Genomic DNA, 57,671 nt, shown 5'->3' with positions numbered 1-57,671 from the left:
ACCCTGTTTAAGGTGGGATAGCGATACTAGGATTTCGCTTAGGTTCAAAATATAAGTTGATATCTACAGTGTAGTTAGTCAGGTCTCAACCTTGTTGTTATTTGCCATGGCGAATTTAGCGGTGTCTATCGCCCGGCACCAAATATCAATCTAAAGCCATGACTTTGGTCATAAAGGATTTGAAAATGAGTAATGACGTTAAAGATCTTCAGGTTCAGCTCACCGAGCTAAGTTCAAAAGTTAAAGAATTAGAAAAGCAATATTCAGAGCAACAAGCAGAGGGAGTACGTAAATGCGACGCTTGTACCGTTACTTGCAGCCCTTGCTATTTATGTACACCATGCACACCTTGTACTCCATGTTCGCCTTGTACAAACTGCCTCCCTTGTGTTGTCAACTTCTGTAACTGCTGCCTTCACTGTCAGCCTACCGCTACGCCAGAATCTGCATCATTGCAATGTATACAATGCCAACCTTCAGGCGGCGCTAGTGTTCAATGTGCACAAAGCCTACAATGTGTTCCGTGCATCGTTTCGTTCTGTGCAACCTGTCAGCCAGCGCAATGCGTTACCTGCCAACCAACACAGTGTGTTTTATGTCAGCCGCAGTGCGTTACTTGTCAGCCAACACAATGTGTTTTATGTCAGCCGCAGTGTGTTCCTTGCCAATCAACACAGTGTGTGTTGTGTCAGCCCTCCGTTAATCACTTTCAAGGTGCTCAATTATGTGCCGGAAGTAACCCAACATACCAATGTTACACCTGTACCCCCAGTCCAATCTATTGCTGTATGTTAAGTGCAGTTCAAGGATAAAGACATAGTGAAGCCTCTTTATCGGGGCTTCCATAACTTACAGAGGATGCATATGAATAAAGATAAAATAAGGCTATCACCTGCCGCAAGTATCTTACCTAACGATGAGGGAGTATTGTTACGCTCTGATCTTGGAGACTTTCAACTCCATGGCAAAGACATAAGTGCTTTTGTTGACGACATTATTCCTTTACTAAATGGTGACTTTGACCTTGATGAGATCGCATCACAGATAACGCAATACTCTAGCGCAAGCATTGAACAACTGCTGCAGTTATTGGAGCAAAAAGGCCTCATTGAACGCGTTGTTATCGACTCAACCTCAGCTCCTTGGCCTGAACAATATCGCTTTGTTAACGCCTGGCAAAATGAAGCAAAGCGTGACCCACGAACACTACAGAATAACCGTATTCTATGTATAGGGTTAACGCCTTGGGCGATGCCGATGCTAGAAGAGCTGTTAAATGCAGGCGTAGGGTATATTCATATTCTCGATGACGCCAATTGTACTAACCAAAGTGGCTATTATCATCATGCAGTTAATCACCTACCAAGTAATACTACAACGGTTGATGCCTTCACAGATCACCTAAAGCAACGCTTTATTCACTCAGAAGTAAGTGCACAAACGGCCGAACTGAACTCCCCATTAGATGACGTTATTCTTCAAAACTGGGATCTGGTTGTTATTTCTCTGCCTTCGGACTCGCTCAGTGCGCATACCAACATCGCCACGCATTTAGCTAAGCTTGCACTACCTACTTTTTACGTCTCCATTGATGGACTAACAGGACAGGTAGGTCCATATGTTACCAATCAAAGCGGTGGGTGCTGGAACTGCTTACGACTGCGAAAGCTTGGTACCGCAATAAATCCGCAAACTGCACACAAAATTGATGAGATCACGAATAAAGCACATTCCGGCGCTCGAGCCCATTCAATTTTAAGCAGTATGTCAGCATCCATCGCAATGCAGGCTGCAACTGATATACAAACCATTTTGTTACAGTACACGTCATCTGTGCTGCAAAATACTATCAGAACAACCAATTTGGTTAGTGGCGAAAGCTCGCTTCACCCTATTATTCCAGTGCCTGAATGCCCAGTATGCACTGGCCCTAGCGAACAAGATATCTCTGCTAGCAATAACACCTTACCGGCCATTTCTGAATTACAGACAGTTGAACAATTTAAAAAGATGATGCGAGGTTGGATAGACCCAGAGTTTGGCGTGATAAAACAATTAACGGGCCATGCACCCCACTTGCCTGAATTCCCTATCACCGCATCTGCTAGTCTAAGTAGTTTTACAAGTGGTCAATTCGATCCGAGAACACAAGGCCAAGTTGGTTCAGGTAAAGGGTTAGACTCGCTTTCTGCTCATATTAGTGCGGTAGGTGAAGCGCTTGAACGTTATTCGGCTGCGAGATACGATATTCGTAAATGTCGTTATGCCACGATAAATCAACTTCAAGGAGACTACGTAAACCCAGCAGATCTGGTCCTCTATTCTCCCGAGCAGTATGCAACACCTGGGTTTCCCTTTAGCAAGTGGCGAAACAAACAAAAAATTCATTGGGTTGAAGGCAATTGGATTGGCACACGTCGCGCTACTTGGGTCCCCGCTTTAGTGAGCTACTTTAATTTTACTTGCCCTTATGAAGAACAATTCAGTCAAGTTTCTTCCAATGGCTTAGCGGCAGGTAAAGATAACGAAGATGCGGCGATCAGAGCCTGCTTCGAACTCATTGAAAGAGATGCAATGATGCTTACCTGGTACGCCCAACTCCCTTGTACTAGATTAAATGCCGACTCCTTGCTAACTGGCAAGTTGAAGCTCATGGTAGAGTCAATAACACAGCAAGGCATCACGCTGGAGTTGTACCTTCTCGACGTCGGCATCCATATTCCAACAGTGGTTTGTCTTGGTCTAGGCGATGGCGTCAGCACGCCTGCGGTATCGGTTTCACTAGCCACCCATGACAACATCAATGTTGCTGTCACCAAAGCGTTATTAGAGCAAGGTCATGTTATGCCCTACCTTTGCAGCCTAATGCAGGGTGGACATAAAGCCCCTCAAACCGTAGAGCAGGTCAGAACGTTAGAAGATCATGCCGCATTTTATTTCTCTAATGCGCACTTATCCGCCTTTGATTTTATGAGACAGCCTGCATCTGAATCTAAACCGCTATCATGTTGGTCTTATCCTACACTTGAGGGAGCCGCAGATCTAAGACAGCGCATTACCAAAGCGGGGGTTGATATTGCCATTGTTGATGTCACTGCCTCCGACGTTGCATTAAGTCCATTTAGAGTGGCTCGAGCCGTTGGCGTTAATATGCAGCCTATTCATTTTGGTGAACAATTCAAGCGCATTGACAACCCAAGATTGCATAAACTCTTGGCTGGCCGTGCGGTTAACTTGTATCCACACCCCATTGCATAAGGACTCAGCTATGAAAGTTTTAGTATGCGGAACAAATTACGGTGCTACTTATATTCGGGCATTACAATTTCAAAATACGGGATTGATGCTCAGTGGCATATTGTCAACAGGCAGCCTTCGCTCAACTCATTACGCTCAGTCCTTTGCGGTGCCACATTACACCGATGTAGAACAGATAACAGACCAACAAGTGGATATTGCTTGTGTGGCTATCGCTGGCGATGCCGGTATTGAGATTGCCACCGCCCTATTAAAGAAGCATATTCATGTAATTTGTGAGCACCCAATTGGGCAGGCCTCGATGACAGAGGTACTAACTGTAGCCAAAGCTAATGGCGTTAGATTCTGGGTAAACGCCCATTTCGGCGATCTGTACCCTATTCGTTTTTTCTATGACAGCTACTTCAGTGCCGCATCACAAGGCCAATGTATGCATCTAGATCTTGCCGTAAACCTCAGAACACTGTATTCGGGACTGGATTTAATTTGCCGTTTATTTGCAGACGACGTTGATGTGACAATAGCCACTCAACCGCAAGCTACGCCGGGTGCGTTTGCCAGTATTTTGCTACAGCGCGGGTCTATGTCCATTTCGCTGCTTTGTCAGAATTTTGCGTCTGAGTTTGATGATGGCTCAGCAACATTTATCAATCACAGAGTCTCAGCCATATTTAACCATGGTACATTACTGCTAAGCGATACTTATGGCCCGTTAACTTGGTTGCCATCACCTATCACTATGTCTAGTAAAGAATGGCGGAGCCACTACCTGCTTGAGCAACATGCGTTTACAGTGAACGAAATAATGACCTTGCGCGACAAAGCCAACTTAGCCGTACTCGAACAACTTAAGGCTGTGATCTATGGCAATGGTGAGTGTCCCCACTTTCAAAAACCTAACTACCTCATGGCATTAGCCAAGCTTTGGGAAAACGTGTATCTAGTATTAAATGGAAGTAATGCCAATTAGCTCAACGCAGTCATTTAATTTGAGACGATAAAGTCAGGTCGAGAATACTGCTCGGGGAAGGTAGCGAGGTCTATGGCGGCAAGAGCGAGTTTTTGTTATGTAATTGCTCAAAGTGAGGGAGTGTTAAAACTAAATGGAGTAATAGAGTGGATCAAACAGATCCACTCAAAGCATAGACTTAAAGTACGTCTAGTAGCTCAACGTCAAAGATTAACGTTGAGAAAGGTGCGATTGCAGCACCTGCACCACGCTCGCCGTATGCAAGCTCGTGTGGTACGTATAGACGCCATTTAGAACCAGCAGGCATCATTTGTAGTGCTTCTGTCCAGCCTTTGATCACGCCATTTACTGGGAACTCAGCTGGTTGACCACGCTCGTAAGAGCTGTCAAATGTAGTACCATTGATAAGCGTACCGTGGTAATGAACGCGTACTTTTGACTCAGCTTCAGGTTTTGCGCCTTCACCAGTTTCAACTACTTCGTACTGAAGACCAGACTCAGTGACCGTTACTTCTGCACGCTTTGCATTTTCTTCTAGGAATGCAAGGCCTTCAGCTGCCAATACTTTCGCTTCTTCTTCACGACGCTGTTGAATTTCAGCATTAATTTTCTCAAATGCTGCTTGAATTTCAGGGATCTCAACGCGGAAGCTGTCACCAGCGTAAGCGTCTTTCATACCTTCGAATACAGAGTTAAGGTTTAGGCCTTCAAAAGGGTTTGCTTTAAGCTGCTCGCCCATTTGTAAACCAATACCATAGCTCGCTTTATCTGCGTCTGTGTTGAATTGAGACATAGTCTTTCCATATTTTTATTTAACAAGAAGCCTAGATTGTATCACAGCCAAATAGCTCAAGATACCGGAGCTGTTTGAATATCAAGCAGTCGAGCACGTTATCAGACACAAAAAAACCGCTAGTCAGCGGCTTTTTCGTCAGCATATTGTTTGAGTTTTTTCATCACAAAGGTTGCAAATGGCAGCAGTAGTATCAGCCCAATATTCAGCTCGTCACTATACTCGCCTAGACTGCCAACAAAGTAATGACCAAACCCGATCACACCAAACAACGCAATAACGAGGCTCGCCACTTCGGGCCATAACTTTTCGTATTTAGTTATTAAATGTCCTACCAAACAATTGAATAAAAACACATGTAATAGTGTCATTATAATATCTGGGTCTCGTTGCGAATCAATCGATAGCGTCAGTGCCATGTTGAGACCACTAAGATAAAAATAACTAAATACAATCCAAAGAGAACTATGTTTTATTATTGCAATATTACTAGCCGCTGACATGCACGCCTCCAAACGAAAAAAACCGCCAATTAGGCGGTTTTGGGAATGAGGTGGCGGAGAGATAGGGATTTGAACCCTAGATACGCTATTAACGTATGCCGGTTTTCAAGACCGGTGCTTTCAACCACTCAGCCATCTCTCCGTTGTTGGCGCGCATTCTATGGATTAATTACCTGGTTGTAAAGCACTATTTCACTTTTTGCATTCAAAAGCACAAATTACAACCAAACCATCAATAATATTGCTTTGGTCTTTTGGCAATATAAGCAAAAACGCAACTGGCTATAACCATGCCAACGACAATTATCCCCGAATCAATCATACCTATGACTGCATTTTTAGCAGGGAGCACTTTTTCAACGATAACCGGAATTGAAGAGAACAACACAACCGTACTGAGCACCTTAAATGCTCTAGAAAAATCGAATCGCTTAGTGTAACTCATCCATGTTGTTAACAGTCCCAATACTAAGATTGGCGCTAGTAGACTCATCCAAACCTGACTGGTGTAGCTTGAAAGCGCCACCGTCGCAGAGCATCCAATCAAGCTCCAAATGATCCAGGCAGTCCAATTTTCCCGTTCTTTTAAAAATAAATTACCCATGACACATCTTCTTTCAATTAGCTTGTTATTTTTATTATTGTTATAGAAAACAGGATTTACTGTCTTAGAGTAGCAAACATACTGGCTATAAAACAACCACATCGACTGAGACAGTTCAATTTATGAAAAGTTCAATAAAAAATACCAAAGTATCTGTTACCCCAACATTAATCAGTGAATAAAAAAAGCGCAGCTATTGCTGCGCTCTCTCGGCTTTATTTTTCTGTGGTGAATTTAACTATCTGCTTTATCAAGTTCATCCACCAATAACTTCGTTTCATCTGCCCTTGGTTTAGTAAATCTTGCCAAACCAAGATAAACCACAGGTGTGAGATATAAGGTAAAGAATACGGCTAATCCTAGACCTCCAAATACCACCCAACCAATCGCATTTCTCGACTCAGCCCCAGCACCGACCGACAATATCAAGGGCAATGCACCAAGTAAAGTCGATACGAGCGTCATCATAATTGGACGTAAGCGTATTACCGCGGCCTCTTCTACCGCCTGTCTCACTGTGCGTCCTTTATCGCGTAATTGGTCAGCGAATTCAACAAGCAAAATCGCATTTTTAGCAATGAGTCCGATTAACATCACCAAGCCAATTTGCGAATAGATGTTAAGTGACGTGCCAGTTAAATACAGTGCGAGAATCGCTGAAGTGATCCCAAACGGCACGGTTATCATTACTACAACCGCACTATTGACGCTCTCAAACTGTGCTGCAAGTACCAATAGTACGATTAAAAACGCCAACACATAGGTCAATAACACCTCGTTAGCGGTCTCTTCAAACGTTAACGCTTCTCCTTTGAAAGCCAAGGTCACGCTATCCGGTAAACTCTGCTCTGCCAGCGTTCGCAATTGTTCGACCACTTCTGCCATTGGCATCGCTTCTGGCTGTTTCATATCAAGCTCGATACTACGGCGCTGAGCATGACGCTCCAGCTCCGCCGCAACGCCCTCTTCTACAATAACAGCAAGGCTGCTAAGTGGGACTAATGCACCAGAGCGGCTTCCCACATAGAGATTCGCTAGATCACTTGGATCTCGAATAGTATGGTTTTGCGCTTGAAGCATTATAGGTATGGACTGATCTCCGACATTAAGATCAGCCACATCGTCACCATTAATGGCAGCTCTGAGCGTAGTAGAAATATCGCTTAGACTAACCCCTAGCTCTTCTGCTCGTCGACGGTCGATATTTACACGTAACTGAGGTTGTGACGGTTGATAAGAAATCTGCACAGGTGCCACATCCGGCATTTTTTCTTCCACCAAGGCTGCAAATGCCTGCGCTGCTTTAAATATTTCTAGATAATCGTTACCAAGTAGCGCAAGTTCGATTCCTCCACCCTGACCTCTGAGATTTAAACTATTTGCCCCAAAGGCTCGGGCAGGCGCACCAGGAATATTGCCAAGTGGTCCTCGGATCTTATCGATGATTTCTTGCTGTGAGAAATGCCGCTCATCCCAATGCTTTAATGGCACAGTGATAAATACAATATTTGGGTCCCACTGACCAACAACGGTGTAAATAGATTCTATCTCGCCACTCTCAACAAATGGTAATAAGATATCCTCCATTTGCTTGGCTTGTCTATCCATGAAGTTAAGACCAACACCATCCGGCCCTCGAGCGAAGATGCGAATTTTACCTCTATCTTCCGAGGGTAATAGTTCATTATCTAACTGTGAATAAAGTGCACCTGACAAACCTGCAATAACTACAAATGCACCGAACGTTAGCCAAGCATGGTCTAGTACCCAATGAATTGTACCGCGATACCATTGAGCTAACTTAAGCCCAACAGCTGAAAAGATGTGCTTTTTACCATCTTGTTTTAACTTCAATTTTGAGGTTAATGCAGGTACTAAAGACAGGGCAACAAACGACGAAATGATCACAGCACCCGCTAACACTCCACCAAACTCTCGGAATAATCGCCCAGCAGTTGACGGTAAAAAAGCAATAGGCACAAACACCGCAGCCAACACCGCGGTTGTGGCGACCACAGCAAAAAATACTTCTCTTGTTCCAAGTACCGCCGCAGCACGACGGCCAATGCCTTCACCCCGACGACGTTGGATATTCTCACTGACCACGATAGCATCATCAACAATGAGTCCTGTTGCCAATACCAGTGCCAGCAAAGTAAGAATATTCACCGAAAACCCAAGCGCCCAAATAAGGGCCAAAGAGCCAACCAGCGCTACCGGAATTGCAAAAGCCGGAATCAGCGTAGCGCGCCAAGACCCGATAAATACCCAAAGCGTGAAAACCACCAATAATATGGTTATCACCAACGAGCTCAGCACTTCATCCACTGATGAACGAATAAACTGCGCATCATCAGAGGTAACAAAGAGCTCCAAGTCAGGAAAGCGAACTTTTATTTTGTCTACGAGTTGTAGCACTTCATCCGAAATTTCAATGGTATTGGACTGTGCTTGACGAATAATTTCAAGACCGATCACAGGCTCGCCATCTAATCGCACCATAGAACGCGGATCAGCTGGCCCAAAATAGACAGAAGCAATATCACCAATGCGGGTATCACCTCGAATAATAATATCACTGACCTGCTCTGCGGTAATGGAGGTTGCATCGGCACGAACAATCAGCTGTTGGTCATCGGATTTTAAACTACCAGCGGGCACATCGAATGGTGCTTGTTTGAGGGCTGCTGCAACGTCTGGCACCGTCAGGTTAAAGCTTGTCAACTTTAACGGATCAAGCCTAACCCTGAGCACCCGCTCTCTGTCACCATTAAGACGCACATCAGCAACGCCTGGAATGGTTAAAAATTGTGGTGCTAAGTCTTTCTCAACCCGTTCGGTTAAGCCTTCAAGTGTTAATGAAGCGCTGCTTACGGTTAACGATACTACCGCTTCAGCGTCATTGTCTGCCTTTATTATCGAAACACGCTCAACTTCTTCTGGCAGCTCTCGTTGAACCCGAGAAACCGACTCGCGCGTTTCGTTTGCCGCATCGTCAAGGTTAATTCCGGGACGAAACTCAACAACAATGCGGGCATTATTCTCTTCACTTTGCGCACGAATGCTTTTAACCCCACTCACCCGTGCTACCGCACCTTCAAGCTTGCTGGTCACTTCAGTGTCGACAGTTTCTGGTGACCCTCCTGGAAAAGAAGCTGAAACGGTCAAACGTGGTCTATCTACGTCTGGTAGTTCACGGACTTCAACACCCGCTAGTGCTGCAATACCAGCGATAATGATTAATAAATTTAAAACGACGATTAATACCGGACGGCGAATAGCCATCGACGGTAAATCTTGTAATTGTGGTAAATCAGGTTTAGTCACAGTTTATTCCTTCGCCAGTGCATTCATCACCGCAATCTCTTGCCCTGGACGAAGACGCTGCACCCCTTCTACAACTAACAACTCTCTTGGGGTCAAATCCCCAGACACCAATAACTTGCCGGGCAGACGCTGCTGGATTTTCACATCAACACGTTTTGCTTTGCCGTCCTCTTCTTTCCATACATATGGTCCCGTAGCCCCCCAAAGAAGCGCAGCCTCAGGGATAACGGCATATTCGTCCCCTAATAAGCTTAACGATACCCTAAAGCTCATGCCCGGCAAAAACCGTTCGTTGTGATTTTCAAAAATGGCTTTTACTCGAAGCGTTCTCGCTGTGGGATCTATTCTTGAGTCCATTTGCGCAATTTTTGCGTTGATGCGTGTAGCGTTATCATTCCATGGCGTTAGCAGTACACTATCGGTGGCTTTTAACATGCCATAAGCAGATTCAGGTGCAGCAAACTGTACGTATAATTTGTCAAAATTATCGATACTGGCGATTGCAGTTTGCGTTGTAATACGATCACCAACTTCAACGTCGGTCAATCCCATCACACCACTAAAAGGCGCAATAACACGACGGTCTTCAAGCTCGTTCTTTGCTTGCACAACAGCAACCTTGGCTAAGTCGCGCTCTGTTACCGCTTTATCTAGCTCGTTTACTGGTACCGCACCGCGCTTTTGGCTGTCGGTTAACCTATCCACTGTGCGCTGCGCATCAGCTAATCGAATTTGTGCTTCTTCAAGCGCTGCTTTTTGACGACGAGAGTCTAACTCGAGCAACAGGGTTCCCGCTTTAACATGATCGCCGGGTTTAAAATGCACAGCAGTGACCTTATCTCCAATGGCGGGATAAAGCATGACAGATTGAATAGCTTCTGCGTTGCCTACAGCTTGAATTTGCTCACTGCTCTTTTCAAATTGAATAGGCTCTGCAATCACTTGCGAAGGTTTTGCCTGAGCGGCACTGGTTATCAACATGGCGACCGAAAATGCCACCAAGCGTGTTACTTTACACATATAAACCTTATAAATTACCTTTATACTTAGCTATCTTGAGTGTATCAGTTATTCACTCTAACCAAGATAGACTATTCGATAATACACTGTATAAGTGCGATAAGCTGCAGTATGCCCTCTAACACGGCAAAGACAAGATAAGCCTATGTAAAGTAAGGTAAAGTAATGTAAAGAAGGAGGCGGTAGAGCAGCGCGAAAAAGACTCGCGCCTTGTTGTTTTATTGCGCCGCTGCACGCATGAGTCTATCGTTTACATCTCGCCACTTTGCAGTGCTTGGAGGCGCTTCCAATAAAATTTCTGTGGCACTAGATTGGTCCAATTGATGCAAACCGTAATAGAGCCCTTGCGCGTACTTTGCTTTTTCAGCTCCTAGTTTAAGGTCCACCAGCTCTTTTTCAGCGACCAGGGTTGCAACTTTCGAAGAATAATATAAAACCCCAGTATTATGCTCGCAGTTTGATAATCGAGATATGAGCGCCTCCGTTGACAGTACAGTTAGGCGCTTGCTTGGTTGGTAATGGGCTTTCACATTGCCAGGAACGGCAACTGTGTGCACGTCGGGTTCCTCAACTTCCATTTTTAATACGCTCTCAAGTTCTGCTTTGGTGATCGGTCCTGCGCGCAAAATTCTCGGTGTAGCAGAAGATATATCAACAATCGTAGACTCAAGTCCCACTTCACATGGACCGCCATCTAAAACGGCGGCTATTTTACCCGATAAGCCAAATAAAACCTGCTCAGCGGTGGTCGGGCTGATTTTTTTGTAAGGGTTGGCTGAAGGCGCAGCCAGTCCAGAGTTAAGTTGCTTAAGTAATGCTAACATCGCTGGGTGATCAGGAACTCGAATACCGACCGTTGCATGACCACCGGTTACTATATCACTCACATGAGGTTGCTTTTTAGCGACAATCGTCAGTGGACCCGGCCAAAATGCCGTTGCCAACGTTTCAAAGTAGTTTGGTAATGCTTCGGCCCATTGAGGCACAAGGGACTTATCTGCAACATGAACAATAAGAGGATGATCTGCTGGGCGTCCTTTAGCTGCAAAGATCTTTTTTACCGCATCAGGTTGGTTAGCATCGGCCGCTAAACCGTAAACTGTTTCAGTTGGAACTGCAACGAGTTGACCATCACGTGCAAGTTCAGCCGCTTGCACCACTGCGGTTGGATCCGTTGCCAATAAATGTAAGGTGTTTAAGCTCGTTTCGCCCACGTTGTTTTCTCACTGCAAAAAATGGACGCGAATTATAACCAATTTAAAATGCAAAGAGCCAGTACTACTGGCTCTAGCATAATCCTTAACGTTAATGTTTGTTATTGTGTGCTTGCGACCATCACGGTTTTTACATTAACAAACTCTTTAATCCCAAAACCACCATGTTCTCTGCCATAACCGCTATCCTTAACTCCTCCAAATGGTAAATTTGGCTGTGCGAGCGAATAGCCATTTATATTGACCATGCCAGTGTCGAACTCTTTGATGGCCAGCTCAGTTGCACGCTGCGTGTCTTCAGAAAAGATACCTCCTCCTAAACCATAGCGTGAATCATTAGCGACCATCATTGCCTCAGCTTCATCTTTTACACGAATAAGCGATGCCACTGGACCAAATAGCTCATCATCGTAAGCTGGCATGCCAGGTTTGACATCTTCCAAAATGGTGACTGGATAATAAAAACCTTGTTGTTTTGGGATTTCTCCTCCGAGTGTACAGCTTGCACCAGCATTAACAGACGCTTCAACTTGTTGATGTAATTCATCACGTAAGTCTTTACGCGCCATTGGGCCTAGGTCGGTGTCTGCTGCTGTTGGATCGCCAACTTTAAGTTGCTTAAACCCGTCTAGGAAAGTATCTTTAAACTGGTCATAGATTTCATCAACAATAATAAAACGTTTCGCAGCCACACAGGTTTCACCGTTATTAACGATACGACCTTGAATACACGCCGACACTGCTTTGCTAATGTCGGCATCCGCTAGTACTACAAATGCGTCGTTACTACCAAGCTCTAAAACCGTTTTCTTAGAAAGTTCGGCTGCTTGTTTTGCCACTTGTTTACCTACTTTGTCACTACCGGTAAACGTCACGCCGCGAATATGTGGATTTTTTATCAGCTCACTAGCCGTTTTGCCATCAACTAATAGTGATTGATAACAGCCTTTTGGAAAACCTGCTTCGAGATATAACTCTTCAATTAATTTAGCCATTCCAAACACATTAGATGCATGTTTCATTACCGTAGTATTACCAGCCATAACGTTTGATACACTGTATCTGATTACCTGATAAAGTGGGAAATTCCAAGGCTGTATTCCTAAGATAACGCCTATTGGTTGGTAAGTGATAATGGCATGCCCCTGTTCAAACACACGGTGCTCATCTTGTAATTCCTTTTCGCCATTCTCAGCAGTATATCGACAAATTTCAGCACATAACGAGACTTCCTGCTCGCCTTGCTCTGCCACTTTGCCCATTTCTTCAGTCATCAGTGAGACTAATTTGGATTTATTTTCCTCAATTAAATTAGCAAGTCTATGTAGCTTTTTAGCTCGTTGTGTGAATGTGGTTTTCTTCCAAAATGAATAACAGTCATTGGCTAAATCTACAGCCTTTTGCGCCTTATCTAAGCTCATCAGACTATATTCGTTAACGGGTTGCTCTGTCGCAGGGTTTATTGTGGTTACGGTGTTTGACATCATAAAGCTCCTTCAAAAAGTTTACGGTGCAAATCAATTTTGAGATTTACAGCGATAATCTTTGTACAAGCAAGGAAGACACCAATGTATATACTATAGTTAACAGCATGATTATTATATGTTTTTGTGGCGTTTACTAGAATTTGAAGGTATGAATTAGAAAAGACTACACACTCACTATGAAAAGATTGCAAAGCCTTTAGCGCGTAAATAGCAAAAAGGGACTATCAAGCCCCTTTTCATCGCAGTTGAAGATAGAGATTAAGACTTTTGACGCTGCGCTTCTTTTTGCGCTAGCTTGTCTTCTTTACGCTTGCGAATGGCCTCTTGTGCTTCATGGCCAATATGTCCTTCACCGCGAAGCTTAGCCAGTTCTATTTGCTTTTGACGCTCTGCAAAGCGTGCAATTTGCTCTTCTGTTAGGTCTTTATGGCAGTGGTGACAAGACACGCCTTCCATATACTCGTCGCGAAGTTTCTCTTCTTCGGTGATAGGCATGCGACAAGCATGACACTGATCATAAGACCCTTTATTCAAATCGTGATCTACCGCTACGCGGTTATCAAATACAAAACACTCACCTTCCCACAAAGTTTCTTCTTTTGGCACGTCTTCTAAGTACTTAAGAATACCGCCTTCTAAGTGGTAAACCTCTTCAAACCCTTGCTCTTTCATATATGCTGTCGATTTCTCACAACGGATCCCGCCAGTACAGAACATGGCCACCTTTTTGTGTTTTTCTGGGTTGAGGTTATTTTGCGCCCACTCGGGGAATTCACGGAATGTTTTCGTCTTAGGATCGATGGCATTTTTAAACGTGCCGATCTCAATTTCATAGTCGTTACGCGTATCAACTAACACAACATCAGGGTCTGAAATCAATGCGTTCCAATCTTGTGGTTTTACATATGTACCAACCACTTCTTTTGGATCGATACCCTGTACACCCATGGTTACGATTTCTTTCTTAAGCTTTACTTTAGTGCGATAGAACGGGCAAGTTTCGTCGAACGACTCTTTGTAAACAATATTATCAAGGCCTGGCTGCTTGTCTAACCATGTAAGTAGCGCATCGATACCTTCACGTTTACCGGCAACTGTACCGTTAATGCCTTCTTCGGCAAGTAAAAGCGTACCACGAACTTCGTTCGCTTCCATGACATCGTGAAGTGGCTGCCTGATCTCTTGATAGTTAGGTAAAGAGACAAACTTGTACATAGCACAAACAACGTATTGTTCTGACATTGTATTTTCCTAGATTTAAGCTTTGATTAGCTTACACATTAAGCATGACGATGTGTAAAGCATGAAAACCGAGTCGCAAACCCGGCGCTGAGGCGCGTATTTTACGGATTTTTGATTAAAATGCAAAAAACACAAATTCTATATCCGATAGCGTCTATGCTTTGGTATAATCTCGTGTTTTTAAAATTCAAGACTTGGAGAAATTGACTTGAGATTCACTGAACTTGGGATAGATACGCGCCTAGAACAACAACTGGCTCACCAAGGGATCACGGAACCAACCGAGATCCAAGCGCATGCCATCCCAACGGCTTTAGCTGGCCACGATGTTTTTGCGCAGTCTAAAACGGGCTCGGGTAAAACCCTAGCTTTCTTGCTGCCCGCAGTACAGCGTGTAATGAAACAAAAAGCGTTAAGCAAACGCGACCCTCGCGTTGTTATCGTAGCCCCAACTCGTGAACTCGCGACCCAAGTATTCTCTGAGTGCCGTTCGTTATGCGCAGGTACTAATATTCAAGTGTGTAAAATCTTGGGGGGAGAAAATTATAACGACCAAGTTAAAGCGCTGCGTCGTGACCCCCATTTTGTAATTGGTACGCCTGGGCGGATTGCCGACCATGTTGAAAATCGCTCACTGTTCTTAGGCGGTCTAGAACTGCTAATTTTTGATGAAGCCGATCGCATGTTCGACCTTGGCTTCGAAAAGCAGTTAGACATCATTAATGATTCTGCAGATCATCGTCAAAGACAAACACTGTTGTTTTCAGCTACGCTTGATCATACCCAAGTAGAAGCGTCTTCACGCCAGCTACTCAAATCACCAAAGCGTATCATGCTAAGTAACGCCCACCAGCAGCACGAAGACATAAAACAAGCGCTATATTTTGCTGATCATTTGGATCACAAAGAAGCACTGTTAAAACACTTCATCAGCCAAGATGCAGTGGGGCAATGCATTATATTTACTGCAACTCGCGGTGATACCGACAGACTGAGCAAATTGTTAAACGAGATGTCGATTAAAGCGGTATCGCTGTCGGGCGACATGCCGCAAAATAAACGCTTAGACATCATGGAAAGCTTTAGCCGTGGTATCTATAAAGTGTTGGTCACTACAGATGTGGCCTCCCGTGGTTTGGATTTATTGTCAGTAACGCACGTTATTAACTTTGATTTACCTAAGCAGGCTGAAGAATACGTTCACCGCATCGGCCGTACAGGTCGAGCTGGTTTTAAAGGACATGCCATTTCCTTGGTTGGTCCAAAAGACTGGGATAGCTATGTCGCGATTAAGAATTATCTAGACGAACCACTACGTTTTGAACAAGTGGAAGGTCTTGTGGGTAAGTTCAAAGGGCTTAAGCAAAAACCACAACAAAGTAAGAACCGTGCTGAAAATGTAGTGCCTAAAAAAACGACCAAGCCAAAGAAAAAGCCGGTGAAAAAATCACAGCCACGAAAAGTGATCCAACCACCAATTGATATTGATGGCTCAATGCCACTGCGTCGCAAACCAAAACCACAAACTGACGAGGAATAACCATGTTAGGTCAAATCAAGATGTTAACCATTGAAGAGCTTACCGCTGAGGGCGCGTACTTGAACGGTGGTGAACTTGGCGATGTGTTTCTTCCGCGAGCAGAAGTGCCAAAGCATATGGAAGAAGGCGACTCCGTAGAAGTTTTTATTTACCAAGATAATCTAGGACACGCAACCGCAACAACCAAAAAGCCACTGGCTCAGGTTGGAGAATTTGCGCTACTTCGCGTTAAAGAAATCAATAAGATCGGTGCCTTTATGGATTTGGGCATAGATAAAGACGTACTTGCGCCATACAATGAGCAAAAACCAAAAATGCGTGATGGTTACAGCTATCTAGTAAAGTTGTATCTAGACAATGCCAGTAAACGCATTTGCGCATCCAGCGCACTGGGTAAGTTTTTAGGTAAGTCCAAAGCAGAGTACGAAAAATTTGAAGAGGTTGACTTAATTGTCGCCGCAAAAACTGACCTTGGCTATAAAGTTATTGTCAATGAAAAACACTTTGGTTTGGTGTTCTTTAACGACGTATTTAAGCGTATGTACATCGGTCAACGCATGAAAGGCTTTGTCAAAGCCGTTCATGACGAAGATAAGATTGACGTAGTGTTAGAAAAACCAGGCATAGGCAAAGTAAAAGACCTAGCAGAGGTAATATACAGCAAATTAGAAGAAAGCGGCGGCTATTTACCTTTAGGTGATAAGTCTGATCCTGATGCCATTAAGCGTACCTTCTCAACATCCAAGGCAAACTTTAAAAAAGCCATTGGTGGCTTATTTAAAGATGGTCGAATTGATATCGAGGCCACCTCCATTTCAATTCGAAAACCTTAATCGCTAACTAACCTGAACTCGGGATATATAAGCAAGTCTCTAGCTGAGGCTTGCTTATTACATCACACTGACTTCAAGCATATCACGCCATTTATCCACTGCCCTTAACCCTAATTCAAACCCCAGTTTATAGTCTGACTTTAAGGTTTCTGGGCTTGAGCCTAATATCATCGACTCGAGCGGCCGAGTAGGCGCAATTTGGACCACATTAACATCCTCTGGTGGGGCGTTCATAAAATTAACCGCATCAGCATAACTACTTTGATAATGATGATACATTTCAAACATTCTAGGAGACTGGTTAACCCGCCGCATAATGGGCTTTAACCGCTCCAACACCGGCATTTTACCATCATCATGCGCTTCGATTGTTCTTATCACCCAAATAGTCTTTGCGCCTTGCTGATGTGCCCACCGAACAGGGAGTGGATCTGCCACGCCGCCGTCCATCAAACCATGGCCTTGCACATTCACACCAGGACGGTACAGAAAAGGAATTGCACTAGAGGCTTTGAGATGTGTGAACATATTTTCATGCCAAGTATGAAGATAATGTGGTTGCAACGACTCAAGATGACTCGCAACCGCATAAAAGTTGCTTTGTGGCGTTAAGTGGTGCGGCTCTGTAGGAAAGCGTACTTTACCGCTGTGCTCTACTTGGTGAAAATACCAATCTAAGTCGATGACATTACCACCGGTAAAAAAGCGAGCGGGACGGAAAAATTGCTGCTCAGTCGTCAATGACTCAATCGCAGTTTGTGCATATTGACTGGCGCGGGCACAATATGCAGCGAGGTTTTGAGCTCCTGCTGATACACCTACTTTTAAATCAAATGGCGTAAATTTTTTTTCCAGAAAGGCATCGAGCACTCCCGCGGTAAAAATGCCTTTTTGACCGCCACCTTCGGCAATGATTGCAGAGTGTATGTTGTTTGTCATGCCATGCTCTTCTGTTGATGTAAACCTGTATACATCCTCTTTTACTGAGGGCAAATACCAGTAAATTCAAGCTATCACTCAGTTTTAAAAAATGCCCTGCTCAACAAAGACGTTCAAGCAAGGCATTCGTTACATCTAAAGCATGATCAATATAAACTTAAGGATTACTTACTGAACCCACAACCGGCCTTTTTAAAAAGCTGACCAATAACGCGGGCAAGATAGTCAGAGTCACTACTGTTGCCATCGCAATACCACAAAGTACTATCATGCCAACCCCTCGATACAATTCAGAGCCTTCTCCAGGAATAAATACCAGTGGCGCAAGACCACACAAAGTCGTCATCGTTGACATAATGATTGGTTTAAGACGTGTTTGTAATGCCGAAAGCACAGCCTCATAAACATCCATTGATGTGTTTTCTAAGTTTCTTCGACTTTGATCCACTATCAATATTGGGTTATTAACCACAGTGCCGAGCAAGATTAAAAAACCAAGCATAGTGATCATGTCAAAGGGTTGATGGAACGTGCCCGTAAGACTTCCAACCCCGTTGATAGTAATTAACCCGAGTAGACCACCCGCCATACCAAGGGGGACCGTAGCCATAATAAATAATGGATAGCCCCAATGCTTAAAGATAGCGACAAGTAGTAAATAACACAGCGCTAATGCAACAATAAAGTTACTACCTAATGCCTCTTTGGTTTTGTCTAGCTGATCAGCGGCACCACCAATACTCACATTGACACCCGGTAACAAATCCCCTTGCCTTTGCAACTGTGGAAGGAGCTCCGTTCTGACAAGTTCTTGAGCCTGCTCCAATGCGACATTTCTAGGCGGAATAATATATACAGTAACGGTTCTGCGACCATCAACTCGACGCAAACTGTCGCTGTCAGCTTTTTCTTGGAGATCGGCTAAAGAACTTAGTGGGATCAGGCCTGCTTTGGTGACAACAGGTGACTGCGCTAGTTGCGAAAGACTCTGTTGATTGCCCGATTCAGAAAACAAAAAAACATCTACTTTGTCATCGTCTAGGATAAGTTCGTCAACATATGCCCCGTCGCTCAGCGCCGCAACTGTGTAGCCCAGCTCTTCAGCACTCATTCCAACTTCCGCTAAACGCTGCCATCTTGGTTGGATTTCTATCAACGGCTGGTCGAGGGTAAGTGAAGACGGAGCTGAGTCGACCTGTGGATTGTCAAAGACCTCGCCTGCTAATCGATAAACCGCATCTGCCGCTCGATAAAGCGCGGTTTGATCTGTCCCACTGATATCTAACGCAACCGCTCTTGAGCCACCATCGTTACTGGATATAATTGATCCTCTGGACGAAAATGCTCGCATACCAGGATAACTTTTAAATTTGGTGGTGATTGCCTCCATCATCTCGTCTATATAATCACTGTTATAAGGTTCACTTAATAGCCAAATACTGCCAACACCAACCGACAAAGAGTAATATTTTAATGGCGGTAGCGCCGTCTTGCCCGCAACAAAGTCGCTGTCATCCTTGTCTAGATGTTTATTTAAATACGGGAGTAATTCGTCACTAATTTTTTGCATATGGCTAAGGTTATATCCCGGTGGCGCTATCATCATCGAGAATGCTTTTGGCTCCTCTCCCTCTGGTAAGTATTCTGCTTTGGGCATCAACATCCAAGCACCACCAAGTAGCAAAATACACCCACCTGTAATGCATATTAGGCGAGCACGACGACTAGATAACATTGCGGGGATAAGCTTAGGTAATTTAGGTGTGGACAACATACCGCTGGAAATGTCCTTACATGCAAAGTTGGCATTTGCTGCCGGCACTACGAACAAGGCTACCAACATCGATGCAATGATTGCAGCAGAAATGGCTATCGCAACGTCAGAGTACAATTGCCCCGCTTCTTGTTGAATAAATAAAATAGGAGCGAAAACCAATACCGTAGTCAGCGTTGAGGCTAACACCGCCGGCCATACTTCTTGTACACCCGTTATAGCCGCTTGAAGTTTATCTAATCCTCTACGTCTGGCTTGCTCAATGTTTTCAAGTACCACAATGGTATTGTCTACTGTCATCCCAATAGCAAACGCCACTCCCGCAAGAGAAATCACGTTTATCGTCCTATCAAACAGCAATAACCCTAAAAATGCCGCTATGGTACAAATTGGAACACCCATGACACCAATAAAGGTCGAGCGTGGACTCTTTAAAAACCAAAACATCACCAATGTTGCAAGCAATGCCCCCAGAGCAAGGTTTGTCCAAACGTTTTCAACAGAGCCCTTAACGTAACGCACATCATCACTCAATAATGTTAGTTGCAAGCCATTGCTTGCCAGCATGTCGCGATTAATTTGAGCCACCACAGCCATCATTTCTTCTTTAATCGCCATCACATTTGAGCCGCTTTCACGCCGGACAGAGAGCATTAACGAACGCTCACCATTGTTATAGGCAATATCTCTTACTTCATAGTGGTCAAGCTTTACTTGTGCGATATCTTTGAGCTTGATGGTAGTGCCTTCACGATGACTCACTACCAATTCTTCCAGTGCTTGCGCGGACTGAAAGCGGCCAACCATACGCAACAGGTAGCGACGCTTACCACTGTCAATATCCCCCGCAGAGGCATCTTGGTTTCGACTGCGGATGGCATTTCTAACATCCACTAAACTGATCCCTCGGCTCGCCAGTTGTTCTTGGTCTACCAAAATTTGTACTTGATAAAGTGCCCCACCGCGCACATTTACTTGGGACACCCCCTTTACTCGCTCCATTTCTGGCCGGATAAAGTCTTCAGCGTAATCACGCAACATATCAATATCGATGTTGAGCGGGTTCCCCGACTGTGGTTTTAGATTAAAAAACATAAAGGCATTACTTGAAAACGAGCTGCTGTATAGTACTGGTTGATCAACGTTTTCAGGATAATTTGGCACTTGAGATAATGCATTGCTCACATTGATAAGAGCTTCATTTACGTCAACGCCAAATGGGAACTCAAGTTCTATCTCAGCTTCGCCAGTATTTGCATAACTGGACATACGTTTTAGATTAGCGAGAGACCGTAGATACCGTTCCTGCTCAATAAGTATTTCTTTTTCGACATCTTGTGGGGTAGCGCCAGGCCAATTAGTGACGACAGTGATTGTTCTCACTTCAAGATCAGGGATCATTTGCACCGGTATTTTAAAAGCCGCGACTATCCCTAGTATCGAGCAGATCAATACCGTTACTGCAACCAAAATAGCGTGCTTTACACTTGCTTTTAACATCACACACTCCTACAAACTTGGTACGATGTTCAGCATTTGGCCTTGCTGCAATAATTCATTGCCTTCAACCACCACCTGTTGACCAACAGCTAAGCCAGATAAAACTTCAATGTGACCATTGATCCGCTTGCCGACTTGCACATTTATACGTTGCGCCTGACCATCTGCAACAACAAAAACACTAAAACCACCGTCTGGGTGACGTAAAATCGCATCGCTTGGGATCACCACTGTATTTTTCTGAGTGCGCATTAACGGTAGTTTAGCGGTTGCCGACGCCCCAACGCGCAATTCCTCCTGCTTCGGAATTGCGAGCCTGAGCAAAAATGTTCGGCTCGCTCTATCCATAACCGGAAGCTTTGCTAATACATTCGCTTGATACTCCACAGTTGGAGCGCTGGCCACGCTGAACTTGACCATGCGGCCAAGTGATACAAGCTGAAAGTATTCTTGTGGCACCTGTAAGTCTAACCATAAGCTTTGGTTACTAACTAACTCAAAAACCGTTTGGCCGCGCGTGACCCACTCCCCTAAATCAACCGCTCGCTTCGCTATTACACCAGTAAAAGGTGCCTTTAATTGATGGCGGTTAAGTAGCTCTTGCTGATAAGCAATATTTGCTTGAGCTTCTAAAATTGACGCCTCAGCTGCTTGAAGCTTGGCTTTTCTATCTGCAAGTTCAGTTTGCGCGAACAGCTTTTGCTGTGACAGCGACTGGGCTTCTTTGACCAAACGTAATGCATTATTCCGGCCAACCTTTGCTCGCTCAAGCGCGGCTTCTAAACTTTGCAGCTCTGCATTAATCAAAGCGGCATCTAAGGTCATTAAAACAGTATTTGCAGCAACAACATCGCCAGCTTCAGCTGAGATTGTCGTTACAACCCCCTCTGTCAGGCTCGAAACCTGTGCATGCTGAGCTGCAATAATTGAACCTGTCAACGCGAGCGTGCGTTCAAGCTGTTGCTGTTTTACATCAGCGACCACAACGTTGGCTGCTGCGGCATAGAGATTAAAAGACAGAAAAGAGAGTATTAAGCAAACGCATTTCATCTAATTTGTTCCAAAGTTAATAATATATTCCCTTCAGCATATATTGATAAACAAGTTATGCCGATTTCGATTTAGCTTCATTAACGACAAGTTAAACAGCAAAAACGGCGACACCCTAACACAAATAGCAATCATTACCATCTAAACACGGTAAGGCGCTTAAAAAGTGTAGTTTGTGGGATAACAGTTGGTCAAAAAAGTATCAAGGGGATCATAGACATATAAAATAGACACAAGCAAGCTTGTGTCTATTTGGGAGGTTATTTAATGTAATTTTAAAAACAATGAGTTAGCTCATTCCCTTTCCAAACCTCAGCTTGATTAGAAATGACTGTGCAAGCTCATCTATTGGTTTAATAATGTCAAAGACGATACATTGCGCACACCAGGGTGACTCATGTAATCGTTTTTTATCCCTTCAACTCTCAATGACTTGCCAACTAAACTTGGATTTAACTTGGGGCTAAAAGCATCTCGCTGAGAAGCTTCAAGTTTTATATAGAGTTTATTGCCTTCTACATTGGGATCACTTAACTCTAACGCATAAATATGATTAACCGGCGCGGTAATTTTTCCGGTCAACACCACAGCCGACCCATTATTTAACGCCAATACATCCGAAACACTTAAATCATCAGATGGTTCAGGTGCTTGTTCAAATAGGTGAATTTCACTAACTTGTCGAACACCCGGTGCACTCATATAAGAAGCGCGCACACCCTTGATAATTAATGTAGAGTCAAGAATAGACGGATTGAGCTGAGGGCTAAACGCTGCTCGCTGGTGGCTTTCTAACTTAATATTAATGGTGTAACTTGAGTCGGTACTGTCTTCAAGCACTAGGGCATAAATGTCATTTAACGCTGATTTTACTCGCCCTATCAACTCAATTTCATTACCTTGCGCTGTTGCAAGCGCTTGCTCAACTGACAGTGCAATCGGTGCAATTTGGATATCACTAACATAACGGATCCCAGCCTCGCCCATATAGCTATCACGAGTACCTGTCACCAAAATAGTTTGACCTAAAATTTCAGGGTTAAGCTGTGGATTAAAATCACTGCGCTGTGATGATTCTAGTTTCACGTTGATGGTCACAGATGTGTCTGTGGTATCGCTAAGCAATAGTCCGTAAATACTATTAACCTCAGCCGTTACTTTACCAATCACCGTAAACTGAGTTCCTGTGGTAGCTGCCAGTGCCTGCTTAACAGACACCGTGCCACCTGGTGTTGGCTCAGGATCTGGATCTGGGTCTGGATTGGTTTGCCCCGAACCATAGGGTGCATTAAATGAATTGTTTTTGTAGGTGTCGGTATTCCATGCATCAAAGCCCGATGCTGGCGTCCCCCAAGGCTGGCCGTTATTTGGATCAAATCGCTCTTGCTGGGCCATAGGTATCGGTGTGACTTCACCACTTACATGACCATTATTACCATCAAAATACTGATAAGATTCCGGAGTTGCAAGCCAATTAACTAGGTTAACTGCAAGTACTGCTGCATTACCGCTATCTGTCCAGCCTGGATACGTCTTCTTGGTATTACCATTATCTTGGCGTTTGTATTTAGGCGTCGCATCTTCAATTGGTGATGAATCTCCAATAAAAGCCGCTTTACCAAAACCTGCTTTTGCAATAGCAACATATGGACCTTCGTTTCGACCACCAAAATAAAGTCCATCATCTTTAGCATGACGCCACTTTGCTGGAGTGTCTGATGGTGAAAAATAAACTAGCCCCTTGGCTTTTTGCTCATCAACAATCGCAAGCGTCGCGCCGGCCGCCATCAATACTGGCGTAACACCTAAGGTAATACCCTCTGTTTTACTCGCAGGCTCAATACCACTCACCCCTTGCTTGTAATCCACCGCGTTAAAGCGAAATCGAATACCAAAGTTTTCAGCAAGCCAACCTGCATCTGCAGACTTAGGGTTACGCCAATCACCGTATTCACCGCCAATGTTATACTTGGCTAGATCAGAGCGGTTATAACCATTAAAGACTTCAGTTGCATCCCAAGTATTTAGGTTCCGATCTGCATCATAGTGATCTGCTACAAAAAAGAGTCCTTTACCATCGGCCACAAACTGTAACAACGCTGCTTGCTCAGACTGTGTAAACGGACGGTTTGTTTCTGCAAGTACAAATACATCGGCATGCTTAATAGCATCGTAGCTGATAATGGCTTCGTTTTGATTAACTTGCGAAGTACGGTCATCGAAAAACCGTATTTTACCGTCACTATTTAAGTCGACTCCACGATACTCTTTTACTGTGTAACCTTCTCTTACCAGCGCATCGGCGAAATCAGAAAAAGCACCATCAATTACCCAATCGGCATTCCCTTCAACACCACCGTGCGACACATCAAATAAAACGGTTTTACCATTGTTATTTGCACTAGGCGTTTTTACTGGAGCTTGGTTATTCCAGTCATAGGGCTGTGCCGCAAGCGCTGAGGTTGAAATTGTAGCGGCCAATACTAGGCTACCAAGTGTAAACTTTACTTGTTTCATTACTCAAATCCCGTTGTTAATAGTTTTAAAAAAGCCATAAAAAAGCCGCCTTACGGCGGCTCTGTGTATTAGTTAAGTGGCTGCGTTAGATCTAATTGATACAGCGCAAAACCTCTGTCATCGGTTTTACCGGTAGGAAGAATGTGATTAAACTGCTGACTGTATGCTTCTGCGTCTGCGCTTGTTGAGCTAAAGAACTCAATAGTTGCACCAACCACAGGAGCAAATGACCAGTTCATATCTGCGGATGGATCTAAACCCTCAGCACCGTTTTGGTCACTAACATAGGTGATATAGTCAGCCACTACTTGACGGTTTTCATTTGGCGAATCGACCACAATTTTTTCACCAGATATATTTGGGAAATTACCACCACCTGATGCGCGATAGTTATTCGTTGCCACCAAGAAAACTTGATCATCTGTTACCAACTCACCCTGATACTTAAGTGCTTTAATCCGGTTGCCATCAGACACCTTGTCTCCATTTGCAGCGTAGCGGGCAGGCTCAGTAACATCAATTTGATAGCTTACGCCGTCTAATACATCGTAATTATAGGAAGGGAAATCTGGGTTGATAAGCGCCTGAACGCCCTCGGTGTTTGGAGTGATCTGATTGAACTGGCCTGCGGACATCTCAAGCCATTCGCGCACTTCACTTCCCGTAAGCTTTAATACTTTTAGTACATTAGGGTAAATATACATGTCAGCGACGTTACGATAAGCAATATCACCTGCCGGAATGGCTGTAAAGTCGTCAGGACCGCCACGACCCGCTCTAAATGGCGCACCGGCGGAAAGAATAGGTAAACCATCCAGTTCTGTGCCTTGTACAATTTTTGCGGTGTACCACGCTTGTGCATCGGTTACAATTTGAATAGATGGATCGTCATTAACCAAAGCGAAATAACTATTCACTGTGTTGGTGATTTTTGCAAAAGGCTCATTTACCCACGCGCGCGTCTCAGCGTGTTCACGATGAACAGCAGCTTCAATAGCGGCATCACTTTCTACTAAAGAAACCGTATTGCGGTTATCGTCGGTCTCATAAATTGGCTTGAGCGTTGACTGGGAGTCAACAACTACCCACTTGCCCGATTTAAACTGAATATCTAGGTCAATTACTCCTAAGTGATTCCCCCAAAACCCAGGCATAACAGCCGCAACACCATTAATTGTGCCTTTGTCGTTATCAACACCATGCGCTTCTAACTCAACATAGCCTGCACCTGGGAAGTTAGCGTGTGCATGACCAAACATAATTGCATCGATATCATCTACTTTAGATAACGCATATGAAGCGTTTTCTGCCATTGGCTTATCAGCACTCACATCTAGCCCAGAGTGTGGAATAGCAACAACAATATCCGCTCCCTCAGCTTTCATTTTAGGGACGTAGTGTTTAGCCATTTTAATGATATCTTTGGCAATTACCTTACCTTCAAGGTTAGCCTTGTCCCACTGCATTATTTGTGGTGGTACGAAACCAATAAAACCCACGTTAATCACTTGCAGCTTATCGTTTTCATCAAAAAACTGCTTTTCTTGGATGATATAAGGTTTAAACAAAGGCACATCGTTTGACTCGTCTTCATCGCCATCTACCTTAAATACATTGGCACTGATGTAAGGAAAGTTGGCATCATCAATTGCTTCGTCTAAAAATGCGAGACCAAAGTTAAACTCGTGGTTACCGATATTCGCAACATCGTAAGACAATGTATTCATCGCCTTATAAACCGGGTGAACTTCACCTTCTTTTAGATTTTTTATCTTGGCCATATAATCACCAAGTGGACTACCTTGGATCAAGTCTCCATTATCCACCAACATGGTGTTTTTGGCTTGGCTTCGCGCTTGGTGAATTAACGCTGCGGTTTTGACCAACCCTACTTTGTCATCTTGCTTGTCTGAAAAGTAGTTGTAATTTAATACATTCGCATGGAGATCTGTGGTTTCCAGTAAACGTAGAGAAACCGAAGTGCCCTCTTCTGGAATATCAGGTCCTTTTGGCACATTTATTTCAAAGTCATTGTCTGAATCTGAGCAGCCAGTCATGATGCTTGTTGCACCGCAAAGCAGTGCGATTGGAAGTAGTTTTGTTTTCATAAGTCCTTTCTTAACTTTGTTTGCATACCCGTGCGCATGCTTATGGTTAATACAGTAATGCCAATTCACACTGCTTCTAGCTGCACTTCTAGAAATAGAAGCCGAAGCTAGAAGCACAGCGAATCAGTATCAAACCGTTGCGTTTTACGTGGCGGGTGTCACTATACGAGGGAAAAAAGTCAAGAAAGCTAAGGTTTTATGGCAGTTAGGTGCTATAAATATGACGTTACTAAGTCAAACATCCATGGCTAACAGCAAAATGCTTTATAAGCATAAACAACTGTTAGGGCAACCCCGTTAGAATTTGTATTAAAGAAACTTTTATAAAGCTTTGCTTTTTATTGACTTGTTCTTGAGTTAAATCTGGTTTCCACTTTAACCAAGGTTTTACAATTTCCTCACGTTCAGGGCCGTGAGTGAAGTTAAAATCTGCTGCGTCTTCTTCATAAAGTCGTTTTAATCGACTCTGCTCTCCCAAACTAAACCCAGCCCAAAATAGCTCTGGTCGATTGTTTTGCTTATCAAACTCCTTGGTCAATTCATCTTTGCTTCTAGTAAGCTCATAAATAGGAATATCTGGTAGTGGTTTAGTATTATCCATATGTCGGATAATCAACTCCCACCTTAAATGACAGTACATAGCTGAGTTTTGTATTCCCACAACATCCATACAAAGGTTTACCTTTGGGTATTTATCACGATCTTTGTGCACTAAACGGACAAAAAAACGTGGGACTCCCATATCGCCAATTTGCTCAAAAATTTCCGCTTCTATATCCAGCCATGGAAAACACTGATTGCCAAACTCATCCAGCTCGTCTGAGCCAACATCAAAACTAAAACTAACGGTTTGTTTAACTCTATCGAAGTAGGCATATTTATGCCCCAACATTCTCAAAAAGTATGGATAAATATTCAGTAAAAAAAGCGAAATAACTAAGTTAAATAAAAATCGCCCAGAAAAAAGTTCAATTAACCCTTCATTAGTGATATCTTCCGAAAAAAAATACAACACAATATTAAATAACAAGAGAAACCATAGTCCACCGCATAAACCTAGAGGTAAAAACATCAAAAACCGTTTAAACCCCCCTTCATCTAACACTAAGTGAAATCGCCACATTTCCCGCTGGATCGTTTGAAAAATCTTTCCGTCAGTTTCATCATTAAGCAAGGCTACTCCCTTTTCTTTCGGACCCATAAGGTACAGTATATTACACTCTTTAAAAAAACCATTATATCGTGTACGTCTCACTTTCAGTAACCTCCACCGGTCTCATAACTTTCATAATCTATAGGGAGAGTCATATAATTATCTAAAATCAACTTAGGACTTATACTAATGCTAGTTACATCATCTGGAATCTTGAAATAGAAGTCACCTGAAACATGCTCATTTTCTTTAGAAAAAGTAGGAGTATAATCTTGAGTTCCATAAACCCATGTTCCTTTATGCTTATTAAGTGTCACTTTATGTCGATACTCATAATTAACAACTAGACTCAAATCAGACACCCCAATCTCAAACCTTGGTGTTAACACCTTAACCAAATAAGCATTGTCTCCTAAGTTGGATATTGAGACTTTCGGCTCAAAAAGTATAGAGTTGACATAATTATGATACTTCTCAGGGTTTGTAAAAGCAGGTAGATTTTCACCAGACTTTGAGAAGGGACCATTTTTAGCCCAAATTTCTAACTTTGACTCGATTAATGACTCAGCTACTATTGTAGTTATTATACTTCCGACGAGTAAAGCCCAACCTACCGGACCTAATTTGGCAGCAAATATACCATACATCGCCGAAGAGAATGTCACGCCAGAAGCTATCAACATTGTCGTACCCGCTACAGTGTCATTCCTCTCTATAAGCTTCAAGGCGTCTTTTAATAATATGTCAGCTCCTACAAACCCGACAACTCCACTAAACAACCTAAGCTTTGTAAACAATAATATTGATCTACGAATTTTAATAGCATGTTCAACTTCTTTAACCTGATTAATTGCATTAAAAAGAGAAACGGACGCTGCTATTTGAGCCCCAATTATCGCGACATTTTTTTCGTTCTCATAACTCTCCCCTTTGCCTTCAAAGTTTTTTTTATAGTCTGAATAAGCAAGATAGGTACTGTAAGAAACCAACATAAAAACAATATGGGCAACAGATTTATTTATAAGCTGAGCACCTAAGTTTGCTTTTGTAGAGGATATTCCATTAATGGAATAGTCTCCGCCTAATTCTTGTGCCACATTGAAAGCAAATCCACCTTTATAAAGTGACGTTTTTGGCATGGTAAGCGCACTTTTACCCCTGAGCACGGAGTCTTGAACCTCCTTAATATCTGAAACCCTCAGTGCTAAAGCTATAATAACCTCTTTGGTCTTTTTCAACATTTCAGCATTGTGAGGTTTGTTTCCAGGCCCTTTAATTTTTAGCTTTAATGTATCAGCAACAACCTTAAGATCTCTTTTTGCTATATTTGCTTGTTTTCCGTTACTTGCCTGTCTGAGTATCCGCTGAAAAGGTTTTTTTGCCTCGCCCGTGACAAGTTTCTGCAAAACAGGCAAATCAACGAACTCTTTGGTAATTGCAACTCTATCGTTTGGCATCGCTCCTAAAGGATGAACCTCTAGTTCACCAAACCAACTTGGAGACCTCGCTTTTATCGTTGCACCAACAATATGCAATAGTCTTTCACTAGGTGGTATCTTCTCAAATTTCAGTACAGCTAACTGTTGCTGAAGTGCGACGTACTCTTGTACACCTTTGAGTGAAATATCAACTCCTCCTTTAGCAACATTAAAAGCGGATCCCTCCATGTTGATGTGCGGATTATCTTGGATATTACTTTTAAACTTTTCCGGTGTGAATTCCCCAAGCTCAGATGAAATCAATTCTTCATCATAAATGGAACTCTTGAGCATATCTCCGTAAGCATCTGGGTGAGCACAAAATAGAACATTAAAAAAGCTACTCTCATTGTCGAAATGTTGCCATACAAACTTTAGTGCTTTACTTTGTTGAAGCTGTAGATCTTTTCTAATTCGTGTCAACTCTGTTTTGTTAACCATTGAATCTATGTATATAGGTATAGAATCATCGGGCATAGTTAATAGTAAAAAATGCTCGGATGTGAGTCCTAGTCCATCATCAAAAGCTGATTGTTCAAGTGTACTAAAATCAATTAGTACAGATTTTTGGGTGGGCGGGATCGTAATATTATTACTAGAACAAAGATCAGAAAGTGTAGTGTTCTGAGCCTCTATTTTTCTATTGTAGATATCATACAAGTTATTTCTAGCATCAATTATTGACTGCAATTCGTTAACAACTTCTTGTGGGTTTTCACCTAGAAGATATTGCTCTAACTTATCCTCAGATACTAAGGCGGCTGCCTTTCTAAGCACCTTAGAAGTGTTGTCATTTTGTTCATATAAATTTGTAGCGAGTCGATTTCTCATTTTTGTGTAATCAATTTCATAGAGTGACTCATCAAAAAGGAGCTTATGAGCAATTAACGCTGACTTTTGAAAGCCATTTTTAGACAGCTCAGTTTGTCTGTTTCTCAGGCTATGTAATGCAGCTTCTCCATCCAAATAGTATTTTTGCGCTATCCCCAAAACATCATGTAAATAAATACAGGGCTCACCGTTTTCGTTGGCTTTTAGGTTTTCAATATTGTCCCAGTTGGGGGCTGATGAAAAATCGATGGTTTGCATCCGCTCGCTACGATAGGTCGAGGCTTTACCTTCGTCTGGGCACTTCGACGTCATTGGCTTTTTATCAAAGCGACTGTCATCTGGCTTCATATCACCCAATGCGCTGATGTAATCCCACGACCATTGCACGCGTGAAAAGGCAACTTGATAAGTCATGGTTTCAACTGAAGTTGAGTCTGAGAAGAGACCTTTTGCGCGAATTGGCAGTGTGAGTCTTGGCATGTGCATGCCATTGTTAGGCCTGAAGTTTTGACCATGATGCTCGCGAAGGTCAACTTCACTAAGCAAGCCCTCTGCAATAGCGGCTATTTCGCGCCACAAATAACCATTGACAAAAAAGTAATAGTAGCCAACAGGTTCGTCTTCTTGAAATGCTTTTTGATCTTTAAACATAGGCACGTATTCAGGTGCCTTTGCTTTATTAATATCAAGCGATGCTTCTGAAAACACACGTAGTTCAACCGTCTCCACGAAAGGAATTTGGTCGTCAGATTTGGGGGATGACGCCCGTTGAGTTTCAGCAAAACCAAGGGGCACAGTACAATCTTTGCCGTTTAATCCTTGAAGTTGCAATTCCAGCGTACAAGGTGCTTGCTCATCGTTCAGTTCAGTATTAAAAATATGTGTGCCCATACTTTATTGCCCTCCCTGCTCTAGTTTTTTTTGTTGTTTGTTTGCGCCTTGCTTTATCACGAAATTTCCCTGTGAGATAAGACTACGGCTGCTTTGGTTCTTTAGACCAAATGCACTTTGGATTGGATCTTGTTCGGTAACCATTGCCTCTCTTTTTGCCACTGACAGTGAGCTAGGAGTAGCACCGCCCGGTTGGTTTAGGGGAGAAGGCGGCGTATTTTTACTGTTAGAGATCATAAGATCTCCTTGGCGAACGGCGGGTTTTCCTTCGATATACACATCAAAAGAGCCAAGAATAAATTCGGCTTTGCCTTTAATTGTGCCACTGGCAATGCCTTTCTTTTTGCCGGGCTGATCACCTGTACTTTTTGAAAAGTTACTTTTGATGTTGGCTGCAGGATTACCATTGATTTTTACCGAGCTTGCCGTGCTCGCTGCATCTTTGGATTTGGCGAGATTGCTATAAGGAATTGGCACAACAACTTTACCAATTTTAGTCCAGCAAACATCTATGGTATTGAGCATGCCACCGCTGTCTTTATGGACTGCGGTGCGGCCATTAATTAATACGTTTTGGCCGCTTACGATGCCAACTTGCTGCGCCTCACTAGCTACGTCTTTTTCGATTTGTTCCTCGCTACCAACTTGCCATCCTATTTTGCGCTCAACCAAATCTAAAAATGCTCTGGCGTCATCAATTGGCTTATGCATATCCATGCCAGTTTCAGGCTCTTCATGGGGTAGTATGGGCTGGTTTTTATCGGCATCCCACTGCGGTGGTGGCACAATATAGTCACTAATAAATTCAGTGATCATCTCTCCAAGCACCATATCACCGTATTTGGCTCTGGCTATCTCATCAATAAATGCATTTTCACCGCTTGTCTTGTCAGGGAATACGGCAATCCCATTTACACAGCCAATGGCACCATTATTTTTCGCTGCGATAGTGAGCTTTAATAATGCTGGATTATTGTGGCGCCAAGATACACTACCACCCACTCTCAATGTGGCGGTAGTTGCGTCTTGATCGTATTGAATTGAATCCGGCTCTTTTCCCTTTACAGCTGCGATAAAACTCATCACTGGCTCCTTGTTACTGCAATTAATTGTGGTTTTTGCTGTTCTATGATTAACCACACTCGTTCAATATGAGTGTTTAAAGGATTGTGTAAATAGCTGCTTGCAACTGCAAGTCCAAGCGCATGATGACCAACGCCGCTATAACCAATAGTGTTGGCCGTGTTACGTAGTTCAATTAGCGAGTCATGCTCTTGGTACAGTGCTCGAGTGGCGTTAAGCCAGGTTCTTTGCCATTGTTCGCCAAGCAGACAAGTTGAAACGTATGGCTCATGTATATTTGCGTTTAGCTCGGTTAATAATTCGCTTAAGTCACCTTGATACACTGTTGCTTCACAAGCTAAGTCTGTGTTTGCTCCGAGTAATACGCAACCACCTTCACTTAGCACTGTCCCCTCAGGACCTCCAACAACTTGTAGTTTTCCTACCCACTCTGGTCGTGACGCTTCGTCATAGCCAATACAGCTATCAACGAACACATATAGGCTATGTGGGCTTAGTCTGTTTAAATCGCACGTTTTGTGCGTAACGATACTATCAACGGTCAATTCAAGATCGTTACAAAGTTTACGCGCCTCTTGTTCGTCAATGTATAATTCGCCATCTTTGGAGCAAGCGGTGATCAGGTGCATAGTGCCATCCCAAGTGTTGGCCATCTGATCAAACTTCTCTTTGGTTTTACTTAGCAAAGTGTCTAATATTGTTAAACACCGATGTTTACGCCTAGTGACAGAAATTTCTTCTATTTGTGCACATAAATATGGTGCGTCGAGACTCTGGTCATATTGCACAATTGCTTTACTCGGTGTACAAAAGCGCATGTTATTGGCGACTGCTGTGTATAACGCACTTTGATGACAGCCCGCGGGCGTAGCGGTTGCGATTAACTCAAACTGCATGATGTGCTCCCTCTTCTTCAACCAAAAACACACTGCTGCAGCCCGTTTGACTCTTTTTTACCGAACCGCGCCAGATCAAGGATAATTGCTGGGTTTGTGAGTCAATCACAAGCGTATCGCACTGCATAGAAACAGGGGTAGCTTCAGCGCCATTTATTAATCGACAGCGTGGATGAACTAAAGGGAGTGTAAGTCTAAGACTTTGTCCGTAGGGCAAGCCTTGCGTTAACCCCATCAGTTCAAGCCACCAGCCATCGCTAAAGCGGTTGGAAGTTTGTTGATCGAGTGGAGCCACCTGATAATGCGCCGCTGGAACCGCAGTTTTAAAAGGAAATTTACCTGCCAATACCGCAGACGCGTCTACTTCAGGCAGTTTGTCTACCCTTGGGGACCAAAAAGGGGGGATCGCAGCAAAACAGGCCACCGCAGTTTCATGACTTGGCTTTTTTAACACCTGATCGGCATATTCAACTTGTGGTAACTGACGGCCTTTAGCGTCTTTATTTCTTAGTTTATATCCTCGTCCGAGCGGGTTTTGTGCCAAGATTTGTTTTTCATCAGCAATGCTTGCACCGCCAAATGCCAATTGATAATTCAATACGCAAGGCGATAGCACATCAGGTCACTTGCAACCGGACCGAATAAAGACCTCCTCCAGTGTCGCTCACCTGTCACTCGCAGTAGCTTATCGACAAATACTTGGTCGTTGCACCCAAGCTTTACACCCACCTCAACAACACGAGCCTGTTTATCGGTAGGTGGAAAGCACGTTAGTTCACCATATACTTCAAACCCTGCTTTATATGGCTGCGTTTCACTCACCGCTGTTAAGCAGGCTTCTAGCCCTTTACCGTTGAAATCATCAGCAAGCACAACGGGCTCGCCAGTTGGATCTGGCACTAGATTGCCTTCCTTGTCGTATTCAAAGTTCTGCTTTACGACCAGCAAGGCAATAGCGTCTTTATTTTCGTCCCATGCGTCAATAGTGCTACTTTGCCAGTTCGATTCATTCACTAGCATGCCATTAGCTCCTTCTTTACTAATTGCCACTGTCGCTCATGCATTTGAACAAAATAAAGCGCCGCGCCAAGTGATCGTGAAGGTAACTTTGCAAGCTTACGTTGCACAGCAAGGCCAACAACTCCTTGGTCTAGCCATTGATTTGGTGCTAATTCATCGCGCCCCGCAAGTTGATAATGGATATTAGCGGATGCTAATGCTTGGCGTTCGTACTCGGCTTGCTTAAAACTAGGTAGTTTTTGTGATTTTTGAGATTTAACACCTGTTTTAACATCACTTATTGCACTTTCCTCAGGTAGCTCTATATTAGTAATTTGCTTCCATGCTTCGTATGCGCCCTTCGCTGTACTAGGGACTTGAAGTAATTGGACTAAGTTTTGTAGTGATCTGGTATGCGAAAAATACGGACATACTTCGGCAATGTAGCTTGGGTTTTGTTGGCAATAAAGTAGGCTGGGCTCATCCCAGTTCGGATCGTCAAGCAGACCCGCTAGTTGCAACAACTTAGCCTTAATTGCAACATCATCTGTCATGGCAAATCGCTTGATTAACTGCTGCGATAACTGATCGTTCCCCTCGATCCACATATTCACTAATACGGCAAATGCAATCTCAGGGTTGCTATGCTCAAGCGCAGCCAAAAGCTGATGACGAGACAGAGAAACCGAGCTAAAAGCCATACAGATCAGACTTGTTGGCCAGCATTCGTCAGTCGACAATATTCGCTGCCTAAGGGCATCTCCAAAATCCAGCTGCCATGCCGATAAATTATGTACCAATAAATCTGCAAGTACTGGACTACGACCGATAGCTGCAAGCACCTCATCAGTTTCTCCGCTAAAATCCCTCGTTCCGAATAAATGCTTAATTAGTAGCAACAGCGGTGGTGAGTCAATTTCTTGCGTTAACTCAAATACTTCCTCAATAGAGCCGTTTACCAAGCGCTCAATTTGGGAAAGGTTTATCCAATGCGCTTCATCCGTCGCTGCTAACGTATAGAGGTGATTAAGTAGCTGCTGCTCAAGGGCATACAAACGTCCCTGCTCTACAACTTGACGTGTGTTCAATTTTTCATAATGTCGCCAAAGTGACTTAAGCTGCTGACGATGCACAGCTAATTTAGTTGTTGCTAATAACATAGTAACGACAACCCAGCTTAGTTTAGTCTGATTGGCCAGCCTTGCAGGCTCAAATCTTGCTCAATATCAGCGTTTAGCAATTTACCCTCGAGGTATATTTCACCATTACCATTAATGGCGATACTGCCATTTTTGGTTTTAACACATACCTTTTGTTGTGCGCTTAACACTACCGTACCATTGTTGTCTGAAATGGCGGCAGCGGGAAAATCTTTGTGGCTAGATAAGCGACCAATCACCACTGGCATTTCCACACTATGAAGTAACACTTCATCATCAATGGCTGCTCTACAAACGCTGTCTAGCTGACCTTGTACGTTCAGTTCAACATTAGCCTCATGGCATTTAACACGTAATATTTTGCCCAACTCATCAATGGCAGATACTCGCCACACAGTACTATTTAATGATTGAGGAAACTGTACAACATTACTTTTCATAGACTTTGCTCCCTGCTTAGTTATGGCTGATTGCACTACCCGACACCGCGATATTGCTAGCGCTCAGATTCAAATTATTGGCTTCAATTGTGATGTTACCGGCGGCATCAATCTCTATTTTTCCGCCGCCCTGAGACAACTGAATGGACCCGCTGCCTTGCCCTACAATCGAAATATTTCGCTCTGCATTAACAGTAAAGTCGCCATTTTGGGCGGCTAACTCCACGTTCCCTTGAACACTGAAATAACTAATATCTTGAGCTGCCTCAAGGCTAATATTCTGCTGCGATTCAAATAGAATATTGCTCTGTGAAGACTGAATGTTAATGTCTGTATCTGCGCTAAGCTGAACCGCTTCTTTGGCGTTTATTTCAACATTTGCTTCAATACTTTGGATATAGATGGCATCTTCAGCACGAATGCTGATCTCTTTCTCTGCTTCAGCTGCCATATTAGCTTGTGATGACATTGTCATCGCTTCTTTCGATTTAATATCGATATAACCTTTTTGGGTTTCAAGCTTGATAAATTCACTTCCTTCGGTTGCGTTAAATTCAAGGATATTTTCTTGCCCTTTGGTGAACAATTGAATTTTCTCTTCACCTTGTTTGTCATCCATCAATAAGGTGTGCTCTGCCTTGGTAACAAGTTTGTTTTCTGTTGAATTTTCAGCTGTGACAGGGCTTAAGGCCTCGTCATTAAACAGCGCGCCGAGAATAACGGGCCGATCTAAATCGCCATTTTCCCCAGCAACAATAACCTCAGTGCCTTTGTTTAGCGGGAAATGCATACCATGCCCTCCCGGTCCGCCATAATGTTGCATTAATCGTGTTGGCTTGCTTTGCTCCCCTTCACCATCTTGATTAAATGGCAGTTTAACTTTGTAACGACCTTTGTCATCCACCTCTTGCTCAATAGTGGCATTAAACGACGCAAATACTTTTTTCCGTTTTATCACGGGTGCTTTAAACTGCACGTCGATTGGAATAATCGTAGCTTGATTTTTATAGGTTAACCCTTTGACTTTTGAGCCATATTCAACACTACCACTCTGACAGCCCTTGTGCGCCACCGACACTATCAGGTAGCGGCCGCTGTAACTTGGGTGATCGGTAATAGTTAAAGTAAGGCCTGGTCGAAGCGCTCTACAATCGGTATCTACAATAAATAAGTTTCTTTGGCAGTCGATGCTTTGCTGGTGCACTTGAGTAAGCGTGTCGCCATCGCCTTGAGTGGTAAAGTTTTCAGCATAAATACTGCTTTCGCCAAAACCTGCCACTGTAGACTGGTTCTGGCTGTTGAGTGAAAACGCACTACCGCTCTCATAATCTTCATCGTAGAGATGAAATCCAGCATTCAAAAAGCTCGATTTTTTAGAAAAAGCAAACACCGATTCACTGGATCTCACTTGTCCCGTCGGCGCGACATAAGGCAAAGTGATCTCTTCCATTTGTGAAGAAAAGTCACTACTGGTGTTAAACACCGACAAGTTTGCCTGGCCATCAGTAGACTCGATACTGCCATAGACAAACCCATATCGCCGCATTAACCGAGTTACAAAGTCAAAGTCGCTTTCATCATATTGCACCGTCATTTCTAATGTTGGTGATGATGCTTTTACCTGTAATTTGGCAGCTGGGAACCCTGCCTTATCTAACACGCTTTTCACAATGGCATCTGCTGACATATCAGTGAAGACACGGTTTGATCTTTGATGCTTTAATAACACCAACAAAGATTGCAAAGACAAGGTATAAACATAGCCTTGATGATTGCGACCATGGCAAAGATACTCGGTAATGATCCCGGAAATGGTTCTATCTGACATCGCCCATGTAATGGTTAGTGTCACATCCTTACCTATTACTAAGTCGGGCTCGATTAACTCTTCACTTAACACTTCAATGTTAAATTGGTAGTCATTACATAAGCTGTCATTGTTGGACTCAAAACTCAGTACTTTAAATAAACTCCCTGATAGCCCCGCGATTTCAATCGCAAAATGACTTTCATTGGCTGTAGGAAGTTTATCGGCAAGTGATGCTAACATTTCCATAATCGTCTCCTTACTCGTATTGACCGTTAGCTTAAGTCGGCAAATACGGCTTCAATTTCACCCTTGTCATCCAGTGTAAGCGTTAGCAAATCTGGCATATCCTCTTCGCTCATAAAGCCTAAAATTGAGCGAGCTATTCCCGGTAAAATCTGTTGTTCAATCGTTGCGTTGACTAAGCGTGCGCCACTATCAGACATCGCACACTTATCCGCAAGATAATCAAGTGCGCTTTGGTCTACACGAAGTCCTATTGCATGGTTGTCCCGCAAACGCGTAGCCACTTTCTCAAGCTTTAATGCAACAATATGCTTTAGTACTTCGGTATCTAGTGGAAAAAACGGTACGACCTGCATCCGAGCTAATAATGCCGGAGCAAAATGCGCGAGCAAGTTTGGCTTAATCAAGCTGACTAGCTGCTGAAAGCTTGGTCGCTCAAACGGCGTTTGTGCTTTATTTCCTTCAGCTTCTTCATCTTCCGGTACACCTTGCTGAATGATGCCATCAACCATCTGCTGCATCGCTTGTTGCTCAGTTTCAGGTGTACACGCGTTAATGATCTGCTCAGCACCTAGGTTTGAAGTCATAATGATAACGGTGTTTCTAAAATCTATTTCACGTCCTTCTCCGTCTCGCATTACACCCATTTCAAACACCTGATAAAACATGTTCATAACATCTGCGTGTGCTTTTTCAACTTCATCAAGCAGCACCACAGAGTATGGTCGTTGGCGCACTGCTTCAGTTAGCACTCCCCCTTCACCATATCCAACATAGCCAGGGGGTGAGCCTTTTAATTGAGAAACCGTGTGTGATTCTTGATATTCGCTCATGTTTATGGTGGTTAAAAACTTCTCACCACCAAATAGAAGCTCTGCTATGTGTTTGGCAGTTTCTGTCTTACCTACACCAGAGGGGCCAGCCAACAGAAACACACCTAATGGACCAGCCGATGCCGACACGCCAGCTTTAGCTACCCGCAATGTCTGTGCAATTGCGGTAAGCCCAGCGGTTTGTCCGACCACATGTTGAGCTAGTGACTGTTCTAAGGTAATAAGATTTTCAAGCTCATCTTTCACCATGTTACCGACAGGGATCCCTGTCCAGCTCGCAATCACTTGCGCAACAGTGTCACTGGTCACTTCGGAGAAAATGGCATTATCGTCTTGATTTAAAGACGCAAGCAAATGTCTTATCTCTGGTTTTTCTTCTTCACTTGCAGCATGCAAAGCATTAAATACTTCGATTTGCTTAGCTCGGCTTTGCTCAAGCGCAGCCAGTTCAGTCTGTGCTTGCGCCAACTCATTGGTCAAACTTTGAATACAAGTTTGATCGGCAATACCCAGCTTTGATTCCAACCCCAAGCGTTCAATACGGCTTTGGTAATAGCGAATTTGCTCTTTCGCTTTGTCAATAACCACAGGAGAGGTGGCAGGCCCCATTCGGACCATGGCCGCAGCTGTATCCAGCACATCAATGGCTTTATCCGGTAATTGTCTACCGGTAATATATCTTGCAGACAGTGATACTGCCGCTTCGATTGCGCTGTCAGTAATTTGGATTTGATGGTGTTTTTCGTATTTGTCTTTTAAGCCGGTTAGCATGAGCTTCGCTGCTTGCTCACTCGGCTCGTCCACCTTAATTAGCTGAAAGCGTCGCTCAAGCGCAGCATCTCGCTCAAAATACTTTTTATATTCACTCCATGTTGTTGCAGCAAGCGTGCGTACTTCCCCGCGCGCAAGGGCTGGTTTTAATAAGTTGGCGGCATCACCCATGCCCGCATCACCACCAGCACCAATCAAAGTATGGGCCTCGTCTATAAACAAGATCACAGGCGTTGCGGCGCCCTTCACTTCATCAATCACTTGTTTAAGTCGTCGCTCAAACTCACCTTTTACACCCGCTCCAGCTTGAAGAAGCCCCATGTCTAACACACAGATCCGAACATCTTTCAGCTCAGGGGGCACTTGTCCTTCAACAACACGTTGCGCAAGCCCCTCTACAACTGCAGTTTTACCAACCCCCGGCTCTCCCACAAAAATAGGATTGTTTTTCCGGCGACGACACAATACGTCGATGGCAAGACGAATTTCTTCATTTCGACCAAGCACCGGATCAATGGCTCCGCCACGGGCTTTCTCTGTTAGGTCTTCACAAAATGCATTGAGTGCACTTTCGTCTTGCGCCTTACTGTTAGAAATCGTGTTGTTCGCACTCGGTTTACTAAAAACTTGGCGTTCGGTTGATCCTTTGCAGATCTTATTTATGTTTTGCTTTAAAAAGTGAGTATCAATTTTGTCGAACTCACGGGCTAGGCCAAAAGCAGGACTATAAATTGCCATGTCTTTAAATGAATCGATCAGTGCAGCTCCTGTGATCCAATCACTTTGATGGCGCATATTTGCACTCAGCCAAGCTTTTTCAAGCCATTCGTATAGTCTACGAGAAAACACCGGTTTACTCGGATTACCAGCGTCTTGTTGATTGATAAACTCAAGGGCGCTGTTCCAAAGGGTATCTTGGTCTACTTCAAAAAACGGCAAAATCTTCGCAACATCGCCATCGTTATGCTCCTCCATTAACTTTAAAAGATAATGCTCTGGTAGCACTTCAAAATGCTTTCGACTTGCTGCAAACCCAGCTGCCGCTTCTAATGCTGTGGCACTGTGGTGATTTAGTTTATCTATAAGGTGCTTTATGCTTGTTGCGTCCATCTTTTTATCCTTGCTATTCCCGTTCGCATTAATACTGTGATTGTGAATAAATCTTCTTTTCTACTCTTGCTTTCACTTTGCCCAGCGCACAACTTTTACCAAGTTTGCCAGCGCCTAAGCGAGTCCCCTCATGGGCTCGACGGTTAACTTGTACAATGAGCTGCCAGTTTAGTTGAGTCGAAGTATGCCAATTAAGCAGCTGTGATAGTTGTTTTGCTTTAGCACCGCCTGGTTCAAACGACTGTGCCTGCGCCTCATCCATTGGACCTAACTCAATACAAATACGGTTACCAGTAACCAGTACTCGGTTTCCCAGCACTGCGTTTTCGCCTAGAGAAAACCTGCCTTGTTTACTCCCAAGCTTTCCGGCTTCGGTGATTTCTTCCCATTCAACAATATTGTCTTTAAGCGTTAAACTTGGGCACTTTAACGCTTGTTTTAGAACTTGCTCCAATCCAGCAGCACTGGTTTGTTTTGCGCTGATCAGATTTAACTTGTTTTTATCCGACTGAGTGTTTTCAAACACCGCAGCTACAATTTGGTCAAATTGCTGAGCGCCTATTCCTGTTAGGTTGACTTGTGACTTTTTCCAACTTTGGAATAACTGACAATACAAAACATGATTAAACAGATCCAAGAATGCACGCGTTCGCGCTCCTGTTTCTTCATCTCCTACCGCCTGTTCCAAAAGATAATGCGGCATTGCAGCATCAACACCATAGAGTCCTAAAAAGGAAGTTTCGAGCCTAAGTTTGCCTCGTTGTTTAACCTGTAACTCACAACGTCTTACATCAGACGCAGGAAAACCAAGCTCTTTATATGGCGCTATTTCAACACGATGGCTGTGACCGCTTTGTAATTCATTATTACTAGCCCAATGTTGCTCAATAAGCGTCAAGGCTTTAAACAGGCTGAAGCGCCAAGGGTGTTCCATTAACTGGGCAATTGGCTCGGGCAACTTTGCCCAAATGGGTTGTTCTTGCTGTTCCATCTTCACACCTGGTAACTATCGCCTGCGGTAACGTCCCACTCCCACTCACGATAACTAGGTAGCAAGGTCACACGTGTTTTTAGGCATTCGTTTATGGGAGCGTACAGTTTAAAAAACTGATGTAGCACGTCGCAAAAATGGTAAGCGTCAGCGTTACAAACAAAGCCCTTTTCGTTCAAGGTCAAATGAATTTCTATCCCTTTTACAAACACTCCCCTTTGTAACAAGGAAATGGGTTTAGACTCAGCGCCTTGGATGCTCTCAATTCGATTGCGATTCTCAGAACGTTCTGACCAATCAAACAACGCCAACAGCTTTTTCAGTTGCGTTGGTTCTGCAAGCTGAGAAAAGCGCATATTGAGTAAACTGATAAGCTGCCAATGTAGTGCCTGCTCTGGTGAGTTAAGCAATTTACTTGGTCGAACTACATTTTTAACACTTAGCACTGGTGGTACATCAGCGCTTGGAAGATTAATATCACTCTCTTGCAAGGTTTGTCTCGGCCATGCTGCGTTATGAGCAAGCAAATCGGTAGATAAAGTGGTGATATCCCCTACTTCATGCATTGACAACTGAATGTAGGTTTGTGGTGAAACCCCGCCAATGTCACGACTTATAAGAGAGTAAAGATGCGCGTTGTCTTCATACACAGTGCTATATCGTGACACAAACTCGATGGCTTGCCCTGTGCTGCTACTCGCACCTCGAACTGATTGCACGCTGTAACAAAAGCGCTCACCAAGGGTATGTTGCACTGGGTGTAACTGGTATTCTGTCTGATTTTCACTGACTCGAATAGGCTCCGCATCCACTGGATAAATGTTAACGGCTGGAACACAGTTAAGCAGAATATTGTCAGCGTTAACCTTATTACCGGGTGGCAGTTTAATGTCACTGGCGATCTTGATGCTGATGGTATTGGTATCAGGATCGATATCTAGACTATCTAGCCCCATTAACTCTACAAAATAAAACTTTTCACGAGAATTAAAATAGTCCAGTAGTAAAGCATAAGCAGGATGGCTTTGCTCACTATTGGGTAAAATTCCAGCACTGTCTTTATGAAAAGCGGCGTCAATTTTTGACTGATTTAAAGTGTATTGCTTGGTACTACCTAGCTGACCTGTTTCGACTTCAATGGCACCATTAGGAGCTTTCATCATCTGATATAGGCTGGCACACAGCGGGGTATCGCCACACAAGTAAAACCTAAGAGTAGAAAGATCATAATCTTCTAAGCTACCTTGTCCAACACGTTTTAAGTGTAAGTTTAGTGTCGCACCAGTATGGTTTTCGTGATAATCAACAGAATATAACTCAAACGGCACAATGCTGGTTTCTGCCGCTGTGGTGAAGTGGCAAGCTACCGGTGCTTTATCACTCTTTTTAGAGGAAACCTCAGCCCCTTTTGGCACCGAGACAAGCCCCTGCATGGTTAGCTTAGGCGCAAACTCCAAGACCGTAGTCGACGGATAGTAATTGAGTAAAATTGGACAAATTTGCCTGAGCACTTGTTCAGATACTTCTGGCAGTGTTTCATCTAAGCGTTTTTGAGTAAATGCCGTTAAATAAGCAACCCCTTCAAGTAAACGTTCTACGTGAGGATCTCTGTCTTTAAGTGCGTCAATATTCAAAAAGCCAGCGTGTTCAGGATATTGTTGGGCAAATTGTTTACCAGCTTGGGTCAACAGCCTCATTTGTGCATCAAAATATTGTTGCATATCCATTAGTCTGCTCCTCCTGCATTGACGTTTGCTTTACCACCTGATGCAAACTTTGTGTTCAACCTAATGATTTCACCCGTTTTCAACTGGGCTCGGATCTCAAATCGGATCACACAATTTTCCTCCTTGATGTCGACAGGACGAACAATGAGGTTGGTAATTCTAGGCTCGTACTTTTCTATGGTTCTTTTCACTTCATTGGCGAGTGTTTGCTGTGAATACGGCAACCCTTCGTATAAATCTTCCACGTCGGGCAGACCATAGTCACCTAAATGCTCAAGCACACCTCTACGCGCATTTAATAGCTGTGTTAGGTGATTACATACGCTTTCGCTTAACTGCGATAAATTATTATCGCTATAGGCTTGGCGCGAAGGTTGAGCCAACAAATCAAATAGTGCCATAGGAAAATACGCTCTTAATTTGGCTTTAGAAATGGAGGCCGAGGGGCCTCCAACACTCGAGATTAACGACCTTCAGTCCATGAGTCAGAGAATTCAATGTTACCGTCTAGATACGTCCAAGTGATGCGCTTATAACGCATGTGCACAGTTTCTAGATGTGGATAACGCTCTTTGTCCAAATCTTTTACATTGTGCATTGTTGGCGAGATAGACGTGATTTTTACGTCTTCAAGCGTATGGCGGAAATACTCACGCTCTGTACCAGTATCATCAATACGATACCACTTAAGCTCAAGTTGCTTCAGTGTTTGGCCGTTTGAACATGCTTTGTACAGGTATGGTGTTGCCGCATCCACCGCTTTGGTGATAACAAAAGGCTCGTGCTTACGTGTACCTGTTAGCTCGCCTGTGTCGTTATCAGTTGGGATGCGCAGTTCGTGATCGAAATGCAAAATCTCAATTGATCCTTCACGTTCAGCAACAGTCACAGAACCTTTTACGTCGTTACCTTGGTCATCCTTTAACCACATATACGCTGGAATTGCCATTTTTAATTTCTCCTTTTAATATAAGATGTTTCCTAATTGATAATGGCATTGATCAAGCGCGAGTTTTTCACGCTTGATCCCCAAACAAAGCGCCACGCTTTATGCCAATTTGGGAACATGTCCCAAGTTGGTGGCAGCCAACTTGGGGCAATCTTTCTCTTCGCTTTACAAACCACCACATTAACCAACTTATACTATTTAAGGTCTTAGTGATGGTCAGAGGCTATTTAATGCTGCTATTCAAAAGCTGCTCTGTATCAGCTGTATGCAAAACCTAGACTCAATATTTCTATACACTTATTTTGCATACAGTTGTCACGTTGCAGAACGTTCAGCTTCAAGCTATTTGACAACCTTCTTAAAAGGCAGGTTTCCCTGCCCTAAATACGCTTCATCGGGTTTTCAGTAGGCCTTCATTTTTCGCCTGGCATTTGCCCAACAAGTGCTAAACGCACATCTATACCTTCCACTTGGAAATGCGGTACTACATAAGTATTGACTCGGTAGTAACCTGGATTCCCAGGGATCTCAGACACAGTAACATCAGCATCTTTTAACGGGTGCGTCGCAATAAGTGACTCGTCTGGGTTATTCATCTTAGTCACCAACGCGCCTAACCAATCGTTAAGCTGCTGCTCTAGCTCGTGACGGGGTTTACTGGAGCCGATATTTTCGCGTTGGATCACCTTCATATAGTGAGCAATACGCGACACTAAATAGATATAAGGTAATCTTGCGTTGATCCTTGAGTTAGAGGTTGCTTCTGGCGTTTCAAAAATCTGCGGTTTTTGCGCACTGTTTGCAGAGAAGAAACACGCAAAGTCACTGTTTTTATAGTAGCTAAGCGGGATAAAGCCTTGATTTGCAAACTCTAGCTCTTTAGTTTCTGAAATAAGCACTTCGGTTGGGATCTTAGTTTCTTGACCACGGCCAGCTTCAAAAGAATGCAGAGGCAAGTTTTCAACGCGCCCACCAGATTGCGGACCACGAATGTTTACCGCCCAACCATTTTGGTGGAAGCTACGCACGATGTTTGCTGCAAACGCAAACGTCGCGTTCCCCCACAAATAACGTTCATGATGCTCGCTGCTTACGTCTTCTTGATAGTTAAAGTGACGAATCGGGTTTAGGTCACCGTATGGTAAACGCAGTAGGAAACGCGGAAATGCCAAACCTATGTAGCGTGCATCTTCAGACTCGCGGAAATTCTTCCAACGCAAGAACTCTGCCCGTTCCATATATGACCCTAAATCTTGAATTTTTGATACTTCTTCAAGTGAGTCTTTTAAGAAAAACTTAGCGCCAACACTACCTAAAAATGGGCAGTGTGCCGCTGCCGAAACACGAGAAATCTCTTGTAATAGTGATATATCAGGTGCAGAACAATCGAACTCAAAGTTTGATACCATAGTTGAGATTGGCTCGCCCCCAGGCGTATCATACTCAGCGGTGTAAACTTGCTTGTAAAGTGCAGATTGCGTTGTGTCGGGGGCTTCTTCGAAGTCATCTCGCAGTGTTTCTTTATCAACGTCCAGCAGTTCTAACTTAACATTCGAGTTGTTTGGACAGCGGCTTACTAAGTAACGTAACGAACGCCAAGCCGACTCCACTTTTTGAAATTGCGGATGATGTAAAATTTCGTCCAGCTGCTCAGAGATAATCTTATCTACTTTTGCGATATAGTCATCGAGTAACAATTTATCGATACGAGAGACTTCTTTGTTATCGTTCGTTGCCATATCTAAAAAGACGTTGATTGCCGCTGTGAGTCGCTCGTTAGTATCCGTTTCAGCTAGGTTATTCGCGTCACGGAAGTTATCAATGCTAATTTCGCTTGAAACCGGCTCGATAGACACGAGGTCGCAGATCGTTTCATAAGCTGAAGCAGATAGAGTTTCTTCTTTACGCGCTTCTACGTTTAACGTTTCTTGCATATTCATCGTTTAGTGTCCTTACTCTTGCGGTTGTTTTTCTTGCTCAGACAAAAGCGGCGCCAGCTCATTTAGGCGAGCCTTTAACTCTTCAAGCTCAGGTTTGTTTTGTAAGATACGCTCAAGCTCTTTTCTAAGTGTTGAGTTATCAAGCAAGTTTGATTTTAAATCACGCAGTAGATTACGCATGGACATCATTTTGTTTAGCTCAGGCACTTGCGCAGCAACCTGTTCAGGGTCAAATGACTTAAAATCATCAAATGTTAAATTGACACCAATTTCGCCATCACCTGCAATTTTATTTGCCACCTGGAATTGGGCTTTTGGAGACATATCTTTTAGCACTTGCTCTAAATTATTTTTATTTATGGCAACACGCTCTCGCTCAGAAAGCTCACTATCGTTTTGACCGTTAGAGTAGTCTCCAACAACCAAAACTTTCATTGGAAGTTCACTTTTTTGCGTTGCACCATCGGTTTCCAATTCCAGCGCTATATTAATCCGCGCTCTTGGGATCTCTTTTTGAAACGTATCAGACATTGTCTTTCCTTATTTAATCAGTCGTTGCGCCTGCCGTCACAAGCCCAGCGGTTCACACTCAAACCCAGTCGATGGCTGAGCTTACTTTGGTTACGAGCATTTGCTGCTTTATTTCAGTCGCTCGTTGGTCAAATTCATCTCCTTGCTCTGCAGATACAGCTTCATTACATTGTTTCGCATAGCGCCACACTTCAAGAGCAAACGATTCATGCCACAAATCCAGCCTGTACTGCTCAATGTCTTGCAGTAACTGCATAAACATCGGATAGGCAAGATCAGCGCGCTCACTGCGCATTAACAAGCGCGCTTGATATAGCTTTTGTTTTGAAAACTCGAATTTATCCTGTGCATTGCCTTCCATAATCTTGAGGGCTTGCGCAAGTTTATTCTGATCAACCAAAGCTTGTGCTTCTTTAAACTTATCGAGCCAAACCTTTTGGTCACTGTCATTCGCCGCACTATCACTTTGGGTAAGTAGTTTATGCTCACCAATTCTTTCGCGGTTTGCTGCTGAACAAAATTCACTACCATCTTCATATTTGAGACTCAACAGCGTTGGGTATTGATCTGCAATAGCTGCCAGCTCTAATTCTATCCACTGTGCCTCTTTAAATAACTTCAATCCCTCTAACGCTGTAATCGTCAACCTCTGTAAGTTCAGATTAAAGTGCATCGCTCCTTCCATAAAAAGCGCTTCCGCTTTTTCAAGCGCCTCACTAAACTTCTCTGCCGCTAATGCATTTTCTATCGGCACGAATGCAGCCTGTCTTGGGGCTGGTAAACGGGTTTTCAGCTCACCGTCATGGGGCGGAAGTGCCAACGCCCCCCACCTTACAGCACGAGATAGGCGGATTGCTCGCATCCAGTTTTGGTTATCTCTGTCATAACTAAGCAGCTTGCGCACTTGATCTGTATAAGCTGAATCAGACTGTGGTGTCTCTGGAATGACCGCAGCGGCGGCTGAAGGCTTAACTGAATTAGGCTGTGGAGCCACAGGTGTTTGCGCTTCTTTGCGCGCTTGGGTCTCGACAGCTGGTGTCGCCGTTTTCGATGGTTCTTGCACTTTCTGCACTTCTTGCGCAGAAATCACAGGGACAGGCTGTGAAATCAGCTCTTGCTCACACCACTGTTTTAAATCAGCTAGCGGGCCTGAATCGGCATCCAATATTGCCACACTCTCGGTTGCATATTGGTCAAGTACTCGCTGTAGTTCTGGCCACTGCTCAGGCGTTGTTGCGCTATGAGCAGTGGCAACTCCGAGTAAGCGTTGCTGTTGCTGTAAAAACCAAGTATGAACTGACGCTCTTGCTCTGGCTTTGGTTGGGTGGATCTGCGCTTGGAACTTTAGTAACAGCTGGTTAAATAGATCCAATGAATGGATCAAACCTTCAAGTCCAAATTCAGCAGTCGCTGCCAAAGCCAAATACGAGGCGACCCGAATATCTTTTGTCTGGGACTCTAACAGTGTCGATGCCAAAATAAAGTTGGCTTTAAAGTCCGGCTCAGCAACTCCTGAAGAAGATGCTTTTAACGATTTAAACGACTCTTCGTATTTTAAGTCTTCACCACATGGAGCATCAGTCAGCGGCTCGAGTAAACGCGCTAACCACGCGTCCCAACTTTGGTATTTATGCGGTTGACTCATAGCTTACTCCAACTTCTTAAAGCATCGAATACACTCATATTCGACGCTTTTGCTAATTCATACATGTGTGGTGTCACTGGATGCTGCGGCAGCGTACCGGTAAGGTTTATGGTTGTTGACAGGCTATTGTGCTCAAGCCACACAGATGAAAAATAGGATGCTGGCATTGGCCTGCAATACACCACCAGCGACGCACGCTGACTTAGCTGTCCGTAATTATAAAAACACCAGGGTTGCCAGTGATGATCTGCAACCATATTAGTAATGAGATGAAGCCAAAATGCCCCCAATAAATGAGTGTCCTCCCCCATTTGTGGCATAGGCAGTTTCAAGCCAAACTGACAACGTAGACAACCCTGATTTTTGACCATTTTTAGCGCCGACATCACTTGACCAATAAGCTGAGCCCGCTGATCTAAATCACCTAATTCCAGTGCATCCCACACTCGTTGGATAGGTGATGCACGCAAAGCCGACATCGCTTTATCAAAATCGATGGGCATCGAAACGAGATCACTTACTTGTTTAAGCGCTTGTGCACTGCGGCGCATTTGCTCCACGTTACTGCAGTTTCTGATCAATTCATGATTTAAGCTTAAAGATTTAAAAGCGCTGTCGCATTCGCTAAATAAAAATGCTGGATTTTGCTTGTAGTCAGCATTACTAGAGAGCACAAATGAGCAAAATGGATATTGTCTGCCGCTTTTATCTTCACTGGGTTGCAAAGTGCCTAGTAAACAGTTTTCGTCCTGGCCCGATGCAATAAAAAATAGTGTTGATTGTTCTTTTTGTGCGACGCTATCTTGCCCCTGTGCCTGTCGATTCATGTCGGCATAACCTTCTTGTAGCCAGCGCTCTAGGGTAATTGCTTCTCTCGAGTCGACGTTAAACTTAATGAAATCGGCTTGGATGGGACTCTTCCCCATAAATCCAAAAGGCTGCGTCGTCGGCACTTTGGCGACTTTTTTACTGTTAAAAAAACCAAACATACCGATCCTACCTCAATGCCACGTTATCACTGGATGCAACATTTACGCTGGTATCAAACAGTGACTCCGGTAATGCAAAAGACGTCATAAAGTACTTGCTAAATATGCCGCTATTTCTGCTGGATTTGAGCGCTACTTGGACTTGGATAGGCGCGCTATTTTCTTCAGCCTCTCGTTCTAGTTGCCAAGTCGCCATAAACTCAGTTCCACGTACCCACTTTACGTTTGCTTCGTTAAGCACCTTCAAAAACGCCCATGGTCCAGATTTTTCAATTTCAATTCTGCGGCCATTGCTGTCAAGGCCATATACAACGGCTTTCTCCGTCCCAGCTCTTGCAGGCCAATTAAAGCGGCGCCACTCTTCAGGTTCGTTTCGATAACGATAGTTCTGATCACTAAACCCTATGTACGTTTCTTTTAAGCCCCTTTGTGCGACGGGCATCATTTGAAAGCTGATCCCTACCTCTGAACCATCACGTGGGAACAACGAGCGTGTTACTTTTCTGGCTTTAGTGAGTTTATCTAACACACCTGGCTTAAAACCAATGCCAATGCCATTCCAAGTCTTTTCCACCCACTCACCGCGTTTTAGGCGTAAATAAGGTGAAAGGTTTTCGGTCATAAACTGCCAAAATATCCCTGACTCTTGATTCAACAGCTCACTGATGTCTTCAACAGCGGCGTCGGGGCCTGCAATATTAAACGGATATTTACCACGAACATTGTCTTTGTAGGTTAAGAACACTTGGTTAGTCCAGCGCTCGTTTAGCTGCACTTTAGCTTCATTCATTACCGTCTGTACGCTTGCTAATAGCGGCGCTTTTAATAGCTTTTCAAGCGCTTGCTTGGTATCTGGATCAAGGGCCCTAACTTGGCTTTCTACCACCACCCATGCACTCTGCAACGCATGGTTTTTACTATCACCATTGAGTAAGGTTTGGGTAAACGATGTTGCCATGTAATCATCGTTATTACTCGCAGCAATCGTTTTAATGTCTGAGTGAAATGCACTTAACGCACCTAAATATTGCTCTAGGTAGTCAGAGCGTGCGTTTTCTTCACCTTTGGCAGTGTATCGACGAAGATCTGCAAATCGGCTAGATAATTCTGGCACCCGAGTTTTAGATGCCGCTTTAATTTTGGCATCTTGCATTTTGCTGTTGTTCGATTTAGCCAACAAAGCATTGGCTTGCTCTGCTAACTTTTCTGTTTTTACCTTTTTAGTTGGCGTATCACTTAGATTGACGTTCTCGTCAATAGATGCCATCAAATCAACTAGTGGGCCTTCTGCTGAGGATAATTGCGCTAAAGTTAGGCTCGCTGCATTACTGGTATTGAATGGGCTTATCTCAACCGAATTTAAAAATTCAAACCAAGCGTTTGCATAATCTCTAAAATACAGAGCACGGATCGATTTGACCAAGGCACTGGCTTTTGCTTCATCCACCGAACCTTGGTTCTCTGGGTTCTCTGTACCCATTACCCAGTCACCTGAAAAAGCTCGATTCGCGGCAATCTTGATTGCATCAAACACTTCATTTTCCCACGCTTCTTTAGTGTAAACATACGGAATACTTAACTTTGATTGCAAAAACGTTTTATTGTTTTGCTGCATCATCTGGTCTAAGGTTAATGCCGCTTTAGAAACCGTCACTTTTGCTTTGATCTGTTCATATAAAGCTGCGGGTTCTGGTGCGCTCATCAAGTCTGAACGTGCCTGATTAACTAAAAACTCATTGTTTTGCCATGTAGCTAGCTGCTGATTGCTTGGCTCTACAGCGAGTTGGGCTAAATAAAAATCAATTAAAGCTGATAATTGTTCATTTAACGCTTGAGTATCTTCATTCAGCATCAATGCTAATCTGTCTGCGGTGTAATCAAGTAGTTCAGACTTAGCATAATCCTGGTCTAAACGTGCAAACTCACTACTCATCATTAGCTGTAACTTCAGCGCCTGGTAGTATTTATCACGTAGCTTTGGCTCAATGCGTTTAGCCACTTGTTCTTCTGTGCTTAATAGTGCGGTCCAATTTTGATGACTTTCAAATAAAGCATGCTGCACCAACTCAGAACTTGGCTCACCAATCAAAGCCTGAACGCGTTGGCGCAATACTTGCTCAATTGGTTCAATGGTATTGTCAGCGCTATAAACGCCGAGTAGGAAATACCAAGGTAGCTTTTTCTCGTAACTAATCAGCTCCTGATAATGCGAGAACAATGACAATGTCGAGTTAAACTGTTCAGTCAATGGCTGGTTTTCGACTCGGGTATTAACCACCGCCGTTGTCAACTTATCACCTGTTACTAGAAGTTGTTGATTGTGAGTGTACGAATTGACTAGTAGGCCAGCTAACGCAAAAACTGAGGTAACACATAAACACACTGCAAAGCCTTTAAGCCACTTTTGCACGCGGCGTTTCTTGCGATTGCCACGAGTTAAGTCCTGCAACTTAAATAACACATCTTTGAAGACCTGATTAATAAAGAATGCTGAAGTAATGCTTTCTTGACGATATTCGAACAACACCGAACGGAAGGTGGAAAGTCTACTCGTTGCACTGCGTTCAATAGGCGTTCCCTCTTGTGTTCCTGAGGTAAAATAAACGCCAGCAAACCAAGGGACTTCTTGATAAGGGTTTTCTTTAAACAGCGTGTCGATAAACTCTTCAACCTTTGCAGATGCAGCCTTAAACTGGTTTGGAAAATCGTAAATCAGCTGCTTTCGCTGAGCATTGCGTTCGCGTGTCATTTTAACCAAACGCTGATCACATAAGCGCTGGTATAACCCCGTTAGGTGTTTTGAGAAGTTTTCGCTTGCCACTTCACCAGTATTGGTTCCGTCATCTTCTAGTAAGTATGCTCCCCACGGCTGTTTCCGCTCATCTTCACTTAGCTCATTAAAAAATGGTTCGAAACCACTGATCAAATCGCATTTAGTAAATACCACATATACCGGAAAAATCAGTCCAAGTTGGTTAATAAGCTCTTCGATGCGAGCGCGGATCTGTTTAACGTGATCTCGGATCTGTTCACTATCTGAAGTAAGAATATCGGCGACGCTAATAGCGACCATTACCCCATTAATCGGCTGCTTAGCACGATATTTACGAAGTAACTTTAAAAATGAGAGCCACTGTTCGTTGTCGGACTCTTCCGTAGTATAGCGTCCCGCAGTATCGATAAGGACAGCTTGGTCTGAAAACCACCAGTCACAATTGCGTGTACCGCCAAATCCCTGAATATGCAGCTGATTTGATTTTGAATAAGGGAAATGCAGACCAGAGTTTGCAAATAAAGTGCTTTTACCTGCAGCCGACGGTCCGATAATCATATACCATGGTAATGCATAGAGTGCAGCGTTACCGCGATATCCGGCGCCTAAATGCGAAGCTTTTAAAGCAGACAATGCTTCTTCCATTTTTGCTTTAATTTCTTCGACTTCAGCCTCGGTGCCAGCGTGGTTGTTAGCAATTTCTTTTGCTAATTTATCGCCAGATCGTTTTACCCACAACCAACGGACTAACAATGATAAGCAAAATAAGCCAAATACCGCTCCCATTACCATCAAGCGATGGTTTTGATCTTCAAGACCAACAAAGCGACCCGCAAACCAGATCAGCGTTAAGATCGCGATGATCCCAAACCAATGCGCCGTCGCACGAGACGATAAAAACCCTAAAACTAAGTGCACTAGCCCACTACGATTCACTCCTGACATCTTGCTACCTCGCTTTCCCTGTTTTCTCTAACTGCGTTAAAACTTCAATATGCTTATCGATTTGCACAACTTGCTGATCCGCACGGTTCTCAATGAAATAGGTAGAACCAACGTACATACAAGCTAATAGTGCTAGTGTTATTGATAAAATAACCCAGTAAGGTAAATTCCTACCGACCTTTGCTACCATACTTTCGTGAGGTTTTGCATGGTCTGAGAGCTGTAATTTAGCAGGGCCAGAAAGTTCTTCTAATTGCGCTCTGATATCTAGCATAAGCGCCTTGAGCTGCTCGACACCCTTAATTTTATATACCCCTTCGAACCCTAATTGCAGGCAAACAAAGTACACTTCAAGCACCGTGCGCTGCTGAGCGGATGCACGGCGAATATTTTCTAACTTTTCAAAAAATGCTTCACCTGCACGCATATTGCCAAATAGCTCTAGCTGTAAAGGTCGCGCCATCCATTCCATGCTGTATGGCTTTTGCGCTGTCATGATCTGCTCATCAACTAACGCAGTTAAGGCGAATTTTGCCTCTTGCATTTCTGATGCGCCGATCCGCGCGTCGTAACAGCTTTTTTCATATTCATCAAAAGCATCCATGACCTTACTACGTAAGCCATCAACGCCTTGGTGATCTGCCCCACCTTGACGAATTGAAGTAAGCACTTCAAGTACCGGTGAAATACAGGCGACTAATTCGGATTTATTTTTCGACGCTTCCATGACCTTTACCTATTGTTTATGTGTTTGCCACCGAAACTACTTCCAGTTTCACGCCTTGAAGGCTAAATGGCACAAAAATTCTTAATGCTAATTCTTGTACAACTTGTTCCCAAGCCGCTCCATGAGGTTCAACTTTAAAATATTCATAACCGCCCTTAACTGACACTCTATTAGGTGGGCGCTGGCAATGTGTTAATTTGACGCCGCCAAGTGCAGAGGCGATTAAAATCTCTAGCTGACTTGGTGCTGCAAGCTTAACTTGCTCTGCAAACAACTCGATCCATTGCGTAGATTCATGCTCATAGAAGGCCGCAATATAGATCTCACCTCGAGTCAATGAATTACTGTCTAACTCTTTTAGCTCAAAAATAGATTGAGAAATTGCCGTTAATGCCAGATCAGAAGAACGAGCCGCGCTAATAGAACCAATGAGCGTCTGAATATGAGACTCGATTAATCCAAAGCTATGGGTAAGGTCCTGATGTTCATAACTCGGCAACTCAAATTGACTACCATCAGGTTCAAAGTTAATAAGCTGACAAATCAGCTTATTCAGCGACATAAATAGCGAATCAGGGCTCACTCTAGTAGCACTTGAAAACTGTTTGATTTCTGGAAACACTGAGCTAAAGGCTTGTAGCAACAAAAAATGCTTCAATTCTGTTGGCCCAAAGTCTTCAACTATGCCCATACTTGCTCGGTTTGTAAGTAACGCCATATACTTGGCTTCTATCATATTAACCAGCTTATTTATTCGCTCAGACAAGTAAGCATGGGCCTTAATATTTAATACTGGGGGAATATAATTATGATCAAGTTCAAAGAGGCCGTGCTCACCGCGGCGAACTTTGATGCAAGGAAGTTGCTCAATAAAGCTATTGCTCGCACTATGCTCGACCAACATAAGTTTGGGTTTAGCGACCATCACTTCAGCTTTACGATTAGGGTCATGGGCGTCTTGAAGCTCAACGAAGTCACAATCATAGGCGCTAAGTTGCCCAGTTTGTGGATAACCTTGGATATTGCTCACTGAGTGGTTGTTGGCTAGTGCAATACTTATGGTGTACTCGTTTTTTGTGTCATCTAGCTCAAACATAGGCGCTTCATGCTCAGTAAACACATGTTGAATATGACGACCACTTTTAAAAATTGCAGAGATACTATGTAGCTTGACTACACCTTTAGCCAATGCTGACTCATCAAAAACACACCGCTCAATGCCAAATGCATTGTCTTTTAAACTTTGTTGCACGCCTACTAGCTGAGCTTGCTGGTATTGGTCAAACAGTTGCAGATGCTGTTGGCTTAACATTAGCCCTTCAGCCCATACCGGTTTGTACACGTTATTATGCTGCATTACTTGTTCTCCTCAACATCAGGTAAACGAAGAGAATTACTCGTAATTTCAATATCAAGAGAGGTAGAAAGCGGCACAGGCCAATCGTTTAAGTCATAAAACGCTCGCCACTTTCCGCCCGTTCTATCTCTAAACAATGCTACAAATGCGACATACTTTGCCGATTCGGCCTGTTCAAACTCAATTTTAACCCGATCAGATGGATTTACGGTCCGCTCTTCTACAGTCACTAGCGTATTTGCAAGAATCGATTTATCCGATTTCCACAGCTGTTCGAAGGTAGAATTTTTAAATGCCTGAATATCTGTAAGTTGATAAACTTTTAATACCACAGGTAGTGGCTCGTCAAATTGGTTTAAATTTATGTTATCCGTCGCAGTTACATCCAGCTTGACGTAAGTAGACATGCAACCCGTTAAAAATAAAACCATTATAAATAAAGCATTCCTAGCCATATTCGCCTCAACTATAAGACATCCAAAATAGATTATTGGAAATAATTAATCTTTTTAATTTCCAGTACAATAGCAAAAATACAATTGATTTAACTATTTAACAAGAAATTACAGTGCACAAGTATGCAGTTCGTAACTGAATACTAAATTAATATTCATAATTCTCCACAAGCTTATTGCAAACTACTGTTTTTATTGAATTTAATAAAGACTCAAGAAGATCATAGGGAAGGAGTAAAAACCAAAAAATCAATTCATTTTGCATTAAGGTTTCTTGTAACTCGTTGAGATTACCACTTCCCTGAAAACAAAAACCACACTAAGAAACCGGGTTTTTGATGTACATTCTCGAACGGCGCATAAGATACACAAACCAGTTTTTTAGATCAACCTTAATATCAAATTAATACTAAAAGGCAATTTTAAAACACACTTGCATTACACCAAGATACTGTAATAACCTTATTTATATTATGAATTAAACTAATAACAGATAATTACATAAACAATTACTGTTTACATAACATTAACCAAAAATAGTGGACCACTGAAAGCGTCTGCAACACAGCGTAGGTTAAATAACATGCACACAAGGATGGCAGTTTACGGCACAAGCCAAACCACACACGTGGTCAACTTTGAACTAACCACTTGTATCAATGAAGGTTTCGTTTGTCGTAGTACTTTAGAATCAGACTCTGATCTTTCATTCGAACTTTTGGTTGGTAATGATGTAACTTTTGAAATAATCAATCCAGACCAAACAAGCGCTTTTTTCACGGGAACTCTGTTTGAGATCCGCTCAACCATCACCTCTGAGCATACTAACTCCTATGAGATAACCCTTATGCCCAGAATGGAGTTATTAAAGCGGACAGAAAAAAGTCAGGTTTTCGTAAACACAACTGTACACTCTTTAATCAACTCTCTTATTTTGAAGGCAGGCTATTCACAAGAATGTATAAAATGGCGTGTCACTAAAGATTTACCCACGCTACCACAGTGCGTACAAGCGCTAGAAAACGACTACACCTTTTTCACCCGGCTGTTAGCAAAATACGGGCTAATTTATTGGTTTGAATGCCATGACTTTATTGAGTCGATAGTGATTGCCGAGGGGAATCTCGCAAGCCCGTATATTGAGCGAGGTTTGCTGTCGGTAACGGATAAAGATGGCCTGGTTCACGAACATGAAACTGGCTTTGTTGGGTTTACGCAGTGCCAAAGCCGCCATCGTTTTAGAATGGGTGGCTCACAAGTGCATATGAATGCCCATCCGCCAACCTCGGTCAGCTCGGCGCAACGTAGCTATTTTGAACCTGCTGCACAGAATCCCGCTGAGCAATTTGAGCGCACCGGCAATCTCGAGCTTGCCTATCAACAAGGTAAAAATGAAGTCACGCTGGTAGGAAATGTGGCCGAAGCCAATGCCGGTTATTCGTTTTCGTTAAATGGTAAATTGGGCACAGCGAAAGGTGGCGATTATACTTGTATCCGCAGTAAACAGGTGTATAAACAAGGCAGCGCTAATGACCCAAACCAAGTTGCTCACCATAGCGAGTCGGTTTGTGTACCACGGGGTGAGCCAATTCGTATTACTCCCCCAGAGCATAGCCCCAAGCCGATGGTGTTTACCGCCACAGTGCGCTCGCTGTCTGGTTCAAAGACCAACCCTCATGTAGATACGCAAGGGCAATATGCCACGCAAGTACATTTTGATGATCAGGTGACCGAGTCGGTAAAGCGCCTCACACAATATGTCTGTCGCGGTCAAAAGCAGCCTACAGGATTACACTTTCCACTGCTGCCAGACAGTAATGTACTCATCGGTTGTATGAACAATGACCCAGACCAAAGTTATATTTTAGGCTTTGCCATTAACGACACCCAACCTTCGGTTGTTACTAGTGCTAATAACACCCAGAACGTGCTCTGCTCTCGTGGCCAAAACCTATTGATGTTTGATGACACCCCAAATACCCCACATATTGTGTTGCAAACTTTAGCGAGCAAGCAGCAGCTGGTATTACATGGGGATAAAAAGCAGCCCTATATTCACTGGCTTGCGCAACTTGGCGCGATGAACATTTTTGCAGCCAAAGACATACAACTGGGCAGTGTTAAAAGCGCAATTCGACTACTCACCAATAAAACCTTTATTGCCAGCGCCAAACAACAACTGGCACTGGAGAGTAAAAAGTCGGTGATTGCCGATGCAGCAACCAACCTAGACGTCACCGCCAATCAAATTGACGTAAGTGCCAA

At 43.5% G+C, this 57,671-nt stretch carries 42 protein-coding genes and 1 tRNA gene (1 of these 43 running past the window's edge); 7 read left to right on the top strand and 36 right to left on the bottom strand.

The genetic code is table 11. The features are described from left to right. The 4 genes from CEX98_RS21495 to CEX98_RS21480 form a co-directional block, all read left to right on the top strand. Positions 1 to 21, top strand: partial view of a heme-binding protein gene (locus CEX98_RS21495; RefSeq protein ID WP_099644036.1) — the 3' end only. The gene continues 990 nt to the left of window position 1, outside the view; the window shows 21 of its 1,011 coding nt (coding positions 991–1,011); its start codon lies off the left edge, out of view; its stop codon occupies positions 19 to 21. 468 nt (positions 22 to 489) lie between these two features. Beyond that, positions 490 to 795 carry a hypothetical protein gene (locus CEX98_RS21490; protein WP_099644035.1) on the top strand — a complete coding sequence of 102 codons (306 nt, stop codon included), beginning with the start codon at positions 490 to 492 and terminating at the stop codon, positions 793 to 795. Positions 796 to 864: 69 nt separating this feature from the next. Then, positions 865 to 3,258, top strand: coding sequence for a TOMM precursor leader peptide-binding protein (locus CEX98_RS21485; protein ID WP_099644034.1), 2,394 nt, complete (start codon positions 865 to 867; stop codon positions 3,256 to 3,258). A 10-nt stretch (positions 3,259 to 3,268) separates the two neighbouring features. After that, positions 3,269 to 4,228, top strand: coding sequence for a Gfo/Idh/MocA family oxidoreductase (locus tag CEX98_RS21480; protein WP_099644033.1), 960 nt, complete (start codon positions 3,269 to 3,271; stop codon positions 4,226 to 4,228). A gap of 178 nt (positions 4,229 to 4,406) precedes the next feature. Here the strand turns inward: CEX98_RS21480 and CEX98_RS21475 are convergent, their stop codons facing one another. The 9 genes from CEX98_RS21475 to CEX98_RS21435 all read right to left on the bottom strand — a co-directional run bounded on the left by CEX98_RS21475 (position 4,407) and on the right by CEX98_RS21435 (position 14,418). After that, on the bottom strand, positions 4,407 to 5,021 hold the full coding sequence (locus CEX98_RS21475) for an FKBP-type peptidyl-prolyl cis-trans isomerase (protein ID WP_099644032.1): 615 nt from the start codon (positions 5,019 to 5,021) through the stop codon (positions 4,407 to 4,409). 119 nt (positions 5,022 to 5,140) lie between these two features. After that, entirely contained in the window at positions 5,141 to 5,524 is a 384-nt protein-coding gene (locus tag CEX98_RS21470; RefSeq protein WP_099644031.1) for a hypothetical protein, read from the bottom strand. A 51-nt stretch (positions 5,525 to 5,575) separates the two neighbouring features. After that, positions 5,576 to 5,666, bottom strand: a tRNA-Ser gene (locus CEX98_RS21465). Between the two features lie 90 nt (positions 5,667 to 5,756). Beyond that, positions 5,757 to 6,128: a hypothetical protein gene (locus CEX98_RS21460; protein ID WP_099644030.1), complete on the bottom strand. Its 372-nt coding sequence runs from the start codon at positions 6,126 to 6,128 to the stop codon at positions 5,757 to 5,759. A 234-nt stretch (positions 6,129 to 6,362) separates the two neighbouring features. Continuing rightward, on the bottom strand, positions 6,363 to 9,413 hold the full coding sequence (locus CEX98_RS21455) for an efflux RND transporter permease subunit (protein WP_172439827.1): 3,051 nt from the start codon (positions 9,411 to 9,413) through the stop codon (positions 6,363 to 6,365). A gap of 45 nt (positions 9,414 to 9,458) precedes the next feature. Continuing rightward, entirely contained in the window at positions 9,459 to 10,475 is a 1,017-nt protein-coding gene (locus CEX98_RS21450) for an efflux RND transporter periplasmic adaptor subunit (RefSeq protein ID WP_099644028.1), read from the bottom strand. A 218-nt stretch (positions 10,476 to 10,693) separates the two neighbouring features. After that, positions 10,694 to 11,689 (bottom strand): L-threonylcarbamoyladenylate synthase, encoded by a 996-nt coding sequence (locus CEX98_RS21445; protein WP_099644027.1) that lies wholly within the window; start codon positions 11,687 to 11,689, stop codon positions 10,694 to 10,696. A gap of 101 nt (positions 11,690 to 11,790) precedes the next feature. Further along, complete coding sequence (locus tag CEX98_RS21440; RefSeq protein WP_099644026.1) at positions 11,791 to 13,173, bottom strand: NAD-dependent succinate-semialdehyde dehydrogenase; 1,383 nt, start codon at positions 13,171 to 13,173, stop codon at positions 11,791 to 11,793. 261 nt (positions 13,174 to 13,434) lie between these two features. Next, entirely contained in the window at positions 13,435 to 14,418 is a 984-nt protein-coding gene (locus CEX98_RS21435; protein ID WP_099644025.1) for a rhodanese-related sulfurtransferase, read from the bottom strand. Positions 14,419 to 14,626: 208 nt separating this feature from the next. Here CEX98_RS21435 and CEX98_RS21430 point away from each other — a divergent pair, with 208 nt between their 5' ends. Beyond that, positions 14,627 to 15,958 (top strand): DEAD/DEAH box helicase, encoded by a 1,332-nt coding sequence (locus CEX98_RS21430; protein WP_099644024.1) that lies wholly within the window; start codon positions 14,627 to 14,629, stop codon positions 15,956 to 15,958. 2 nt (positions 15,959 to 15,960) lie between these two features. Continuing rightward, positions 15,961 to 16,791, top strand: a complete 831-nt coding sequence (locus tag CEX98_RS21425; RefSeq protein WP_099644023.1) for a CvfB family protein — start codon at positions 15,961 to 15,963, stop codon at positions 16,789 to 16,791. Between the two features lie 57 nt (positions 16,792 to 16,848). Here the strand turns inward: CEX98_RS21425 and CEX98_RS21420 are convergent, their stop codons facing one another. From CEX98_RS21420 to tssJ, 27 genes are all read right to left on the bottom strand, one after another. Continuing rightward, a complete protein-coding gene (locus CEX98_RS21420) occupies positions 16,849 to 17,730 on the bottom strand; it encodes a patatin-like phospholipase family protein (RefSeq protein ID WP_099644022.1) in 882 nt (293 codons plus the stop codon). Between the two features lie 157 nt (positions 17,731 to 17,887). Continuing rightward, positions 17,888 to 21,004, bottom strand: a complete 3,117-nt coding sequence (locus CEX98_RS21415; protein WP_099644021.1) for an efflux RND transporter permease subunit — start codon at positions 21,002 to 21,004, stop codon at positions 17,888 to 17,890. Positions 21,005 to 21,013: 9 nt separating this feature from the next. Then, positions 21,014 to 22,054 carry an efflux RND transporter periplasmic adaptor subunit gene (locus CEX98_RS21410; RefSeq protein ID WP_099644020.1) on the bottom strand — a complete coding sequence of 347 codons (1,041 nt, stop codon included), beginning with the start codon at positions 22,052 to 22,054 and terminating at the stop codon, positions 21,014 to 21,016. A gap of 345 nt (positions 22,055 to 22,399) precedes the next feature. After that, positions 22,400 to 24,571 (bottom strand): DUF6359 domain-containing protein, encoded by a 2,172-nt coding sequence (locus tag CEX98_RS21405; RefSeq protein WP_099644019.1) that lies wholly within the window; start codon positions 24,569 to 24,571, stop codon positions 22,400 to 22,402. Between the two features lie 68 nt (positions 24,572 to 24,639). Next, the gene (locus CEX98_RS21400) at positions 24,640 to 26,679 is read right to left on the bottom strand and encodes a bifunctional 2',3'-cyclic-nucleotide 2'-phosphodiesterase/3'-nucleotidase (protein WP_099644018.1); all 2,040 of its coding nucleotides are present in this window, start codon (positions 26,677 to 26,679) and stop codon (positions 24,640 to 24,642) included. A gap of 283 nt (positions 26,680 to 26,962) precedes the next feature. Next, positions 26,963 to 27,853, bottom strand: coding sequence for a hypothetical protein (locus CEX98_RS21395; RefSeq protein WP_172439826.1), 891 nt, complete (start codon positions 27,851 to 27,853; stop codon positions 26,963 to 26,965). Between the two features lie 83 nt (positions 27,854 to 27,936). Continuing rightward, positions 27,937 to 31,032: a hypothetical protein gene (locus CEX98_RS21390; RefSeq protein ID WP_099644016.1), complete on the bottom strand. Its 3,096-nt coding sequence runs from the start codon at positions 31,030 to 31,032 to the stop codon at positions 27,937 to 27,939. 3 nt (positions 31,033 to 31,035) lie between these two features. Continuing rightward, complete coding sequence (locus CEX98_RS21385) at positions 31,036 to 32,115, bottom strand: DUF4150 domain-containing protein (RefSeq protein ID WP_099644015.1); 1,080 nt, start codon at positions 32,113 to 32,115, stop codon at positions 31,036 to 31,038. Further along, entirely contained in the window at positions 32,115 to 33,011 is an 897-nt protein-coding gene (locus CEX98_RS21380; RefSeq protein WP_099644014.1) for a hypothetical protein, read from the bottom strand. Before CEX98_RS21380 ends, CEX98_RS21385 begins: the two co-directional genes overlap by 1 nt. Beyond that, positions 33,001 to 33,627, bottom strand: coding sequence for a DUF2169 domain-containing protein (locus tag CEX98_RS23525; protein ID WP_277948946.1), 627 nt, complete (start codon positions 33,625 to 33,627; stop codon positions 33,001 to 33,003). The genes CEX98_RS21380 and CEX98_RS23525 overlap by 11 nt, the downstream gene beginning before the upstream one ends. Further along, on the bottom strand, positions 33,606 to 34,031 hold the full coding sequence (locus CEX98_RS23520; protein ID WP_277948945.1) for a DUF2169 domain-containing protein: 426 nt from the start codon (positions 34,029 to 34,031) through the stop codon (positions 33,606 to 33,608). The genes CEX98_RS23525 and CEX98_RS23520 overlap by 22 nt, the downstream gene beginning before the upstream one ends. Then, the gene (locus CEX98_RS21370) at positions 34,025 to 35,170 is read right to left on the bottom strand and encodes a hypothetical protein (RefSeq protein ID WP_099644013.1); all 1,146 of its coding nucleotides are present in this window, start codon (positions 35,168 to 35,170) and stop codon (positions 34,025 to 34,027) included. Before CEX98_RS21370 ends, CEX98_RS23520 begins: the two co-directional genes overlap by 7 nt. A 17-nt stretch (positions 35,171 to 35,187) precedes the next feature. Further along, on the bottom strand, positions 35,188 to 35,610 hold the full coding sequence (locus CEX98_RS21365) for a hypothetical protein (RefSeq protein ID WP_099644012.1): 423 nt from the start codon (positions 35,608 to 35,610) through the stop codon (positions 35,188 to 35,190). Positions 35,611 to 35,626: 16 nt separating this feature from the next. Next, positions 35,627 to 37,666, bottom strand: a complete 2,040-nt coding sequence (locus CEX98_RS21360; protein ID WP_099644011.1) for a type VI secretion system Vgr family protein — start codon at positions 37,664 to 37,666, stop codon at positions 35,627 to 35,629. 26 nt (positions 37,667 to 37,692) lie between these two features. After that, positions 37,693 to 40,377, bottom strand: a complete 2,685-nt coding sequence (gene tssH / locus CEX98_RS21355) for a type VI secretion system ATPase TssH (protein WP_099644010.1) — start codon at positions 40,375 to 40,377, stop codon at positions 37,693 to 37,695. Positions 40,378 to 40,405: 28 nt separating this feature from the next. Next, positions 40,406 to 41,368 carry a type VI secretion system baseplate subunit TssG gene (gene tssG, locus CEX98_RS21350; RefSeq protein ID WP_099644009.1) on the bottom strand — a complete coding sequence of 321 codons (963 nt, stop codon included), beginning with the start codon at positions 41,366 to 41,368 and terminating at the stop codon, positions 40,406 to 40,408. Between the two features lie 2 nt (positions 41,369 to 41,370). Further along, positions 41,371 to 43,095 carry a type VI secretion system baseplate subunit TssF gene (gene tssF, locus CEX98_RS21345; RefSeq protein ID WP_099644008.1) on the bottom strand — a complete coding sequence of 575 codons (1,725 nt, stop codon included), beginning with the start codon at positions 43,093 to 43,095 and terminating at the stop codon, positions 41,371 to 41,373. Next, positions 43,095 to 43,496 carry a type VI secretion system baseplate subunit TssE gene (tssE, locus tag CEX98_RS21340; protein WP_099644007.1) on the bottom strand — a complete coding sequence of 134 codons (402 nt, stop codon included), beginning with the start codon at positions 43,494 to 43,496 and terminating at the stop codon, positions 43,095 to 43,097. Before tssE ends, tssF begins: the two co-directional genes overlap by 1 nt. Positions 43,497 to 43,558: 62 nt before the next feature. After that, the gene (locus CEX98_RS21335; protein WP_099644006.1) at positions 43,559 to 44,044 is read right to left on the bottom strand and encodes an Hcp family type VI secretion system effector; all 486 of its coding nucleotides are present in this window, start codon (positions 44,042 to 44,044) and stop codon (positions 43,559 to 43,561) included. A 413-nt stretch (positions 44,045 to 44,457) separates the two neighbouring features. Then, on the bottom strand, positions 44,458 to 45,984 hold the full coding sequence (gene tssC / locus CEX98_RS21330; protein ID WP_099644005.1) for a type VI secretion system contractile sheath large subunit: 1,527 nt from the start codon (positions 45,982 to 45,984) through the stop codon (positions 44,458 to 44,460). Between the two features lie 12 nt (positions 45,985 to 45,996). Then, a complete protein-coding gene (gene tssB / locus CEX98_RS21325; RefSeq protein WP_099644004.1) occupies positions 45,997 to 46,515 on the bottom strand; it encodes a type VI secretion system contractile sheath small subunit in 519 nt (172 codons plus the stop codon). Between the two features lie 58 nt (positions 46,516 to 46,573). After that, positions 46,574 to 48,160 (bottom strand): TssA family type VI secretion system protein, encoded by a 1,587-nt coding sequence (locus CEX98_RS21320; RefSeq protein WP_099644003.1) that lies wholly within the window; start codon positions 48,158 to 48,160, stop codon positions 46,574 to 46,576. Beyond that, complete coding sequence (gene tagF / locus CEX98_RS21315) at positions 48,157 to 49,149, bottom strand: type VI secretion system-associated protein TagF (protein WP_099644002.1); 993 nt, start codon at positions 49,147 to 49,149, stop codon at positions 48,157 to 48,159. The genes CEX98_RS21320 and tagF overlap by 4 nt, the downstream gene beginning before the upstream one ends. Before the next feature lie 7 nt (positions 49,150 to 49,156). Beyond that, positions 49,157 to 52,867 carry a type VI secretion system membrane subunit TssM gene (gene tssM, locus CEX98_RS21310; protein ID WP_099644001.1) on the bottom strand — a complete coding sequence of 1,237 codons (3,711 nt, stop codon included), beginning with the start codon at positions 52,865 to 52,867 and terminating at the stop codon, positions 49,157 to 49,159. Between the two features lie 4 nt (positions 52,868 to 52,871). Further along, a complete protein-coding gene (gene icmH, locus CEX98_RS21305) occupies positions 52,872 to 53,594 on the bottom strand; it encodes a type IVB secretion system protein IcmH/DotU (protein ID WP_099644000.1) in 723 nt (240 codons plus the stop codon). 16 nt (positions 53,595 to 53,610) lie between these two features. After that, positions 53,611 to 54,951, bottom strand: a complete 1,341-nt coding sequence (gene tssK / locus CEX98_RS21300) for a type VI secretion system baseplate subunit TssK (protein ID WP_099643999.1) — start codon at positions 54,949 to 54,951, stop codon at positions 53,611 to 53,613. After that, positions 54,951 to 55,382: a type VI secretion system lipoprotein TssJ gene (gene tssJ / locus CEX98_RS21295; protein ID WP_277948944.1), complete on the bottom strand. Its 432-nt coding sequence runs from the start codon at positions 55,380 to 55,382 to the stop codon at positions 54,951 to 54,953. Before tssJ ends, tssK begins: the two co-directional genes overlap by 1 nt. Positions 55,383 to 55,989: 607 nt before the next feature. Here tssJ and CEX98_RS21290 point away from each other — a divergent pair. Beyond that, positions 55,990 to 57,671 (top strand): contractile injection system protein, VgrG/Pvc8 family (locus CEX98_RS21290; protein WP_277948943.1); only part of this gene is annotated, 1,682 nt, incomplete at its 3' end.

Origin of the sequence: Pseudoalteromonas piscicida, assembly GCF_002744175.1 — a bacterium.
Classification (GTDB): domain Bacteria; phylum Pseudomonadota; class Gammaproteobacteria; order Enterobacterales; family Alteromonadaceae; genus Pseudoalteromonas; species Pseudoalteromonas piscicida_B.
The sequence above is the reverse complement of the archived record's forward strand: the minus strand, read 5'-3'. Positions and strand labels throughout refer to the sequence as shown.

What these genes read in the sequence shown, in the direction of transcription:
- CEX98_RS21485 (WP_099644034.1), top strand. Translation starts at nt 865, where the DNA reads ATGAATAAAGATAAAATAAGGCTATCACCTGCCGCAAGTATCTTACCT.
- CEX98_RS21480 (WP_099644033.1), top strand. Translation starts at nt 3,269, where the DNA reads ATGAAAGTTTTAGTATGCGGAACAAATTACGGTGCTACTTATATTCGG.
- CEX98_RS21475 (WP_099644032.1), bottom strand. Translation starts at nt 5,021, where the DNA reads ATGTCTCAATTCAACACAGACGCAGATAAAGCGAGCTATGGTATTGGT.
- CEX98_RS21470 (WP_099644031.1), bottom strand. Translation starts at nt 5,524, where the DNA reads ATGTCAGCGGCTAGTAATATTGCAATAATAAAACATAGTTCTCTTTGG.
- CEX98_RS21460 (WP_099644030.1), bottom strand. Translation starts at nt 6,128, where the DNA reads ATGGGTAATTTATTTTTAAAAGAACGGGAAAATTGGACTGCCTGGATC.
- CEX98_RS21455 (WP_172439827.1), bottom strand. Translation starts at nt 9,413, where the DNA reads ATGGCTATTCGCCGTCCGGTATTAATCGTCGTTTTAAATTTATTAATC.
- CEX98_RS21450 (WP_099644028.1), bottom strand. Translation starts at nt 10,475, where the DNA reads ATGTGTAAAGTAACACGCTTGGTGGCATTTTCGGTCGCCATGTTGATA.
- CEX98_RS21440 (WP_099644026.1), bottom strand. Translation starts at nt 13,173, where the DNA reads ATGTCAAACACCGTAACCACAATAAACCCTGCGACAGAGCAACCCGTT.
- CEX98_RS21435 (WP_099644025.1), bottom strand. Translation starts at nt 14,418, where the DNA reads ATGTCAGAACAATACGTTGTTTGTGCTATGTACAAGTTTGTCTCTTTA.
- CEX98_RS21425 (WP_099644023.1), top strand. Translation starts at nt 15,961, where the DNA reads ATGTTAGGTCAAATCAAGATGTTAACCATTGAAGAGCTTACCGCTGAG.
- CEX98_RS21420 (WP_099644022.1), bottom strand. Translation starts at nt 17,730, where the DNA reads ATGACAAACAACATACACTCTGCAATCATTGCCGAAGGTGGCGGTCAA.
- CEX98_RS21415 (WP_099644021.1), bottom strand. Translation starts at nt 21,004, where the DNA reads ATGTTAAAAGCAAGTGTAAAGCACGCTATTTTGGTTGCAGTAACGGTA.
- CEX98_RS21410 (WP_099644020.1), bottom strand. Translation starts at nt 22,054, where the DNA reads ATGAAATGCGTTTGCTTAATACTCTCTTTTCTGTCTTTTAATCTCTAT.
- CEX98_RS21405 (WP_099644019.1), bottom strand. Translation starts at nt 24,571, where the DNA reads ATGAAACAAGTAAAGTTTACACTTGGTAGCCTAGTATTGGCCGCTACA.
- CEX98_RS21400 (WP_099644018.1), bottom strand. Translation starts at nt 26,679, where the DNA reads ATGAAAACAAAACTACTTCCAATCGCACTGCTTTGCGGTGCAACAAGC.
- CEX98_RS21390 (WP_099644016.1), bottom strand. Translation starts at nt 31,032, where the DNA reads ATGGGCACACATATTTTTAATACTGAACTGAACGATGAGCAAGCACCT.
- CEX98_RS21385 (WP_099644015.1), bottom strand. Translation starts at nt 32,115, where the DNA reads ATGAGTTTTATCGCAGCTGTAAAGGGAAAAGAGCCGGATTCAATTCAA.
- CEX98_RS21380 (WP_099644014.1), bottom strand. Translation starts at nt 33,011, where the DNA reads ATGCAGTTTGAGTTAATCGCAACCGCTACGCCCGCGGGCTGTCATCAA.
- CEX98_RS23520 (WP_277948945.1), bottom strand. Translation starts at nt 34,031, where the DNA reads ATGCTAGTGAATGAATCGAACTGGCAAAGTAGCACTATTGACGCATGG.
- CEX98_RS21370 (WP_099644013.1), bottom strand. Translation starts at nt 35,170, where the DNA reads ATGTTATTAGCAACAACTAAATTAGCTGTGCATCGTCAGCAGCTTAAG.
- CEX98_RS21365 (WP_099644012.1), bottom strand. Translation starts at nt 35,610, where the DNA reads ATGAAAAGTAATGTTGTACAGTTTCCTCAATCATTAAATAGTACTGTG.
- CEX98_RS21360 (WP_099644011.1), bottom strand. Translation starts at nt 37,666, where the DNA reads ATGGAAATGTTAGCATCACTTGCCGATAAACTTCCTACAGCCAATGAA.
- tssH (WP_099644010.1), bottom strand. Translation starts at nt 40,377, where the DNA reads ATGGACGCAACAAGCATAAAGCACCTTATAGATAAACTAAATCACCAC.
- tssG (WP_099644009.1), bottom strand. Translation starts at nt 41,368, where the DNA reads ATGGAACAGCAAGAACAACCCATTTGGGCAAAGTTGCCCGAGCCAATT.
- tssF (WP_099644008.1), bottom strand. Translation starts at nt 43,095, where the DNA reads ATGGATATGCAACAATATTTTGATGCACAAATGAGGCTGTTGACCCAA.
- tssE (WP_099644007.1), bottom strand. Translation starts at nt 43,496, where the DNA reads ATGGCACTATTTGATTTGTTGGCTCAACCTTCGCGCCAAGCCTATAGC.
- CEX98_RS21335 (WP_099644006.1), bottom strand. Translation starts at nt 44,044, where the DNA reads ATGGCAATTCCAGCGTATATGTGGTTAAAGGATGACCAAGGTAACGAC.
- tssC (WP_099644005.1), bottom strand. Translation starts at nt 45,984, where the DNA reads ATGAATATGCAAGAAACGTTAAACGTAGAAGCGCGTAAAGAAGAAACT.
- tssB (WP_099644004.1), bottom strand. Translation starts at nt 46,515, where the DNA reads ATGTCTGATACGTTTCAAAAAGAGATCCCAAGAGCGCGGATTAATATA.
- CEX98_RS21320 (WP_099644003.1), bottom strand. Translation starts at nt 48,160, where the DNA reads ATGAGTCAACCGCATAAATACCAAAGTTGGGACGCGTGGTTAGCGCGT.
- tagF (WP_099644002.1), bottom strand. Translation starts at nt 49,149, where the DNA reads ATGTTTGGTTTTTTTAACAGTAAAAAAGTCGCCAAAGTGCCGACGACG.
- tssM (WP_099644001.1), bottom strand. Translation starts at nt 52,867, where the DNA reads ATGTCAGGAGTGAATCGTAGTGGGCTAGTGCACTTAGTTTTAGGGTTT.
- icmH (WP_099644000.1), bottom strand. Translation starts at nt 53,594, where the DNA reads ATGGAAGCGTCGAAAAATAAATCCGAATTAGTCGCCTGTATTTCACCG.
- tssK (WP_099643999.1), bottom strand. Translation starts at nt 54,951, where the DNA reads ATGCAGCATAATAACGTGTACAAACCGGTATGGGCTGAAGGGCTAATG.
- tssJ (WP_277948944.1), bottom strand. Translation starts at nt 55,382, where the DNA reads ATGGTTTTATTTTTAACGGGTTGCATGTCTACTTACGTCAAGCTGGAT.